This is a genomic window from Streptomyces sp. AC550_RSS872 (assembly GCF_019049285.1).
GTDB lineage: Bacteria > Actinomycetota > Actinomycetes > Streptomycetales > Streptomycetaceae > Streptomyces.
Map to the genome: position 1 here is coordinate 115,344 of NZ_JAGMUL010000015.1, position 56,217 is coordinate 171,560.

Sequence of the window (56,217 nt, forward strand, 5' to 3'; positions counted from 1 at the left end):
GACGTTCGTCCTGTAGTCGTCGACGAACGCGGCGGGGGCGGCCGCGGCCTTGGCGTCCGCCGCGGCGAGCCAGGAGACGAACGTGGGGGCGGCCAGGACGCCGGCCGAGGCGCCGACGGAGGTCTTCAGGAACCCCCGTCGTCTCATGGCGGGTACGGCGGTCTGCTGCCCGGCGGATGGCGGCATGAAGGGGGCCTCTCTCGAGTTCTGCGGCCGTGCGGCCGGGAGTCGTACGAGCGAAGATCTACGGGCGAGTCGTGTCGGAACGGCGGAGAGCCGACGACCGGGACGTGTCATACGAGTGAACGGGCCATCGCCACGGCCCCCTCCACGGGCGCCGCCCGCAGAGGCTGTGTGCGTGCTGTGGGAACGCCTTGGGCAAGAGCCGCCGTGAAGGCGTCGTACAGCGAGGACTGGGCGAGGACCGTGCTCCCCGCGACGACGACGTCGTCGACCACCACCCCACGGGCGGCGAGCCGTCCGACCAGCGCGGCCAGTGCGCGACCGGCATCGGCCACGACCGTGCGGGCGAGATCCGAACCGGCCTCGGCGGCAGCGAACACGGCCGGGGCGTGCCGGCCCCATTCGGCGGAGGGAGCGGTGGCGGCCTCCAGGGCCGCGCCGAGCCCGGGTACTTCCGGGACGTCGAAGGCGGTGAGCAGACCGAGCGCGAGTGCGTCCGGCCGTTCACCGCGGTCGTGCGCCGCCCATACGGCGCGCACGGCCTCGCGGACGAGACCGGCGGCGCCGCCCTCGTCGCCGAGGAGCGCGCCCCAGCCGCCGACCTGGACGGCGCGGCCGTCGGGGAGGCGGCCCACCGCGACGGACCCGGTGCCGGCGACCAGGCCGACCCCCTTGTCCAGGCCCGCGGCGGGCACGAGCAGTTCCGCGTCGCCCACGACCAGCGCGGGGACGGCGAAGTGGAGCTGGAGAGCGGTGCGGATCTGTGTGCACTGGCGCGCGGTTTCGCAGGCATGGGCACCGACAGCGAGGGCGGAAGGACGTACGCCCTTGGGAAGGGCCTCGCTGAGGAGCGCGGCCAGCCAGCCGGCGGCGGCCACCGGATCGTGCGGCCGCCAGCCGCCGCTGGGACGGACGTGATCGGCCACGACGGTGTCGCCCGTGAGCGCGCGGAGATGCGTCTTGGTGCCGCCCACGTCGATGCCGACCACCAGGGGGCCGGACAAAGGGGTGTCCTGCACGGATCCTCTTTCGTCGGTGCGCTGTGTGCTGCGACGGCGGGCGAACCGTGCCGGAGGGCAAGACAGTTGAAGAACTAGGGAAGCCCCGGGACGGGCCTCTGGACGGATCACGGCAGGCGAGTACCGTGACGTTCGTTAGGAAGTTAACTAACGAAGTACAGTGCGTGTCAATAGGCGTCGCGCACCCGACTTCCCGGGCTCCCCGCCCGGGTCGGGACCGCATGCCGCCGGAGCAACCCATCGCCGCCTCCCGCCGAGCCGATCGGCCCGGGAGAGCAGCCCGTGAGCTGGGGGAACTGTGGAATACGACGTGGTGGGAGCCCCCCGTCTGACCGAGAGCGCAAGCGCCGTATTCACCGTGCTGGCCCAGGCCGGCGCTGCGACGCGGCCGCAGTTGGCGAGCCTTGCCGGGCTGTCCAAGCCGACGGTCTCCTCCGCCGTCGCCGAACTCGAGGGCGTCCACCTCGCCGCCCACTCCGGCACCTCGTCCGGCGGTACGGGCCGTAGCGCCGCCGTCTACCGTCTCGGTCCGGCCGCGGGCGCCGTGCTCGCCGTCGACCTCGGCCCGGCTGTCACCCGGGTGCGCGGCTGCGCCCTGGACGGCAGCCTGCTCGCCGAGGCCACCGGCCCCCGGGAAGACGCCGCTGACGTCGTGCGGGAGGCGCTCTCGGCGCTGCCCGCCGACGCCCCGCTGCGCACCATCGTCGTGGCCGTCGGCGACGTCACGGCGCGGGCCGAGGAAGGCGCCGTGCGCCCGGCGACCGCCAAAGCGCGGCCCGTCTTCGACGCGGTGGCCGTCGCCCTGCCGCCCGGTGTGCCCGTCCATCTGGAGAACAACGTCAACTGCGCCGCGCTCGCGGAACTGCACGAGGGCGCGGCACGCGGCCGGCACACCTTCGGCTACCTGCGGATCGGCGTCGGTATCGGTCTCGGCATCGTCGTCGGGGGCCAGGTGCTGGCCGGGGCCAACGGGGCGGCCGGAGAGCTCGCCCGGCTGCCCTACCCCTGGGACGACGGCCTCGAGCCCCGCCACGAGGCCCTGGAGGAGTACATCGGCGCCCGCTCCCTGCTGCGCCGGGCTGCCGAGGCCTGGCCGGAATCGGACGGTCCATGCCCCCGTACCGCCGAAGGCCTGTTCTCGCTGGCCGCACAGGGCAGCGCCACCGCCTGCGCGATCGTCGCCCGGCACGCCGTGGACGTGGGCCGGCTGGCCGCCGCCGTGACCGCCGTACTGGACCCCGGGCTGCTCGTCCTGGGCGGCAGCACCGGTGCGTTTCCGCAGCTCCTGCCCGGTGTGCGGGCCGAGCTGGAGCGGCTGAGCTGGCCCACCGAGGTGGTCAGCAGCCAGGTCGGTGATCTCGGCACCGTGGTCGGCGCGGCCCGCCTCGCGGTCGCCAGAGGAGTCCAAACCGTGACCGAGGCGGCGCGGATGAAGGATTGACGGGTTCGGACTCGGTCTGCCAATGTCCGGACAAGCGCTTTCTAAGTCGGCCGGGACGCCGACTTGGGGCGAGCGTCCCGCCCGTACTCGACGTACGGCAACCGCACGAGGGCGAGCCCGTGCGGTGACGGCCAGGACGGCCGGGGACCTCGCACCCGCGTGGACGACGCGGCCGGGCGAGGCCGCGCCCCCGGAAAGCGAACCTTCCTGCAAAATGCACCCGTGCCGCCTCGGTCGGCGCCGGGGCTCCGTCCCCTACGACGAAAAGGGATCGAAGATGACCACTGTGGGTGTGCGGCGCTCTCGCCGACTCGGCCGCGGCGGCATACGCCGCCTGGTCCCCCTCGCTGCCGTGGCCACGGCAGGTGCCCTGCTGCTCTCCGCCTGCGGAGGAGGATCCGACTCGGGCGGGACCTCCAAGTCGCTGACCTTCTGGATCTCCACGGTGCCGGGGCAGGACGCGGGCTGGAAGAAGATGGTGGCGCAGTACGAGAAGGAAACCGGCGTCAAGGTCAAGCTCGTCAACATCCCCTACGACGGCTACACGACGAAGCTGCACAATGCCGCGCAGGCGAACTCCCTGCCCGACGTGGCGGCCGTGCCGGCGCTGGACCCGATCTGGTCGAACAAGCTGATCGACCTCAGCTCCATCGCCAACAACAAGACCAACAAGATCAACGCCAACTTCCTCGCCAAGGACTCGTCCGGGAAGGTGCTGTCCATTCCCTCGGACGTCACCGCGTCCGGCATGTTCATCAACAAGTCGCTCTTCGAGAAGGCCGGCGTCTCCTACCCGACCTCGCCCGAGAAGACCTGGACCTGGACCGAGTTCATCAAGGCGGCGGACGAGGTCCGGGAGAAGACCAAGGCCAAGTACTCCCTGACGTTCGACCAGTCGCCGTCCCGGCTGCGCGCCATGGTGTACGAGATGGGCGGGAAGTACGTCCACGCGGACGGCTCCGGCAAGTTCTCGGTGGACGCGGCGACCAAGAAGGCAGTGAACACCTTCGTCGGATGGAACGACGACAAGACCATGCCGAAGTCGGTGTGGACCAGCGGCGCCGACCCGTCGGCCATGTTCCAGAGCGGTGACGTCGTGGCCTACTGGTCCGGCGTGTGGCAGGTTCCCGCCTTCGCGGAGAGCATCAAGAAGTTCGAGTGGGCGAGCGTCCCGACTCCCGCCCAGCCGGTGCAGGCCAGCGACGTCAACAGCGGCGGCCTGACGGTGGGCTTCAACAACAACGCCGAAGCGGCGACCGCCTCGAAGAAGTTCCTGTCCTGGTTGTTCGAGCCGGCCCACTACCAGGCGCTGTGTGAGGCGTCCGGGTTCCTGCCGGTCGAGAGCGGTCTGAACCCGAAGTACCCCTTCAAGTCCGAGGCGGCGCAGGCGGCGTTCAAGCTGTACAACGAGTCGATCCCGCTCTACGACCCGATCTCCGGCTACTTCAACAGCGCGCAGACGAACTGGGTGCTGAAGGGCAAGAGCCTCACCGAGGACCCCACCAAGACGGAGCTCGGCAAGGCGATCAACGGCCAGCAGTCGGCAGACAAGGCCCTGCAGAACATCGTGGACGGCTACAACCAGCAGGTCGGCGGCTGAGCGTAGCCCGGCGGGCCCGGGCGGCGGGGACGAGACACCGCCGCCCGGCCTCGGGCCCCCAGGTGATGCCGGGCTCATGGCGTGAGCCCACAGGAACCCATTCCACCAGCACGGAGTCAGGAAGATGACAAAACGCGCCTCGGCCGTGTCCGCGAGCCCGCCCAGGAGACGCAGTAAGTACACCCTTGCGCCGCTCGTCCTCATCGCGGCCAACGTCGTGCTCTTCTCGCTGTTCTTCGTCTGGCCGGCGGTGATCGGGCTCGTCTACTCGTTCACGAACTACACGGGTGTGGGGGCGTTCCAGTTCGTCGGACTGGACAACTACAGCAACCTGGCAGGGGACTCCACCTTCTACGACGCGCTGAGCCGGACGCTGCTGTACACCGTGCTCTTCGTTCCGCTGAACTTCGTGTTCTCGCTGCTCATCGCCAACGTGCTGGTGAGCAAGCACGCCAAGGGCGTGTCGGTCGCCCGGGTCTTCTTCTTCATCCCGTGGCTGCTGTCGCCCATCGTCGTGGGTGTCCTGTGGCGGTGGCTGTTCGGTGAGAACTTCGGACTGGTCAACTACCTCATCGAGAAGCTCGGCGGAAGCGCCGTTCCGTGGCAGTCGAACGCGGACCTGTCGCTGCTCGTGGTCGTGGTGGCGGCGTCCTGGGCCTGGACCGGCTTCTCCATGCTGCTGTTCATCGCGGCCATCAAGAACGTGCCGCAGTCGTACTACGAGGCGGCCGCGCTCGACGGCGCCGGCCCGTGGCGCCAGTTCGTCAGCATCACACTGCCGAGCATCGCGCCCACGTCCTTCATCGTCATCCTGCTCAACACGATCCACGCGATGAAGGAGTATCCGCTGTTCGCCTCCCTCAACAACGGCGGACCCGGAACCTCGAACAACCTGCTTGTCCAGTACATCTACCAGACCGGCTTCAAAACGGGCCAGATCGGCTACGCGAGCGCCGCGTCGTTCGTGCTCATGCTCATCCTGATGGCCGTCGCGATCATCCAGCTGATCGTCAACCGACGGGTGGAGAACCGATGACAACCACCGACACGCTGCGCAAGGCGGACGCCGATTCCGTGCGGGTCTCCAAGAACCGGCCCCGCAGGCCGACCGGCGAGGGGCTTCGGCGCGCGGTGCCCGCGACGACACTGCTGTGGGTCCTGGCCGCCCTCTACGCGGTGCCGGTGCTGTGGTTCGTCCTCAGCTCCTTCAAACCGGCGGGAGACCTGTTCTCCCTTCCGCTGACGCTGATTCCGCACGACCCCACGCTGTCGGGTTACAAGGAAGCGTGGGCGAGCGCCAACTTCTCCCAGTACTTCATCAACACGACCATCGTGTGCGTGATCGCGACGATCCTCACGGTGGGAGTCAGCTGCTGCACGGGGTATGCCCTGGCCAAGTACGACAACAAGTGGCTCAAGGCCTTCTTCGTCGGCATCCTGGCCACCACGATGCTGCCGGGCGAGGTCATGCTCGCCCCGCTGTTCCTGGTGGTCCGTGACCTCGGCCTCTACAACTCGCTCGCCGGTATCATCCTCCCGGCTCTGCTCACGGCGACCGGGTGCTTCATGTTCCGCCAGTTCTTCCTGACGGTCCCCGACGAGCTCATCGAGGCCGCCCGCATCGACGGCGCGCGTGAGCTGTCGATCTTCCTGAGGATCATGGTGCCGATCTCCCGGCCCATCATGCTGACGCTCGCCATCCTGTCGTTCCAGTGGCGGTGGAACGACTACATCTGGCCGTTGCTGATGCTCAACGACCCCGAGAAGTTCACCGTGCAGATCGGCATCCAGAGCCTTGTCGGAGCGCAGAACATCAACTGGTCGGTGCTGCTCGGCGGATCGGTCATCTCCATGATCCCGCTGATCGTCGTCTTCCTGGTGTTCCAGAAGTACGTCATGAACGCCGACATCAACGCCGGCCTGAAGGACTGACCTTGCCCCACCCGCTCGACCACGAGTTCGTCCGCTCGGCGGCGCGCGCCGCCGACCGGTCGGCCGCCCCCCTGGCGGCCGACCCGGACGTGGAACCCGCCGGCGTGCCGCACCGTGGTCTGGCGCGGCGGGTGAAAACCCTGACAGCGGCGTACCGTTCCCCCGACTCGGCACTGCACGGCAGCGGACAGGCGGTCGCCGCCGCGATGACCCACCTCCGCGCCCTGCGGGCCGTGCAGACCCCCTCCGGTCTCTTCGCGGGCGGCGACAACGTCCAGTCACCGCCCGACTCCGCGTTCACCGTCAACGACGTGTGCGACGCACACGTCCTCGCCGCCGACGCGGGACCGGAACTGGGCGAGGTGACGGCCGCGCTCGCCGAGATCGCCGGCGCCGCCACCGCCAGTCTCCTGACCGGTGGCGTGCACACCCCGAACCACCGCTGGGAGCTGAGCGCGGCGCTCGCCCGTCTGCACCGGTCGTTCCCCGACGAACGGCTGCTCGACCGCGCCGAGGAATGGCTCGCCGAGGGCGTCGACATCGACACAGAGGGCCTGTACTCGGAACGCAGCGCCGTCTACGCGTCCATCGTGACCAACCCGGCAATGCTGTTGCTGGCGGAGGTGCTCGGGCGTACCGACCTGCTGGACGCCGTCGAACGCAACCTCGCCACGACGCTGGACCTGATCAGGCCGGACGGCACGGTGGAGACCGTCCACTCGCGCCGCCAGGACCAGAGGCTTTCGTTCGCGCTGTGGCCCTACCTGCCGCACTACCGGCTGCTCGCGATCCGCACCGGCCGGGGCGACTTCGCCCGTGCGGCACGGCTGGCGGCCGCCGCCGGCATCGAGGACCCCGACCTGCTCGCCCAGACCCTCCTCACCCCGGACCTGTGCCGCGCCCTGCCGGCCCCGGACGCGGAGAGGCTCCCGCGCGCCCGGTACCTCACCACCGCACGCCTCGCGCAACACGTCTCGGCCACCGCGCACACCGTGGTGTACGGCGGCTCCGACGTGCCCGAGCACCGGCGCATCCGCTCGGGCCTCGCCTGCAACCCCACCTTCCTGCGCATGTTCGCCGGTGCCGCCGTCCTCGACGCGGTCCGCCTCTCGCGGGTGTTCTTCGACCTGGGCCCGTTCCGTGCCGCCGACATGGAACAGCTCGCCGACAACCGGTACCGGCTCACCCAAACCCTCACAACCGCCTACTACCAGCCGCTCCCGAAGGACCGGAGGCGCGACGACGGTGCCTACCGCCTGGTGGACGAGGGCCGCTTCTCCGCGGCGATGGCCTTCCCCGACCGCCCTCAGGACGAGGTCTCCCACACGACCCGGGTCGAGGTCGATCTGCGGGAGGACGGGGCCGACCTGCGGATCGACATCAGCGGCCCACCGGTGCCCTGGGCCCTCGAACTGACCTTCCGGCCGGGCGGCGAGCCGCAGGGCGCCATACCGCTCGGAGACGGACGCTGGTGCCTGACGACCGAGCCGATGAGCTACCGCGTCGGCGACGACGAGATCCGGGTCCAGGCCGCCGTAGAGACGGGCGAACCGCTCGCCGGACCGGACCAGAGCGATGTACTGCGCTACGACCCGGGGCAGGACTACACCGTGGCCGGCGGCACCGACGCGACGACCGGGAACCGTGTCTACCTCGGTGGGCACGGACCGCAGACACTGACCCTCACACTGCGCGCCACCTCTCAGGCATGAAGGGCTGATCTCCTTGCACCTCCCACGCCAGCTCGGCCCGTTGCACAACCTGCCGGACACCCCGGAGGCGTACGACGCCGTGCTCGCCGACGTCACTGAGCAGGCCCTCGCGCGCCTCACGCCCGAGGGCAACCTCGAACACCCCGACTGCGTCGACGACATCGGCGACACCTCGCTCGGCATCACCTCCCTGCTTGCGCTCGACTGGCAGCGCGGCAAGGACCCGAGGCTGCCGGAGGCGGTGAGCCGCAGCCTCGCCTTCCATCTGCGGGAGCGGGTCTACACCGAGGACAACCCCGGCTACCCGAACCTCAAGGTACGCAACTCCGGGCTCCCGTACGCCCGTTACACCCTCGAGGCGGGCGCCCACCCCATCGGCGACTGGCCGAGCACGGTGTGGGCGCTGCTCCAGGCCGTCAACGTGCTGGACCTGGCGGAGGGGCTCGTCGAGGGCGAGCAGCGCGCCGAACTGCTCGACGTCGCGCACGGCTACTGGCGCTGGCTGACCGAGGCGACCTTCTTCAATCCGCAGGAGGCCGGCAACCAGGCCATCGGCTGCGTCGTCGGCGGACTGATGCTGGCCCGCCATCTCCCGCCCGGCACGGGCGAGCAGGTGCGTGCGCGGGCCGTCGCCCTCTACGCCGACAAGATCCGCGCCCACCGCGTCGCGGACCGGGGCGCGCTGCTGCCTCCCGAGCACGGCGGCGCGTACGACAACAACTACGGCCCGATCTCCCTGTCCTTCCTCGCCCAGGCCCACCGGGTCAGCGGCGAGCGGATCTTCGCCGAGGACGGCGACGCGCTCGCCCGCTACATCGACGCCCGCCTCACGGTCGGCGGCTTCGACAACGGCGGCCCGCGCTACAGCGAGCAGCACAGCGGCTTCGAGTCGGTTCTGGGCCTGCGCTACTTCAGCCGGCGCGTCGGCTCCGACCTCGGCCGCTACCGGGGGGACACCCGGTGGGGCCGGCACGCGGTCAAGGCGGACGGCGGGGTCGACGGCCACTTCGCGTGGATGCTGGTCTGGCAGATCCAGGACACCACACGCTGGCACCGCACCCCGTCACCGGTTCCGGCCCGCCACCAACTGCGCGCGGGCACGGTGTCGGTGGCCTTCGACGACCGTATGACCCCGTCGCTGGTCGAGGCGGCGGGCACGTACTACCTCCCGGCCGCGGTGAACCGGCAGCACGGCTTCGGCCCGGTGACGGACGGCTTCCTCTTCTGCCGCCCGATGGGCGAGGTCCGCGTCCGGGACGTCCGCGCCGACGGCCTCACGGCCAAGCTGGTCACCAAGCCCGTCGTCGGCCGCGACCACGTCCTGCGCCATGTGCGCTCGCTGTACGTCACCGACGGCACGCGCCTGTGGCTGACCGTCGCGGTGGAACGGCTCCCCGGAACGCCGTATCTGCTCGCCGGACTGCCGTACGCCGCCGACGACGGCGACCGCGTGCGCAGGACGGCGGACGGTGAGGTCACCTCGGCCGGCGAACTGCGGCTGACGCACCCCGAGTCGGACGGCGTGGACCACTTCGACGCCCGCGCCGACCGGACCCAGGAGGAGGCGGCCTTCGCCCTGGCCGCGGACCCGCGCGGCTATGGCAACCCCGACGAGGGCTGGCGGCACCTGGTCGGCTCGACGGCCCTGGAGGCCGAACCGGCCCCCGGCGGCCCGGAGGACCTGCACGTGTTCGCCGTACGCTACGGACCGTCGGGCCCGTTCGGCGCGCTGACCGTCGAATGCGACGGTCAGCGGCTGAGGGTCCGCACCGAGGCATTCACCGCCGTGCTCGGCGAGGCGGCGGGCGACGCACACGGGGAGCCGGAGCTCACGCTCAAGGCGTCATAGGCGCTCACGGCTCACCACGGCGAGGCCGAGCAGCTCCCACCTGCGCTGCTCGGCCTCGCCGACACTCTCCAGGCCTGTCCGGTCAGGTCCCCGCGTGTGCGGCCGGCGGTTCCTGCGGGACGGGCAGGGCGGTGGCCGGCACCACCAGTTCGGCCCGCTCCCGGGTGGCGGCGACCAGGTCCGCGTTGCGTTGGTCGGAGCGCAGGACCCAGGCCACCGCCTGATCGTGCGGCTTGCCGAACTCCTCGTGGCGGGCGATCAGCCGCCGGATCCGCTCCGGCTCGTCGGCCTCGCAGAACCACACCTCGTCCAGCTGCGGCCGCACCCGGGCCCACGCACCTGTGTCCAGCAGCAGATAGTTCCCCTCGGTCACCACCAGCCGGGCGGCCGGCTCCACCGGAACGGCACCGGCGATCGGCTGCTCCAGCACCCGCTCGAAGCCGGGCGCGTACACGATGTCACCGTCGGCCTCCTCACGCAGACGCCGCAGCAGCGCCGCGTACCCCGCCGCGTCGAAGGTGTCCGGCGCGCCCTTGCGGTCCCGGCGCCCGAGCCGGTCCAGCTCGACATCGGCGAGATGGAAGCCGTCCATGGGCACATGCGCGACCCACGGGTCCCCGGAACCGTTGAGCTCGCGCACCAGGTGGTGGGCGAGCGTCGTCTTGCCCGCGCCGGGGCTGCCGGCGATGCCGAGGACGGCACGGCGGCCGTCGCGGGGGAGGGACCGGGCGCGGGAGAGGAGATCGTCGAAGGTCAGGGCCACACAGCAGAGTGTGTCACCCCTCGGTCAGGCACCTGGCCGAACCTCACACTGCACACCCGTCCCATGCGGGTTAGTCTGTCCGTGTTTTTAATCTTCTCATCACTTTCTTGGCTCCCCGCTGCCCAACTCGCCTGGCCGCGGGGCTCGCAAACCCTACGACGCGTAGGGGGAGGGGCGGACGATGGCGCACGGCACGAAGCCCATGGGACTGAGCATGGGACGGCGCGACGAGGCGTTCCTGTCCGGCCGGTCGTGGCAGGCGCGCGGCCACGGCCTGCTCGCGGCGGTGGCCGGAGCCTTCACCCTTGCCCAACTCCTGCTCGTAGGGCCCTCGATGGGCCTCGGCTGGGACGAGGTGGTGTACGTCAGCCAGGTCGGCGGCGACGCTCCGGCCGCCTTCTTCAGCGCACCACGCGCGCGTGGCGTCCCGCTGCTGGTGTGGCCCATCGCCTCCTGGTCGTCCTCCACACCGCTGCTGCGCGTCTACCTCGCCGTCCTGTCCGGGCTCGGCCTGTACCTGGCCCTGCGTGTGTGGCGCGGACTGTTCCCGCCCCGCGTCCTGGCCGGCGCGGCAGCCTTCTTCGCCACTTTGTGGGTGACCCTCTTCTACGGCCCGCAGGCCATGCCCAACCTCTGGGTCGCCTTCGGCGCCCTGATCTGCGTCGCCTGTTTCCTGCGGGCCCGCACGGACCGCCTCGACCGACGGGCCCTGTGGGGCGTCGTGGCGGGCGCCGCGCTGATGGCGTGGATGCGGCCCACCGACGCCGTCTGGGTGGCACTGCCGCTGCTCGTGCTCGCGGTGGCGGCACGGCACTGGCGGCTCGGGGGTGCCCTCGCGGCGGGCCTGGTGGCCGGTGGCCTCCAGTGGGTGATCGAGGCGTTCGTCAGCTACGGCGGACTGCGCGAGCGGCTGAACGAGGCCTCCCGTATCCAGGGCGGCCTGGGCTGGAACTTCGCCGTCGACGACCAACTGCGCAGCCTGGCCGGCAGCGGCCTGTGCCGGCCCTGCAACGGGGAGATGCCCTCCCCGGTCGTCTACGCCTGGTGGTTCGTGCTCCCGCTGCTCGCCGTCTGCGCACTGGCGGTCGCGGTCCTCGCCGGCCGCACCACCCGCACCCTGGTTCCCCTGGCCTGCGCCGCCACGGCCGCCTTCCCGTACCTCTTCATGATCGGATACGCGGCACCCCGCTTCCTCCTGCCCGCCTACGCGCTGCTCGCCATCCCCGTCGCGGACGCGCTGCTCCACCTGGCCACCAGGCCGAACGGCCGGTGGCGCCCGGTGCCGGCCGCCGTGATCGCGCTCGGCCTGGCCGGACATCTGGCCGTGCAGTTCGTCGTCCTGGACCGCATCGTGGACCGCACCACCGCCAACCGTGAGGCCTGGTCCCGTTCCGCCGCCGCACTCCACCGCCTCGGCGTGCGCCAGCCCTGCCTGCTGACCGGGCACGAGGCCATTCCCGTCGGCTACTACACCGGCTGCGACTCCGGCGCGATCAGCGGTAACAACGCCAACACCACCGAGGCCGACATCCTGCGCACCGCCCGCAGGATCCCGGTCGGCGCCCTCACCGACCCCGGCGGCACACCGCCCCGCTACGCCCGCGACTGGCAACTCCACCGCCTCGACGGCCTGGAGGTCCGCATCGCCCCGGCGCCGGGCGCGGGCGGACCGGAATGACGCCGGACCACCTCCTCGACGCACCCCAGCGCAGACGGGCGTACGGGCATACCGGAAGCTGTTCCGCGCGGGGATGCCCCGGCACGGGGCGGCGCTGACCGCGCTGTACGACGCGGCCGACGACGACTCGGCGACCGGCGGACCGGACCTCAACCGCCGTATCCTCCCGACCGTTTCGGTCATCACCGAGGACGTCTTCGAGCGGCTGCCCGAGTCGGAGACGGAGGAACTGAGCCGCGAGACGGTCGCCCGGCGCCGCGGCCGGACGTGCCGAACGCCCTGCCGTGATCAGCCGCGCACCCCCACCTCCTTGCGCCATCTGACGAACTGCTTGTCCGGATCGCCGGTGTAGGCCCACGGAGTCCGCGTGGCCCGGCGCTCCAGCATCCGGAACAGGGCCGCGGCGATGTCATGGGCCCCCGCGTGACAGGCCGCGTGTGCCAGGTAGTTGACGTCACGCAGCTCGCCGGGGGCGATGCCGTCACCGGTGCGGCCGGTGATCCAGCGCTCCCAGGTGCGGCGGACGTCGCTGACGGCGCCGTCGTTGCTCCAGTGCTGGCCCAGTCCCATCGAGGCGTGCCGGCCCCTGGCCGCGTCCAGGGCGTAGCGGAACTCCTCCACCCGGGCGTACTGCACGAGCACCGGCAGCGGACAGCCGGACGGTGCCACGCCGGCCGCGTCGCGGGCGAAGTCGTACATCAGACCGTGGGTGCCGTGCCAGCGGGCCGAGTAATAGTGCAGTACCTGGAGGTGACCCTCGACGCTGTACGGGTCGCGCTGGTGCAACTCGTCCCACCAGCGCGCCAGTTCCTGCCGTCGTACGCCCGACGGATACAGCCGGGCGACGGAGATCAGCGAGATCCACGGGGTCGGATCGTCCGGGTAGGAGTCGGCGGCTCTGAGGCACGACAGCACCGCGCTGTCGATGCGCCGCCGGTCGATCGGCACACCCCGGCCCGCGGTGATCGCCAGGTTGAACGCCCGGGCCGTCTCCGTCGCCGCCCGCAGCACCAGAGCGTCGGCGCTGTGCGGCTCGGCGGCCAGCCACGACTCCGACGTCGAACTGCTCGCACAGGCCTGGGCGAGCAGCCGGGTCCGATGGCCGCGGACCAGCCAGTCGGGACCGGTGACCCGCAGCAGTTCCCGTAACCCCTGCCAGCGGCCGATGACGATGTCCTGCCGGGCACTTGTCAGCGCGGTGTCACCGCAGTCGGGGTCGAAGTCGGGAGCGAAGCGGTCTTTCGCCATCGAGGGCTCCCTCAGAAGTCGGTGGAAAGACCCTCGTGGACAAGGGAGTCGCTGCCGCCCGCGCCGGCCGGAACGCAGTCGGCCTCGACGGTCCGGGCGGCGTCCAGCTTGGCCGGCCGGTAGTAGTCGCTGCCCTGCCGCCAGTACCAGAGCATCGGGATCAGCCCGGCCGCGAGACCACCGATGCCGATCGTGAGGGCGGAACCGCTCAGCTCACCCAGGGACTCGACGAAGATCCAGAACATGAACAGGGCCCCGATCAACGGCCACAGGCCGCCGAACACGAAGTTGCCCACCGACTTCAGCAGCATCCTTCGGTAGGCGACGACCACCGCGAGCCCCGTCAGCCCGTAGTACACGGCGATCTGGAGCCCCATCGCCGAGATGGCGTCGGAGAGGATGTCGCCCACCGTGCCCAGGAAGTTGGAGGCGATGAACATCGCCAGTGCCACCACGCCGACCACCGAGACGGCCACCCACGGCGTGTTCCACCGGCGGTGCACCCGGCCCAGCGCGGACGGCATCGTACGGTCCCGGCCCATCGCGAACAGCGAGCGCGTGACCTGGATGAGCGTGGTCTCCAGGGTGGCGATGGTGGACAGCATCACCGCCACGATCAGCAACTTGCCGCCCCAGCCGGGCCAGACCTCCTCACCGAGCACGGCGAGCACGTTGGCGTCGTTGTCCTGGATCTGTTGCGCGGACAGGATGACGTTCACCGCGATGGTGAACACCTCGAAGAGAAGGAACACGATGCCCACCCCGATCAGCCCCGCGAGGCCGGTCGTACGGCGGCTGTTGCGGGTCTCCTCACTGAGGTTGCTGGTGACGTCCCAGCCCCAGTAGTAGAACGCGGCGATCAGTGCCCCCGACGCGAACCCCGTCACCCCGTCGAAGTGCCCGAAGCCGAGCCAGGACCAGTCGAACGCCCGGGCGTTGTCCGAGTGGAGAAGGGCGAGTACGGCGAACAGGGCCAGTATCGCCAGCTCGACACCGGACATCACCAGCTGCGCCCGCACGGTGAGCCGTGCGCCGCCCAGCACCACCACGAGCATGATCAGGAACCAGCCGGCGCCGACCAGCGTCGACAGCGCGGTGTCGTCGGCGAGTTCCTCGTCGAAGAGGGCGAGCGTCATCGATCCGGCCGGCAGCGAACCCGCCACCATGAAGATGGTCGCCGAGATCACCAGCGCCCAGCCGCTGATGAACCCCAGAAAGGGATGCAGCGTACGCCCCACCCAGGAGTAACTGGCAGCCGCGTTCACGTCGATCCGGCTGAGGTAGCTGAAGGCCAGGGCGATGCCCAGCATCGGTATCGCGCAGTACAGCAGCGTGGCCGGGCTGGCCAGGCCCACCGCCGAGACGAGCACCGCCGTGGTCGCGGCGATCGAGTACGCGGGGGCGGTGCCCGCGACCGCCATCACCACCGTGTCGAACGTACCGAGGGCGTTGGCCTGCAGCCCTCTGCCCCTGTTGTTGCTCATGGATGCGCTGCTTTCCGTCTTGCACGACGCGAGGGCGGACCGGCCCCGACGACGTAAGGGTTGTGGGGGGTGAAACGACGCCACGAACCGGGGAGGGATGACCTCGGGTCAGGGCGGTGGGGCGGAACGGGGTGGCGGACACTGTACGCCGTTGCGTTGCCGTGCAGTCACACCGTGTGTGCGAGTGATGATAGCCACACTCCTTGATGCTTCAAGAGCCGCGAGATCTTCCGGGGTTGGAGAACCCGCAACGGGAAACGCGGTTCAGGACATGCAGGAGCGAAACCAGCCGACCGCGCGAGCGAGGGAGGCAGTCATGGGCACCGAACACACGCCCGCAGAGCCGATGGCCGACGACGCGTACCAGCCCACCGGAAGCAATGAGGAACAGCAGGACGCGGCGCCGCTCGACCTTCAGGACGCCGTGGACGAGCGGACCTACGACGACACCCTCGACGAGGGCTACTCCCCGCCGGAGAAGCCGCTCGGCGTGACCAAGCACGGCACCACGGCCGCCGAACAGCACGACGGCGAGACCCTCGACGAACGGCTCACGCAGGAGGTGCCCGACGTGACCGAACCCGCCGGTGACGACGTCGGTGACCTGCCGGACGGCGAGGGTGAACCCGTCGACCCCGAGTCGGGCACCGATCGCGCGGGTCGCCTTCTCGCCCCGGACGAGGGGACCGGTCCCGACACCACGAAGGAGGAGATCGCCTTCGACCAGGGCATCGACGGCGGAGCGGCCGGCGCGGAGGAGGCCGCGATGCATGTCGTCGAGGACGACTCCCGGCTGCCGGAGGGCGGCCAGGAGACGCCCTGATGCGCGAGCCCCGGCCCCGCGGGCTCAGTCCCCGATGTGGTCGATCTGCCGCAGCCGGTTCGTGGCGTCCAGGGCGGCGACCTTGTACGACTCCGCGAGCGTCGGGTAGTTGAACACGGCGTCGACCAGATAGTCCACGGTGCCCCCGCACCCCATCACCGACTGCCCGATATGGATGAGCTCCGTCGCCCCCGTGCCGAAGCAGTGCACCCCGAGCAGCGTGCGGTCCTCGGGCGATACCAGCAGCTTCAGCATGCCGTGCGAGTCACCGATGATCTGCCCGCGGGCCAGCTCGCGATAGCGGGAGATGCCCACCTCGAACGGCACCCGGTCCTCGGTGAGCTGGTCCTCGGTCCGGCCCACGAAACTGATCTCCGGGATGGTGTAGATGCCGATCGGCTGGAGGTTGTGCATCCGGCCGACGGGCTCCCCGAAGGCGTGGTACGCCGCCGCCCGCCCCTGCTCCATCGACGTCGCGGCCAGCGCCGGGAAGCCGATGACGTCGCCGACGGCGTAGATGTGCGGCACCTCGGTGCGGTAGTGCTCGTCGACCGTGATCCGCCCGCGCGTGTCCGCCGTCAGCCCGGCCTTGTCCAGGTCCAGCTCGTCGGTGAGCCCCTGCCGGCCCGCCGAGTACATCACCGCCTCGGCGGGGATCTTCTTGCCGCTCTCCAGGATGGTCAGCGTGCCGCGCGGATGCCGCTCGACCGCGGCGACGGTCTCCCCGAAGCGGAACGTCACGGCGAGGTCCCGCAGGTGGTACTTGAGCGACTCGATCACCTCGACGTCGCACATGTCGAGCATCCCGGCCCGCTTCTCCACCACGGTGATCTTGCTGCCGAGGGCGGCGAACATCGAGGCGTACTCCATGCCGATGACGCCGGCACCGACGATGACCATGGAGCGCGGCACCCGTTCCAGCGCCAGGACGTTGTCCGAGTCCATGATCGTCCGCCCGTCGAACTCCACACTGCCGGGCCGCGCCGGCCGGGTGCCGGTGGCGATCACGACATGCTCGGCGGTCAGCAGCCGTTCCTGGCCGGTGACCTCGCGCAACGCGACCGTGTGAGGATCGACGAAGCGGCCGGTCCCGGCGTACAGGGCGACGTGGTTGCGGGACAGCTGGCTGCGGATGACGTCCACCTCACGACCGACCACATGCTGGGTGCGGGCGGCCAGGTCGGCGACGGTGATGTCCTCCTTGAGCCGGTAGCTCTGACCGTACAGATCGCGCTGGGTGAGGCCGGTCAGATACAGCACGGCCTCGCGCAGGGTCTTGGAGGGAATGGTCCCGGTGTGGATGGAGACGCCGCCCACCATGTCGGGGCGGTCGATGACGGCGACCCGGCGGCCCAGCTTGGCCGCGGCGATGGCGGCCTTCTGGCCACCCGGACCGGATCCGATGACGAGCATGTCGAAGTCGGGCACCTTCAGGAGTCTGACAGTCGTGCGCCCTCTTCCGAAAGGGTGAGCCGGAAACCATTGCCCGGGTGAAGTGCCGCAGGGGGAGCGGAAGTTGTGCCGTCCGTCGGGGAGCTCACGGTGGACCGGAGCGGTCCTGAGCATATGGGTCGATAATGCCGGTATGGGGCATCGGCATCGACTCGTCGACACGAGCGCACCGGCCCGGCTGGCCGCCCCCGACGAGGGCATCGGCCGGGACGAACTGGCGCTCGCGACCCGCAACCACGGCCTGCCGCTCGAAGCCCTGCGCTACGACCTCACCCCGCCCGGCCTGCACTACGTCCTGACCCACTACGACATCCCCTACGCGCCCGACGACACCCCCTGGCCCCTGACCCTCGGCGGCGATGTCCACCGCCCGCTGCGTTTCGACCTGGCCGACCTGAGGGCCCTCCCGCAGGTCACCACCCGGGTCACGCTGGAGTGCGCGGGCAACGGCCGGGCCCTGCTGACGCCCCGGCCCGTCAGCCAGCCCTGGCTCGTCGAGGCGGTCGGCACCGCCGAGTGGACGGGCGTACCGCTACGGCTGCTGCTCGCCGAGGCCGGAGTCGGGGCGGACGCGGTCGACGTGGTCTTCACCGGCGCCGACCACGGGGTCGAACGCGGCGTCGAGCAGGACTACCAGCGCGCGCTCCCCGTGGACGTGGCCACGGGTGACGACCCCGAGGTGCTGGTGGCCCACGCGATGAACGGCGCCCCGCTGCCCCCGCAGCACGGCCGGCCGCTGCGGCTGGTCGTACCCGGCTGGTACGGCATGGCGCACGTGAAGTGGCTGCGCGAGATCACCGTCGCCGACGAACCGTTCCGCGGGTTCCAGCAGGCCGTGGCGTACCGGCTGCGCCAGGAGCCCGAGGATGAGGGCGAGCCGGTCACCCGCATCGCCCCCCGCGCCCTGCTCGTCCCGCCGGGCTTCCCCGACTTCATGTCCCGGGCCCGCGTGCTCCGGCCGGGCACGGTGACCCTGGAGGGACGTGCCTGGTCCGGGCAGGCTCCAGTGACGAGCGTCGAGGTCAGCACCGACGCGGGGCGCACCTGGCAGGAGGCCGGGCTGGAGCCGGACGGAGGGCACCGGTGGGCGTGGCGCCGGTTTCGGCACAGCTGGACCGCGCTGCCCGGCGCGTACGACCTGAGCGCCCGGGCCACCGACGCCGAGGGCCGTACGCAGCCGCTGGAGCCGCCTTGGAACCGCGGGGGCTTCGCCAACAACCTCGTACAGCGGATTCCGGTGCTGTGCGTGGACGCGCGCAAGGCCGCCCCGGGTGCCGACACGCACCCGGGGCCGACCCGCGGGGATTGCGGACGGTGAAGCCGGGCTGAGGCTAGGGCAGCAGCTTGTCCAGGGCGGAGGGACCCTCGTCCGCCAGCTTGCGCTTGGCCCATTCCAAATTGCGGGGGGTGAGATCCTTGCCTGAGGCAAGCACTATGTCCTCGGGCGACACTTCGGTGCCGGTGCGGGCGTGGAGCAGGTCGTCCGGGGTGACGCGCTCCCCGGACGGCCCGGACGCTTCGGGCTGGGACGTCGGCATCATCTCTGCTCCTCGGATCCGGGAGTCTTCCTTCGGGCCCGGTGCGGTCATCGGGTCTGTTAACACCATTCAACGCCGGAGCCGACCCTGCATCCGGAGGCGCCGAAAGCCCGCTGGACACCTGCCGGCCCCTGGACCCCCGGAGTACCTCTCCGGCCCCCAGCGAAACCGCCCGGTCCCCGAGGGCCCGGCACCCGCTCGGCCGCGTCGGACCTCGACGGGCCCGGGATCAGTTCTCGAACGGCGTGAGCGTCAGCCGGATCCCCGTCGGCGCCGTGTCCTGGATGTACGAGGCGAAGTCGGCCACGTCGTCGAAGGCGAAGCCGTACGCCTTGCCGTCCTCGGTGGCCGCGTGCATCGCCTTGGCGTAGTGGTTGGTCAGGTCGCCCCGGTAGAAGGTGGCGGCGTCGGTCGTCGGCTGGGCGGGATGGCTGAGCAGCGTCGAGCGGTTGAAGCCCGCGCCGAGGATCGCGGCGACCGGGCCGGTCGTGCCGTCGTTGGGGGCGGCGAGGTTCCCGTCGCAGAACAGCACGTCCCGGGTCGACGGCTTGGCGAAGGACACCTGCGCGGGCCCGTCGAAGGTGAACCGCTCACCGCGCACCCGCCCGGTGAACGTCCCCGCGTTGGTGGTGACGGTCAGGTCCCGTCCGGTGTACGTACTCCACACCTCGTCGATGTACGGCGCGAAGTGGTCCTTGGCGAACAGCCCGGCGTCCAGGCCGTGCCCCGGGGCGATAACGCGAGTGTCGTCCACGACGAGCCGCGCGAACTCCGCGACCTGGCGGACCGCCGCGAACGCGGCCGCGCGCCCGCCGGCCCGCAGTTGGCCCGCCGTCTGGTCCTTGGCACCGGTCAGCCGGATGCTCAGCGGCACGCTGAACATGTCGACCATGGTGGTGTTGCAGAACATTCCGGCGGCGTTGTACGTGAACTCCGCGCAGTCGTGCAGCACCGGGTAGTTGGGGTCCGACGTCACCCAGCCGGCCGGGTACTGGAGCGCGGCGTTGCCGTTGCCGTCCGTGACGGCCTTGAACTTGAGCTTCTCGCCGAGCGACACATAGATCCGGCCGGACATCTGCGGCAGGGACAGCCGGGTCTCGCCACTGCCGGCCAGGCTGATCGCGTAGTCGGTGAAGCCGTCGGGTCCGTTGTCCGACAGCGCGATCGGCGTGAGGGCGCCGTCGGGCGTGACGCGTACCTGGCGTCCGTCCTGGTTGCCGACGATGTAGACGTGGACGTTCGCGTTGCCGAAGGAACCGCTGTCGTTGACGATCGTCAGCGGCAGCGCGGCCGCCGCCGCGGCGGGGGCGTGACCGTCCTCGGGCGTGCCCGCGAGGGCGTACGGGGCCACGGTGGTGACGGCGGGGACGGCCACCGCCGTGCCGCCGAGGGCGAGGAGAAGCCTGCGTCGACCGAGCCGGCGCTGATGACGGGAAGTCATGTGGGGGGTCTCCCGGAGTATGTGTGGGGGGTGACTGCTGGGCTGCTGCGGCGACGTGGACCGCCGATCTGAGAGCGCTCTCGAAACGGGGCCACGACTGCCGATGGGCCCCGATGGTACGCACGACCTCCGCATCGGCCAATGGGTCTGCATCGGGCCCAAACTCCTCTCAACTGCGGGAACTTGAAGGACCACGGAATACCCACGACGGCTTAACCCTCTCCTAAGGTCTACTTAAGTCACTTCGACTGGTGAGAGCGCTCTCGGTCGCCGCCGCGGCTTCGCTGCGGACCCACGAAAAACCCGTGGACGGCACCGATGAAGATCACGTACGGTATGGCCCCACGCCCTGAGACGGACGGAAGGAGGCGAGTGCCGTGCGGTGCACACCAGTCCAGCGCTCCTCTTTCCATTGCCCCGGCGTGTCGCGTCAGATCTGACCGGGAGCGCTCCGAGCAATCCTCATCCCGGAGGAATCCGTGACCGATCTGGTCATCCGCGCGCTCTCCGCGAGCGACGCCCATCTCTTCGACGCACACCCCGACCCGCTCGGCGCCCGTGAGGGGCACCGGCGGACCCGGTTCCGCCCCGAGTGGAAGCGGGTCGCCCTGCGCGACGGCACGGTCGTCGCGCGCGGCGCCTGGTGGGGCGGGCCCGACGACTCGGAGCCCGTCAACATCAACTGGTTCGACGTGGCCGAGGGCGAGGAAGAGGCCGGCGCCGAACTCCTGCGCTCCGCTCCCTGGCAGGTCGAACTCGAGATCAACCTGCCCGGCGGCCGGCGGGACGAGCCGGGCCTGAAGGCCGCCGCCGACGCCCGCTTCAACGCCGCCCGCGCGGCCGGCTACGAGCTCCTGGTGGAACGCTTCCTCTACCGCTGGACCCCGGAACTCGGCCTGCCCGAGCGACCCGGACGCCTGAGCTTCAGCCCCGAACCCGATGACGCGGTCTTCTTCGACGCGCTGCGCCGCATCCACTCCGTCACCCTGGACGCCCACGCGCTGCGGGCCATCGAGGAGGGCGGCCTCGACCAGGCAGCCCAGGAGGAGCTGGACTTCTTCCACTGGTGCCCCTCGCCACGGCAGTGGTGGCAGATCGCGCACACGCCCGAGGGCGACCTGGCCGGCATCCACATCCCGGCACACAATCCCTCCGGCCCCACGATCGGCTTCATCGGAGTCGTCCCGGAACAGCGCGGCCACGGCTACGCCTACGACCTCCTCGCGGAGTGCACCCACGTCCTCGCCGAGCAGGGCGCGGAGTTCATCAGCGGCGCGACGGACCACGGCAACTTCCCCATGGCCGCGAACTTCGCCAAGGCGGGCTTCCCCGTCGTCAGCGAGCGCATCAACTTCCGTGCGCCGAAGCCGGCATAGCCGGCAGCTCACGGAGGCGGCCCGGCCCGGCTGCGGGGCCGGGCCGCCTGTCAGTGGTGGGTGGCACGCTCGCCGTCCAGCAGTGATTCGGCCGTCGCCAGAATCTCGGTGACCCGCAGTCCGAACGCCGCGTCGCACCCGTGCGGCCGCCCCGTACGGGAGACCGCCAGCAGGGTTTCAGCGGCCCGGGCGAGGGCGGACACCGCGCTCTCGGTGCTCTCCGGCAGGAGCGTCACCCCGGCCGAGCCCCGCAGCTCCACCGCGGCCCCTGCCGCGGCGGGCGGTGCCGTGAGGCTCAGCGCCAGGGTGCTCGAGGCACCGCTGACGTGGTCGAGAACCAGGTGGACGGTGTCGCCGGGCCCGGGCGCGGCCGCCGTCACGCGCCTCGCGTCACCCAGGATCGGCAGCAGCACCGACAGCGCGTGGGGACCCACGTCCCACAGAGCGCCCTTCTCCCGCCGCCACGGCGAGTCGGCGAACGGGTTGCCGTCCCCGCCGAACACCGCACCGAGCCACTCCGCCCGCGCCGTGAACCAGCCCTCCACCGCGGCCTGTTCACTGATCCACGCCTCGGTCTCCGCCTGGAAACGGGTGGTGAAGAAGACGACCGAGGCCACACCGGCCTCCTCGACGGCCTCGGCGACCGCCCGGGCCTGCTCCACCGTCGGCGCCAGCGGCTTCTCGAGCAGCAGATGGCGGCCCGCCCGCGCGGCCCGCACCGCCAACTCGGCCTGAACGGCAGGAGGCAGGGCCACGGCCACCGCGTCCACGTCGGCGAGCAGCGCGTCGGCCTCGTTGTAGGCGCGCACGCCGTAGGCGTCGGCCAACTCCTTGGTGGGGGCGGTACGGCGGCCCCACACCCCCACGAAGTCCAGTTCGCCGTGCCGGCTCAGAGCGGGAGCGTGGGCCATCTGAGCCCACGGGCCGGTGCCGAGCAGTCCGATGCGCATGCTGCCGCCTCTCACTGTGCCGAGCTGTGACGAACGAGCTGTGCGAACATCGCCGAACCTTGTTCAGCCCGTCGGTCGAGGGTGAGCGTGTCACACCGGACAGGAGGCCGCGCAAGCGGTGGGGCGGCCGATCTCAGCAACAGAGATTCAGCGGCGCCGTCTCTGAATGCGTTCTCTTTCTTCCATTGGACCTTGCACCACGGGACGGCCAGGCTGGTGTCGCTCCGGTTCCCGCACGACAGCCGGGAACACGACAGCCGAGAAAAGGGGTCACGAGCCCATGCACACCCGCCGCATCGGGGACGTCGAGGTCAGCGCCATCGGGCTGGGCGCGATGCCCATGTCCATCGAGGGACGCCCGGACGAGGCACGCTCCCTCGCCACCATCCACGCCGCGCTCGACGCCGGCGTGACCCTGATCGACACCGCGGACGCCTACCACCGGGACGCCGCCGAGATCGGTCACAACGAGACCCTGATCGCCAAGGCCCTCGCCTCCCACGACCTGGGCAAGGACGTCCTCGTCGCCACGAAGGGCGGCCATCTGCGCCCCGGCGACGGAAGCTGGACGCTCGACGGCAGCCCCCGCCACCTCAAGGAGGCCTGCGAGGAGTCCCTGCGCCGGCTCGGCGTCGAGGCCATCGGGCTCTACCAGTTCCACCGCCCCGACCCGCGGGTGCCGTACGCCGAGTCGGTCGGTGCCGTACGCGACCTGCTGGACGAGGGCAAGATCCGGATGGCCGGGATCTCCAACGCTGACCCGGACCAGATCCGGCAGGCGAACGACATCCTCGGCGGCCGGCTGGTCTCCGTGCAGAACCAGTTCTCCCCGGCGTTCCGCTCCAGCGAGCCGGAGCTGCGCCTGTGCGACGAACTCGGTATCGCGTTCCTTCCCTGGAGCCCGCTCGGCGGCATCTCCCGGGCCCGTGAACCGGGCTCCGCCCATGCCCCGTTCGCGCGGGTCGCCGAGGCCCACGGGGTGAGCCCGCAGCGGGTCTGCCTGGCCTGGATGCTCGCCAAGTCGCCGGTCGTGGTCCCGATCCCCGGATCGAGCCGGCCGGAGACGATCCTGGACTCGCTCGCCGCGACCGAACTCGTGCTCACCGCCGAGGAACTCACGGAGCTGGACGCCGTCTGAACCGCTTCGGGATCCACGCCGGCCGATGTGCCGGTCCGGCTCCCCGCGTGCTCGCCGAGCGGGCGTGACCTGCAAGACAACAGAGATATAACAACGGACAACTAAACAGGGGTCGCCGCGGTCTAGTCCGCCATGAAGATCTCTTTCCTGCTGCACAACGCCTACGGGATCGGAGGCACGATCACCACCACCTTCAACCTGGCCCAGGCACTGGCCGAGCGGCACGAAGTGGAGATCGTCTCGGTGCTGCGGCACCGCGAACACCCGAACTTCGCCCTGGACCCGAGAGTGTCCTTGAGGCCGCTGGTGGACCTGCGGCACGAGAAGGAACACCCGCTGCATCTCAGACCGGCGAGAGTGTTCCCTGTCGCCGAGTACCGCTACGGGCAGTACAGCGAGTTGACCGACCTGCGGATCGGCGAGTGTCTGGCGGCGACCGACGCCGACGTCGTCATCGGTACCCGGCCCGGCCTCAACGTGCACCTCGCGCTCCAGGCGCCCGAGCACGTCGTCCGCGTCGGGCAGGAGCACCTCACCCTCGACAACCATCCGCCCCGCCTGCGCACCGCGCTGCGCCGTGCCTACCGCCGGCTCGACGTGCTCACCACGGTCACCGAGGCGGACGCCGCCGCCTACCGGCGCAAGATGCGGCTGCCCGGGGTCCGGGTGGAGGCCCTGCCGAACAGCGTGCCCGATCCGGTGCTGCCCGCGGCGGACGGCACCGCGAAGGTGGTGGTCGCGGCCGGCCGGCTGGTCCCGGTGAAGCGCTACGACCTGCTCATCGAGGCGTTCGCCCCGGTCGCCGCCGCACACCCGGACTGGCAGCTGCGCATCTACGGCAAGGGGGAGGAACAGACACGGCTGCGACAGCTGATCCAGCGCCTGGGCCTGTCCGACAACGCCCTGCTGATGGGCGCGGCTGCCCCCATGGAGGCGGAGTGGGTCAAGGGCTCGATCGCCGCCTGCACGTCCAACTTCGAGCCGTTCGGCATGACCATCGTCGAGGCCATGCGCTGCGGCCTGCCCGTGGTGAGCACCGACTGCCCCTACGGACCCGGCGAGATCATCGAGGACGGCGTCGACGGCCGACTGGTACCGGTCGGGGACCGTGAGGCGCTGGGCGCCGCGCTCCTCGACCTCGTCCGCGACGACGAACGGCGCCGACGGATGGGCCGTACGGCCATGGCGAACGCCCGACGGTTCGCCCCGGCCCCCGTCGTGGAGCAGGCCGAGCGGCTGATCGACGAGGCGAGGTCGGCGCGCGGCACGGGACGTCCGCTCCCACCCCCGGAAGGCCGCCGAATACAACGCGCCCTGGTCAGCCAGGGCTTCGCCGCACGCGACGCCGCGTACGCCGTGGCCTCCGGCGCGCTTCGCACCGTACGGAGGGGACGGCGTTGAACACGAAACCCGACACGAAACCCGACACGACGCGGGGCGCGCACCTGCGTGTCGACTGCACGGCCGACGCGGACGGCCGGATCGTCTTCGACCTTCCGCCGACAGCGGCCGACGACGCCGGGTCGCCCCAGTTGCTGCTCCGGCTGCGCCCCAAGAAGGGCCAACCGGAGAAGACCGTCCACCTCCTCGACCTGGAACCCGCCCACGACGGCCGCCTTCTTGCCGTCCTGGAGCGGCAGCCCGCTCTCGCCGAGGGCCGGTGGGACGTCTACCTCGTGCCCGAACCCGACGCGCCCCGACAGCGCCTTCGCCCCGGGCTGCGTGACCTGCGGGCCCTCGTCGACGGCCACACCCGTGACCGGCCGTCACCGGTGGCGGTGCGTGTCCCGTACGTCACCAAGGACGGCTACCTCGCGGTGCGGGCCTGGCTGCGCACCGCTCACGCGGAGGTCGAGGGCATCGAGGTCACGGACCGCTCGATGACGGTCCGGGCCCGGCTGCACGGCGCCTCGCTCGCCGAAGGAGCCGCCGTACTGCTGCGTTTGCGGGGCGGCGAGGGCACCGCACGGATCGTGGAGTTGCGGGGCGGCGAGGGCGACGGGCGAGCGTTCTCCTTCGTCGTGGACTACGCGGAACTGGTCGGCGACGGCGCCACCCGCAATCGGATCTGGGACCTGAGCGTCCGGGTCTCGTCCGGCGAGGGAGCGGCTCCGGTCCGGATCGGCCGCCTGCTGGACGACGTGGCGGACCGCAAGGAGGTCTTCGTCTATCCGACGGCCGTGATCGGCGACGCCGTCGTGCGTCCCTACTTCACGGTCGACAACGACCTCTCGGTGGAGGTGAAGTGACGTACGGCTGAGGCTTGCGGACAGAAGCTGACCGCAAGCCTCCCTACGGTCGTTCCATGACTCAGACGCAGAAGATCCTTGTCACCGGTGCCACCGGAACCGTCGGCCGCCAGGTCGTCGCCGAACTCCTCGCCCGCGGCCACACGGTGCGCGCGCTCACCCGGGATGCCGCGAGGGCGGACTTCCCGGCCGGAGTCGAGGTCGTCCAGGGCGATCTGACGGAACCCGAGACCCTGATCCCGGCACTCGAAGGCGTGACCGGGCTCCATCTGATCACCTTCGGCGGGGCGTACTTCGCCTCGCTGGAGACCGGCCCGCGCATCCTGGAGTCGGCCCGCGCGGCCGGTGTGCGGCGGGTCACCGTGCTGCACGGCGGCGGCCCGTCCTTGCTGGAGGACGCTGTGAGGGCGGACGACGGCGTGGACTGGACCGTCCTCATGCCGGTCGAGTTCATGGCCAACGCCCTGGAGTGGGCCGACGGCATCGTGACCTCGGGCGAAGTCCGCGAGCCGTTCGTCTCGCGGCTGAGCGCCATGGTCCACGAGGGCGACATCGGGGCCGTCGCCGCGGTCGCGCTCACCGAGGAGGGGCACGGGGGCCAGGAGTACGTGATCACCGGACCCGAACTGCTCACCGTCACCGACAAGGTGGCCGCCATCGCCGCCGCCCGCGGCCGGGAGATCGCCCTGGTCGAGCTGACCGAGGAACAGGCCGTCGCGCAGTGGCGGGCGGCCGGTCACCCGCAGGACGTGATCGGCTTCCTGCTGGAGGCGTACGGCAACACCCCGGAGGTGGGCCGGACGGTCGTCGACACCGTGGAGAAGGTCACCGGCCGCCCGGCCCGCACCTTCGGCCAGTGGGCCGCCGAGCACGCGGACGCCTTCACGGCACAGCCGGGCGGGGCCACGCCGTAGCCCCACGCCCTCGTCCCGTGTGGCGGCAGGGCCCTCATCGCTCTGCCACCATGCGGGCCGCCGCGTCATGGACCAGTTGCGCGTGCAGCTCGAACAACGCCACGAACACGGACTCGGGTGAGGAACGGGCGTCGGCGAGGTGGGCCGCGACGCGGACGGCTCCCTCCACCTCACCGGGCGGGCGAGGTCCCGGTGGCGTAAGTGACGGTCGCCGACCCGGCCGTCACCGAGGACGACCTCCGCACCTGGGCCGCGGCCCACGTCAGTGGGGCCGTCGCCGCCCCAAGGCCGTCCGCGTCCTCGACGCGCGCCGAGGCCGGCTCCGGGCCGGTCACCGTCACGCCGCGCTGCTGCTGCGGGGCATCCCGTGCCGGCAGGTGACGTCGTGCTCGCTGCCGAGGCTCGTCCACCAGCGTTCGCAGCACGCGGAGTCGAGCTCCGCACGGACGATCGCCTCGGCGGCATCGCCCCTACGCTCCGCTCGCGCGGCGAACTCCAGCAGCCAGCGCCGCTGTTCACCGATCACGGTCTCCCTTACGACGGCGATGACCGGCACGAGACTGGCGGCGGCGAACAGGCAGGCAGCCCAGACGAGGCCGTAGCGGACTTCGAGGACCGTGGTCCAGGCGAGCCCCGCGCTCGTCGCGATGTAGAGGGCGCAGAGGAAACGGCTGGAGCAGTTCATGGGCGTACACCGTCCTTGGGGAGGATCGATACCCCTTGTCCAACTGCTGACGGCCCGTGTGGACTCGGGTGAATTATCCCACCGTGACTGACGCGGCCGTCTTTCCCTGGAACGCGGCGCGATAGGCGTGCGGCGTGGTGCCGACCACCCGGCGGAAGCGCTCCCGGAACGCAGTCGGTGACCCGAACCCGGCCTGTCGTGCGATCCGTTCGATCGGGTGGTCGCTGTTCTCCAGCAGATACTGGGCCCGCCGCACACGCGCCCGCAGCAGCCACTGGAGCGGGGTGGTGCCGGTCTGCTCACGGAACCGGCGGCTGAAGGTGCGCTCGCTCATGGCCGTGCGCTCCGCCATCGCCCCGAGGGTGATCTCCCCGGCCAGATTGTCCTCGATCCACTCCAGCAGGGGTTCGAGTGCCGAACCGCGTGGCACGGGCGGGCGCTCGTGCACGATGAACTGCGCCTGCCCGCCCTCCCGTTCCAGCGGTACGACGGACATGCGCGCGGTGTGCGCCGCCACGGCCGAGCCCAGGTCCCGCCGGATCATGTGCAGGCACATGTCCAGACCCGCGGCGGCTCCGGCGGAGGTGAGGATCCGTCCGTTGTCGACGTACAGCACGTCCGGCTCGACGTGGACGTCCGGGAAGCGTCGCGCCAAGTCGTCGGTGGCCATCCAGTGGGTGGTGGCGCGCAGCCCCTCCAGCAGCCCGGCCTCGGCCAGGACGAAGGCGCCCACGCACACGGAGGCGATCCGTGTGCCGGCCTTTGCCGCCTCCCGCAGGGCCGTCACCACCTGGGGGGAGGGCGGCCCGGTGTCCTCGCATCCCGGCACGATGATCGTGTCCGCGTCCGCCAGCCCGTCGAGCCCTCGGCCGATACGCAGGGCGAAGCCGTCCGTGGGCACCTCCGGTGACTCGGCGCACAGCCGGACCCGGTAGGGGCGGCGCCCGTCGGGCAGCCGGGTCCAGCTGAACATCTGGAAGGGCGCCGCCATGTCGAACGGCACCACGTTGTCGAGAACCAGGATCGCCACGGTGTGCATGGGGAACACCCTAGGCGGATTCCCGCCAGCCGTATAAGCCCAGGTCATGTGTGTGAGCCGCGGTGAGGGAGCGGGTGCAGGCGTTGGCGGGAACCCGTTGGAAACTGGCGTTTCAGCCGCTGTCCGAGCATCCGTGAAGTCCCTAGCGTGGGGCGGGTGACCAAGATCCTTCTCACTCTTCACGTCCTGGCCGCCATCGTCGCCGTCGGTCCCGTCACCGTCGCGGCCAGCATGTTCCCGCCGGCCGCGCGCCGCGTCCCGGCGACGGACGGGGCCGTGGCGCAGGGCACGGTCCGGCTGCTGCACCGCATCTGCCGCGTCTACGCGGGCGTCGGCGTGTCGGTCCCCGTCCTCGGCCTGGCCACCGCGCTGGCGATGGGCGTGCTCGGCAGCGGCTGGCTCATCACGTCCATCGCCCTCACCGCCGCGGCCGCCGGCATCCTGATCGCCTTCGTCCTGCCCCGCCAGGAGGAACTCCTCGAGCAACTGGGCGCCGAGAAGGCCGTCGAGCACGCGGCCACGGCGCGACTCGCCATGTTCACCGGCATGTTCAACCTGCTGTGGGCGACCGTCACCGTCCTGATGATCGTCCGGCCAGGATCGACGACGGGTGCCTGAACCGACCGGCGGGCGGTGCCTCGACGATGCCGTAGTGCCGGTGCGGCGGCCGTCAAGCGCTCTGGCAGAATTCGTACTTCAGTGTGCGTCGGCGCCTAGACTCGACAGCCGTGCCCACATGCACACGGGGCCACGACAGGAAAGGCGCGTTGACGGGTGTTCCAGGATTCCCCCATTTACGACCGGCTCATCGCGGAGCGCGGCGACATCCCCCTTCAGGTGCGCAGGGAGGCCGAACGCGTCAGCAGGGAAGTCGAGTTCGCCATGCAGCCGTTGCTTCAGTCCGGGCAGTCGCTGCTGCCGCCCGCAGGCCCCGGACGCCCGACGCCACCGGCCCCGACCTGGCAGCGCAGCGCTCTGCCGCCCGGGCCTCAGCAGCGCTGAGCCGGTCAGGGGATCTTCGCGCTCGCCCCGTTGCCGTGCGGCTGCTTCCCTGCGGCGGGCCGGGCCAGCCACTCGGCGATGCTGAGCGCTATCGGCTGGCCCGTGTCCACTTCGATGAACCCGAACTGCCCCGACTGGTTGCACTCCAGGAACCACCACGTGCCGTCGGCGTCCTCGACGAAGTCGAAGGCGCCGTAGGCGAGTTCGGCCTCTCGCATATAGGCGCGGACCGACTCGGCGACGCGCGGCGCGACCTCGACGGGATGCCACGGCGCGTCCGACGCGGCGAAGCGGACGTCCACCTCGGCCTCCGCATCGGCCACCTTGGCGGCGGCAAGCAGCCGCTCGCCCACCACGGTGAGCCGGACGTCGGCCCGCTTGGCGACACGACGTTGCAGCAGGGTGGGCCCGAACGCGACGGCGGAGAAGTCCGCGTCCGGGGCCACCCTGCTGGTCGGCACGGCCCGGGGCGGATCCTGCGGATGAGTGCCGGAGACCGGCTTGACCACCAGATCCGGATAGCGCGCGGCGAACTCGCGGGCGGCCTGCGGGAACGTCGTGATCAACGTGGCCGGAACGGGCAGGCCGCAGCGCTGGGCCAGCCGCAGCTGCCACGGCTTGTAGCGCGCCCGACGGGCCGCGTCGGGATGGTTCATCCAGCGCACGTCACAGCCGCGCAGCATGCCGTACAGCGCCTGCCCGGCCTCCTCCGTGAGCCAGGCCGACGGCGCGGCCGCGTGCGCCGCCGCGGTTCCCGGCCTGCGCATCCATATCGACCGCAGCCCGTTGATGCTCACCAGCCGTCCCCCGGACGACAGATGGCCGCGGAAGGCGCCGTGCACGAACTCGCCCGAGAGGGCGACCCCGCCGGTCAGATCGGCGGGATCGAGTCGGACCACCGGGACGCCGGACGCGTTCAGGTGCACGACCGCCATGTCCGCCGTCACGTCCTCTTCGTTGGTCACAATCAAGACAGTCATCGTCGGCGATCTGTGTTCAGTCGTCGAAGTGGGTCTTCGAGCCCGCCGTGGACGTCGTGGTTCCCAACTCCCGCAAGAGCGCGTGGTCCCGGGCGGCTATCCGTCCGTCACGCAGCACGTTCAACTGCAGACCGGAGTCGTAGACGTACGCAGCGGTGACCTCCAACTCCGCTGCCGGCCGTGCATAGTTGAGCGCGAACGGTTGCATCGTCTCTCCCTCACAGGTGCTGCTCCGATCGAGCTTGGCCGCCCACCGGCGTCATCCACCCCGCCGCCGCTTTTAGGCTTCCTCTTACTTAAACGAATCGAACGAGTGGTTGGTTTCCTTACTTTCCGTAACCAGTGGCGTCCGGCGGCCCGACCTCGGGAGAGCGGCGCAGGGTACGCAGTGCCAGCAAGAGCACGCCGATGTCGTCCAGATACACCGGATCGGGCACCAGATCGGCGGGCAGTACGAAGTACAGGACGGCACCCCAGAACACCCAGCGCGGCCCGGTCGGCAGACCCGCGCGCCGCATCAGGCGCCGGGTTCGCACGAGCCGCACCAGCAGCCGGACGGCCACGGCGAGCACGACGGCCGCCAGGACCACGGCGACGACGATCACCTCGGTGGTCGACCCCACGGATCCTCCTCCTGCCGACGGCGCGCACCGATGCGCACCTGCCGGTCGGATTCCCCCTTGCGGCGGGTGCATTGCACGGCGGCCGTCACTCGGCCGCACACCATCACTCGTCAGGACGGAAGACGCACAATCGGCCCGGTCACCTGCTCGGGCAGGCGCCCGGCCCGTCCACCCGCGCTCCGAAGCGCGCCCGCCCGACGCAGTACGCCCCACCCACGGATCCGTCGCAGCCGCGCTACGCCCACGCCGGCGGCACGCGGTGCCGCTCCCCGCCGGGCCAGGGGCTAACGGCCCTTGAGGCGGAAGGTCCGGGTCAGCTGCTGGAGGGGGGACGCCGCGGGGGAGGCGGGCGGCTGGGGCCGGGTCTCGGGAACGGCGCCGGCGGACTCCCGGTAGGCGGCCAGCGCCGCGTGCGCCTGTTCGGCGGCCTCCCGGTACAGGTCGCGGGACTTCGTCATCGCCTCGAGCGCCTCGGCGTACATCGCCACGAGCTTGCGTTCCCGGTCGAGCTCCTCCTCCAGGGTCAGCAGCCGCCAGTCCTCACGCAGCGCGGTGAGGGCCTCCTCGGCGCCGTCCGGCAGGGGGCGCGGCAGCGCCGCGAACCGTGTCACCGCGTGGATGAGCTCGGCCGGCTCGGAGCCGTCCAGGAAGACACTGCGTACGGCGAAGTCGTCCGCGTCGTAGCCGGCCGGCACCGGAGTCCCGGGCAGCACCACTGCGCCGCCGCGCGGCACCTCCACCCCGAACTCCCGCAACGCCCAGTTCACGACGCGCAGTTGGCTCGGCGCGGCGCGATGCTCGACCACCCGGTGCCGCAGGCCCGGCGGCAGCATCCCGGCCAGAGGCACACGGCCGCGCTCGTCGGTGGTCATGGCCTCGTGGACGACGACGTGGACGCACCAGCCGTCGCGCGCGGCGTCGCGCAGTATGCGCCGTACCGCCTTGTCGTCCGAAGGCAGGGGGTTGATGTCCGTCAGGCGCAGGCCCGTGACCGCCTCGTGGTCCCAGCCCGCGTCCGGCTCCTGCGGCCAGAACATGGCGACAGGGGACGGCCAGCGCGGATCCCACGGGGCTTCGGCCTCGGCGACCAGCGTCCACGCCTGCCCGTCGCCGGAGTCGTGCTCGACGGTCAGCCGGGCGCGCACGGTCACCGATCCCGCGACGCGCCAGCGTGCCTCGAAGACTGACTGGCGGGCGTCCTCTGTCTCGGGCAGCTCCATGTGGTCGTCGATGGTCCGGCTGTCCTTGAGGTGCTGGAGACGGAGCCGGAGTACGTCTTGGGCGGCGGGCCCGAGGTGGCGGCCACGGGCCGGCCACACCGGGGCGGGAGCGGTGGGGCGGGTGCTGGAGGAGCTGGGCATGGGTCCATCTGCTGGCCGGGGGCACGCGTACGCGTACCAGTATCGTCGCCGCAGGTGGATGCCGAAGGAGCGGGGGGTGCGCACACGGGGTGTGCGCGGTCCGCACCGGCCGGCCGTCGCTCACCCGTGGTCCGCGCCGCGTCCGGTCAGGAGAATGACCCGGTGAGCAGGACCCGCCCACCATCCGCATTGGGGCGGGTCCTGCTCATCGCCGAGTGCCCGCTCAGTTGTGGTACGTGATGTAGCCGTTGCCGTCCCGGTCGTTGCCGCTCTTGGTGTAGGAGTGCGAATCCGCCCCGGCGCCCGAGGGCTTGTACAGGTAGATCGAGTCCTTGTCGTTGTTCCACATGAAGTTGCAGTTGTCGCGGTAGACGACGTTGTGCGTGTCGGAGTCGGTGCCGTTGCCGCCCCGCAGTTTCACGTAGTCGCCGGGCTGGAGGTAGTGGTTGACGGTGAACTTGAACCGGTTGCCGGTCTTGTCCTTCACCAGGTAGCCCTTGAGGTTGACCGTCGTACTCGACGAGTAGTTCTTGATCGTCAGGTACTCCTCGTCGGTGTTGCCGGTCCGGCAGTTGTTGGAGTCGCGGCCGGGCGCGTCGTACTGGATGCCCTTGATCTTCAGCGCGGACGAGTACTCGGTGGCCTGCGCCGGGACGGCGGACAGCGCGGCGAGGGTGCCGGCCGCGACGGCGATTGTGGCGACGATGCGTATACGCATGGAGAAACATCCCCCCTGTATGGAGCTTCTGTGAAGATCAGGAGTGTAGGCGGCTCATGAGTGTCCTGGAGGGACTTCACAGGAATGTGAGACAAAAGCCTGTCAGTGCGGGTACGCCCGTGGTGGCCGCCGGCGCGGGACGCAGAAGTGCAGGGCCATCAGCGGATTGACGAACAGCTCGCTGTCCTTGGTGCGCTCGGTGAAGCGGACATCGCCGAAGTCACCGCGCACGGCGGCCGCGATGGAACCCTGGACGATGCTCGGGTGGTCCGGCGTGCACCGCCGGCCGTGCTCGACCGCGTCGAGGAACAGGCTGCCCTCGCGGCTGTGGCGCGGCAGCGAGAGCGTACCGAGGTAGCCGCCCTCGCGCTCCGGCGCGGCGAGGTTCTCCAGCACCAGGGAGTGGTTGACCCGGCGAGACTCGCCATGTCCTCCTCCGGCGTGCTCGGCCCGTTCTCGTCGCGGCGAGCCGGCGCGCCAGAGACCGTTCGGGGAAGTAGTCGCCGCGGATCGTGGTGTCCGGGCGTATCGACGCGACGTCGTGGTCCACCCATACGTCGAGGTCCAGCCCGTACAGATCCGAGAAGGACAGGTTGGCCAGGTGGACCTCCTTGCCGGCCGCCCGCAGCGCGAGGGCCGGCGGCACGCCGGCGTACACGTCGAAACCGCCGCCCCCGCCGGCGACGAGAACCGGGCGTGCGTCACGCAGCCGGGAGGGGGCGCACAGCCCGGAGAGGGGAGAGGGCCGGGGGTGAACCCCCGGCCCTCTCCGTCAGCCTGTCACCGCTCGCGGCTCACGCGCCGCTTTCGCGCAGCATGTCCTCGCGCTCGACGAGTTTCACGCGCTCGCGGCCCTGCGGCTCGCCCAGCGCCTTTTCGGCGGCGTCGAGCTTGTACCAGCCCTCCCACGTGGTGAAGCGGACCTCGCGCTCGGCGAGGAAGGCGTCCACGGCCTCTGGCTCCGGCGAAGCAGGCGTCTGTAGACGGCCGTTCGCGAAGTCGTCCAGGAGGTTGGCCACCGTCTCGTTGGCGTCGCCCTTGGTGTGGCCGATCAGGCCCACCGGACCGCGCCTGATCCAGCCGGTGACATACGTCGACTGAAGGTGCTCGCCGCTCTCCTGTATGACGCGGCCGCCCTCGTCCGGGACCGTGCCCGAGTCGATGTCCCAGGGCAGCTTGGGGAGTTTGTCGGAGAGGTAGCCGACGGCGCGGTAGATCGCGGTGACGTCCCAGTCCTTGAACTCGCCGGTGCCCTTGACGTTGCCGGTGCCGTCGAGGGCGGTGCGCTCGGTGCGCAGGCCGACGACCTTGCCGTCCTCGCCGAGGATCTCCGAGGGCGACTCGAAGAAGTGCAGGAACAGCTTGTGCGGCCGGTCGCCGACGTCGCGGATCGCCCAGTTCTCCAGGGTCTTGGCGACCATGTCGGCCTGCTTGTTGCCACGCCGGGTCTCGATCGAGCCCTCGTCGTAGTCGATGTCCTCGGGGTCGACGATGACCTCGATGTTGGGGGAGTGGTCCAGCTCCCGCAGCTCCATCGGGGAGAACTTCGCCTGCGCCGGGCCACGGCGGCCGAACACGTGGACCTCCAGGGCCTTGTTGGCCTTCAGCCCGTCGTAGACGTTCGGCGGGATCTCCGTCGGCAGCAGTTCGTCCGCCGTCTTGGCCAGGATCCGGGCCACGTCCAGCGCGACGTTGCCGACGCCGAGGACGGCGACCTTCTCGGCCTCAAGCGGCCAGGTGCGCGGCACGTCCGGGTGGCCGTCGTACCAGGAGACGAAGTCCGCGGCGCCGTAGGACCCGTCGAGGTCGATGCCCGGGATCGGCAGTGCCCGGTCGGCCGTCGCGCCGGTGGAGAAGATCACGGCGTCGTAGAACGCGCGCAGGTCGTCCAGGTTGAGGTCGGTCGGGTAGTCGATGTTGCCGAAGAGGCGGATCTGCGGCTTGTCGAGGACCTGGTGGAGGGCCGTGATGATGCCCTTGATGCGCGGGTGATCGGGCGCGACGCCGTAACGGATCAGGCCGAACGGCGCCGGCATGCGCTCGAAGAGGTCGATGGACACGCCGGGTTCGGCGGCCACGTCGGACTTGAGCAGAGCGTCGGCGGCGTAGATCCCGGCGGGGCCGGCTCCGACGATGGCTACCCGCAGGGGGCGGGGCATGATCAGGGTCCCTTCGAGTGGTGACAAGCGATCTCGTCGGGAAGCCTAAACTAAGGCAAGCCTAAGTCGGTACGTGGGTCCAACCTATGAGCTCATAAATCAATTCTATGGGTTGTTCCGGGGTTGCCGTACACGCGGGTCCGGCGACCCCGGTCTCCGTCAGTCGATGTGGTAACTGTCCCCGTACACCTTCCAGTCGAGCGGCGGGTCGAGGTCGACGTTGCCCTCGCGCAGGAAGACGCGCTGGGCCGTGTCGACCCTGCTGGTGTCGCTGTGGGCCTCCTCCTGCTTCATGGCCCACACCCGTGCGTCCAGGAAGGCGTGCAGATAGGTGACCTCGTCGCCGCCCTGCGCCGGCGGCCGGGCCCGGTTCAGCGCGCGCCTGCGGATGTTGCGGAAGCTGGTCGGGTCGCTGCCGTCGCCGTGCATGACGATGGCGTCGTAGTACGCGAACTGCCCGAGCACGCGCAGCCCGTCCGTCCTGCCCTGGCGAACGGCCGGGTTGAAGTACACCCGGTCCCGTTCGTCGTCCTGCGCCCGCCGGAACTCCTGGTCCTGCGCGGCCCGCGCCCAGTCGCGGGGGAAGTCCGGGTCGAGACCGGCGTGCGAGTCGGTGCCGTTCACCCGGCGCAGCGCCGGGAGGTACCGGGCGAGGACGTTGCCGGGGCGGCGGTCGGCGTACAGCTCGACCAGGTCGAGCATGTCGCCCGTGCCGGAGCAGAAGCCGATGATCCCGGCCGTGTAGCCGCGGCCGTCGCCGATGTCCTCGATGTACTTGTACTGCGCCTTCCAGTCGAGCGAGGAGTTCTCCGCGCTCGACACCAGCTGCATGGCGATCTCCTTCTTCGCCGGGTCGTCGAGTCCCGCAGCGTCGGCGCGGAGTGCGGCGGCACGCGGGGAGTCGAGGAGCGAGGTCGACGCCAGCGACGCCCCGAACAGGGCGAGGAGGGCGCGGCGGCGCGAGGTGTGCGCGGGGTGCTTCACGGCGGCTCCAAGTGATGGTGGGGGGTGGGGAGTTGGCCGTAGCTGACACTGGGAATACTGATAGGAAAGTTTCCTACCAGAAGTGGCGCGCAACGGGCACCGGCGCGTCAAAGGTTCGTACCTATGCACAAACAGCCGTGAGACTACGGCAGCGGCTGCTCCGCCCAGATCACCTTGCCCGCGGGCAGATAGCGCGTGCCCCACCGGTCGGCCAGCTGCGCCACCAGGAACAGACCGCGCCCGCCCTCGTCCGTCATGGTCGCGTACCGCAGATGCGGCGAGGTACTGCTGCTGTCGAAGACCTCGCAGATCAGACTGCGGTCGCGCAGCATCCGCACCCGGATCGGCTCACCGCCGTACCGGATCGCGTTGGTGACCAGCTCGCTCAGGATGAGTTCCGTGGTGAACGACAGCTCCTGAAGCCCCCATGCCCTCAGGGTCCGGGTCACGGCCGACCGCACCTGGCCCACGGCCGCCGGATCGGACGGCACCTCCCACTCGGCGACCAGTTCGGCGCCGAGGGCCCGAGTACGCGCCACGATCAGCGCGATGTCGTCGCTCGCCCGGCCCGGCTGCCGGGCCTCCAGTACGGCCTGGCAGGTCTCCTCCGGTGACCGTCCGGCCCGGGCCAGCGCGGCGCGCAGCAGTTCCAGGCCCTCGTCGATGTCCCGGGCCCGGTCCTCCACGAGCCCGTCCGTGTAGAGCACCAGCCGGCTGTCCTCGGCCAGCTCCAGCTCGGCCGTCTCGAACGGCAGCCCGCCCAGGCCCAGCGGCGGTCCGGCGGGCACGTCCGGGAAGCCGACCGAGCCGTCCGGCTGGATCAGGGCCGGCGGCGGATGGCCGGCGCGGGCGATCGTGCACCGCTGGGACACCGGGTCGTAGACCGCGTACAGACAGGTCGCGCCGGTCACCGGGGCGGTGTCGGCCTCCTCGGCCGTCTCGTCCTGGTCGATCCGGGCGACCAGCTCGTCGAGGAGCGCGAGCAGTTCGTCGGGCGGCAGGTCCAGGGCGGAGAAGTTGTGCACCGCCGTGCGCAGCCGGCCCATCGTCGCCGCCGCGTGCAGCCCGTGGCCGACGACGTCCCCCACCACCAGCGCGACCCGCGCACCCGACAGCGGCAGCACGTCGAACCAGTCCCCGCCGACGCCGGCCTGCGCCGGCAGGTACCGGTAGGCGATGTCGAGCGCGTTCTGCTCGGGCAGGCTGCGCGGCAGCAGACTGCGCTGAAGCGTCACCGCCATGCTGTGCTCGCGCGTGTACCGGCGGGCGTTGTCGATGGACACCGCGGCCCGGGCGACCAGCTCCTCGGCGAGCGCCACCTCGTCGGCGTCGAACGGCTCGGCCTTCCGCGACCGCCAGAAGCTCACCACACCCAGCACCAGGGTCCCGGCCCGGAGCGGGACCGCGACCAGCGAGTGGATGCCGAAGTCCACGACCTGCGCCGAACGCTCCAGATCCTGGGCGCGCCAGCCCGAAGCCTCCTCCAGCCGCGGCTCGATCACGGCCTGCCCGTCCTTCAGCGCGCGGGCCTGCGGCGAGGAGTCCACGAACCGGATCTCCTCGCCCACCGGGTACAGCGGCGCGTCCTTGCGTATCCCACCGCACGCCGTGCGCCGCAGCCGCGTCACGCCCTCCGGCTGCCCGCCGCCCAGCACGGCCTCGAACAGGTCGACGGTGGCGAAGTCCGCGAACCGGGGCACCGCCAGCTCCGCCAGTTCCTCTGCGGTCCGGGTGACGTCCAGGCTGGTACCGATGCCCACACCGGCGTCGTACAGCATGTTCAGGCGCTCGCGGGCCTCCTCGGCGCGGCCGGACAGGGCCCGCAGCTCGGTCGAGTCGCGCAGCGTGGCGACGCTGCCGGACGGGCGGCCCCTGAGCGTGGTGGGGCGCTGGTTGACCGCCAGCAACCGGTCCTTGACCAGGTGCACCTCGTCGGTGGCCATCCGGCCGGAGTCCAGCAGCTCGGCGGTGTCGGGGGCGAGACCGAGATGCAGCACCCGGTGGCCCTCGGCGTTCGCGGGCAGATCGAGCAGCCGGTGCGCCTCGTCGTTGGCGAGCAGCAGCCGCCCCTCGGTGCCGACGATGATCACACCCTCCCGGACGGCGTGCAGAACGGCGTCGTGGTGCTCGTACATCCGGGTCATCTCGTCCGGCCCGAGACCGTGGGTCTGCCGCAGCAGCCGCCTGCTGACCAGCGCGGTGCCCGCCGTCGCCAGGGCGAGCGCCACCGCGGCGGCGGTCAGGACGAGCGGCAGCTGCCGGTCGGCCGTACCACCCACGGTCGCCGTCGTGATCCCGGCCGACACCAGCCCGACGACCTTCCCGTCGGGATCCCTGACGGGGACCACGGCCTGGACCAGCGGCCCGATCGTCCCGGTGATCTGCTCGGTCACGACCCGGCCCGCCAGGGCCGGTTCCAGGTTCCCGACGAACTTCTTCCCGATCCGGTCCGTCTTCGGGTGGGTGTAGCGGATGCCGTCGGTGTTCATGACGACGATGAAGTCCACACCCGTCGCCTCGCGCGCCGCCTCGGCCCGCGGCTGCAACACGGCCGTCGGGTCCGGGCCGTCCAGCGCCTCCCGGGTGCCGGGAGCGTTGGCGAACGACTCGGCGACCGCCACCGAACGGTTGCGGGCCTCCTCCGTGGTGTCGTGCCGCACCTGGAGCACCAGGGCCACCACCGCGGCGACCACCAGCAGCAGCACGATCACCACTTGCAGCACGAACACCTGACCGGCGACGCTGCGCCCACGGACCGTCGCCCGCACCCCGGGGAAGCGTCCCTGGCGCTGCCCCTCGCGCGGCAGCCCTCCTGCGGGCACCCCGCGGACGCGGTCGGGCGCATCCCCTGTGCGCACACCGCTCGGACGACGGGCCGACCGGGCCCCGGAGCGACCCCATAGTCGGACCATGTGCCCATGTCTACACTGCCGGGCCTCCGGAGGCGAGAGACGTAACAGACCGTGACAGGGCCTGCTGCGTCCCCCACACATCGGCCACAGGTGTGAAGCACCGGATACGCGCAACTCCCGCCCCCGCAACAGGGTTACGCCGCCGGATGCCGACCGCGTCCGTGGTCACTTCCGTCGTGGGGCGGTGGCGCGTCGCGTGGCCAGCAGCAGCGCGATGTCGTCGGGGCGGTCCGTCGTGTGCCGGGCGCTCGCGGTGAGCCGGTCGGCCACGCCCGCCAGCGCCCGCCCGCCCGGCCGGGCACCGGGGGCACCGGCCTTGGCCAGCGCCACCCGCAGCGCGCTGATCCCGTCGTCGATGTCGACACCGGGCCGCTCCACCAGCCCGTCCGTGTACAGGGCCAGGACGGCGCCCGGCTCCATCCGCAGCTCCGCCACCGGATACGTGGCCTGCGGATCCACGCCGAGCACCACTCCGCCGGGCAGGTCGACGACATGCGTACGGCCGTCCGGGCGGCGCAGCAACGGCGGCGGGTGCCCGGCCACGGCGGCCTGGGCGATGCCGGTCGCGGGGTCCAGCCGGATGTAGCAGCAGCTCGCGAACAGACCGGCGTCGAGGTCGATGAGCAGATGGTTGGTGCCGCTCATCACCTCGTCGGGCGGCCGGTCGCCGAGCGCGAAGGCCCGCACCGCGCTGCGCAGCTGGCCCATGGTGGCCGCCGCCTGCACCCCGTGCCCCTGCACATCGCCGATGACCAGGGCCAGCCCGTCCCCGGCGGCGACGACGTCGTACCAGTCTCCGCCGACCTCCATGCCCTGGGTGCCCGGCAGATAGCGTCCGGCGGTCTCCATCAGCGGGTGCTGCGACAGCCGCCGCGGGAGCAGCGCCTGCTGCAACCCCCTGGCCAGCGCGGCCTCGTTCTCGTAGCGCTGCGCCTTCTCCATGGCGTGGGCGATCAGCCCGGCCATCGCGGTGAGCACCGTGCGTTCCTCGGTGCTGAAGCTGCGCGGCCGGTCGAAACCGAGGATGCAGGAACCGACGGGACGCCCGGAGGCGATCAGCGGCAGGAAGGCACGCGCGCCCTCCGTCGCGTCCAGCGCGATCCCCGGATAGGACTCGGCGAGCTGCTCCATCGAGTCGAAGAACAGCGGCCGCCCGCTGGTCAGCGTCTCGACCCCCGGCAGCCGCTCGTCCAGCCCCACACCGTCGAACGGGGCGAGGAACCCCTTGGGGAAGCCGGTCTCCCAGGCCAGGTACAGATGCCGCTCCTGGAGCAGATAGATGGCCAGCCGACGGCCGCCGAACGCGGGCAGCAGCTCCCGCATCACCACGGCGGACACCTGACGGGCGGTGACCGCCTCGGTGAGTGCGATGGCGAGCACGATGGGCCGGTACAGGGGGTTGAGCGACGGAGCGCCGGCCGGTTCCGGGGCGCCGAGCGCGTCGGGCAGGCCGGACGGGCCGTCGGCCACCCGGTGGCCCAGCCGGATCGTGCAGGTCAGCAGGTCCGGGCCGGGATAGACGGACAGGGCCAGCCAGTCGCCCGCGATGGCGTCGGCGGCGGGCTCACGCCCCTGGGCGGACGGTCTTCGGACATGGAAGTGCACCGGGTCCGGGGACAGCAGCGCTCCGCGCAGATGGTCCTCCAGGGTGGGCTGGTTCAGCCATGGCACGCCCTCCCACAGGGGCCGGCCCAGCAGCTCGGTGCGCGGCCGGCGCAGCAGCCGGGCCGCGTGCGGATTCGCGTAGACGACCGTCCCCAGCCGGTCCAGGCACATCACCCCGTCCGGCAGCAGGTCGGCCGCCGCGTCCGCCACCGTGCCCGGCCCCGGGTCGAGGACGACACCCCGCACGGTCGCCGCCCGGGGGAGGCCCGAATCGTCGTACGGCCCCCAGACCTCGACCAGCCGGGGCGCACCGTCCGGGCCGCGCACGACCAGCGGCAGAGCGGGCGGACGGCCACCGGCCGCTTCCCGCAGCGCCGCCAGGACCCGCTCCGCGTCACCGGGAGCGACCGCGTCCGCGAAGGCCTCCGCGCTGCCGTGGGCTTCAGCCGCGACCGCGCCCAGTTCGACGTTCAGGCGCTCGTCCGCCGTCAGGTGACCGGTCACCGGATCCCAGGCGAACCGTCCCAGGTGCCCGGCGGGAGGGCGGGCGGCGGGCGGCCGGACGCACAGGGGTCCGCCCTCCCAGGTGACCGCCGAGGGGTCCTGGTCCTCCAGCTTCTCCAGGGCCGTTCCCAGCTCCTCGGCGAGCCGCGCCATGCGCTCGCGCACGGGCAGCAGCTCCGTGGCATCCGCCGCCGAAGGGAGCAGCGCCGTCAGCACGCCGTAGACGCTCGACCTGCCCGCGACGGGCGCGTACAAGGAGCCGAACGGGAAGGGCAGGCCGGCCGCGTACTGCGGATAGCGGCGCATCGCCTCCGTGGCGTTCGGCAGCACGACCTCGACCCCGAGCCGATAGGCGTCCGCCACGGGGAACGGCCGGTCCACGTGCACACGCCACCACGGCCGGAACAACGGCCCGGGCAACCCCTCCAGCACCGCCAGCCGCAGCAGCCCGGGCGTGCCGCAGCGCAGATAGACCCCGCCGACATGACCACCGGCCGCGCTGATCGCCTCCGCCGAGGCATCGATCAGCAGTGCCGCCAGCCTGCCGGGCGTGCGCTCTGCGCCCTCGGCGCTCCCAGTCATCGGCCCTACCTCGTCCGTACGCCTTCACGCGCGCGACACAGCAAGAATGCGCCACGAGCCCCGTCACCCGCACCTGGGGCGACCTGCTCCGTCACCCCACCGGCCCGCCACCGCACGGTGAGCCGGGTACCCAGGGGGCGCGGACCGACGCCGCCCACGACACCGTTCGGCCCTGGGCGCGACACTCCCGTATCTGTGTCCTCGGCGCCGGATACGCCCGGACCGAAACCGCGCACCGGCCCGCCCCGTTGTCGGTGCGAGACCCGAGCCCCTCGGGAAGACTCGGGAACTGACCGGCGGGCGCAGCACAGGCAGGAGACCGACCATGGAGTATTACGACCTCGGCACCTACACCCGCTCCGTGACCACGTCCTCCGCCCAGGCGCAGCTCTGGTTCGACCGCGGTCTGACGTGGACGTACGCCTTCCATCACGAGGAGGCCGTCGCCTGCTTCGAAGCCGCCGCACAGGCCGATCCGGACTGCGCCATGGCCCACTGGGGCATCGCCTACGCGCTCGGCCCGAACTACAACAAACCCTGGGAGTTCTTCGACGAACAGGACCTCGTCCGCACCGTCGACCGCACGCACGCGGCCGTCGAGCTGGCGCACGAGAAGGCGGCGGCCGCCACCCCCGTGGAACAGGCCCTGATCGCCGCACTGCGCGCCCGTTACCCGCAGGCGAAGGCCGTGGCGGACTGCTCGGTCTGGAACGCTCCCTACGCCGACAGCATGCGTACGGTCTACGAGCTCGCCCCGGACGACCCGGACGTCGCGACCCTGTACGCCGACGCCCTGATGAACCTCACGCCCTGGCAGCTGTGGGACCTGAGGACGGGCGAGCCGGCCGCAGGGGCCCGCACCACGCAGGCCAAGGCCGTCCTCGACCGCGCCCTCGCCGGCGACGCGGGACGCGAGCACACGGGGGTGGTCCACATGTACATCCACCTGATGGAGATGTCCCCGACACCCGAGGCGGCCCTGGCCGTCGCGGACCGGCTGCGCGGCCTCGTGCCGGACGCCGGGCACCTGCTGCACATGCCCTCGCACCTGGAGGTGCTGTGCGGCGACTACCGCCGGGTGGTCTCCGACAACACCGCGGCCATCGAGGCCGACGAGAAGTACCGAGGCCGGGCCGGGGCGATGAACTTCTACACCCTGTACCGCTCGCACAACTACCACTTCAAGATCTACGGCGCGATGTTCCTCGGCCAGAGCCAGGTCGCCCTCGACACCGCGGCGCAGCTGGAGGCGTCCATCCCGGAAGACCTGCTGCGCGTGCCGAGCCCGCCCATGGCCGACTGGCTGGAGGGATTCCTCGCGATGCGGGTGCACGTCCTGATCCGCTTCGGCCGCTGGGAGGACATCCTGGACCTGCCGATGCCCGCCGACCCCGAGCTGTACTGCGTGACGACAGCGATGCTCCACTACGCCCGAGGTGTCGCCCTTTCCGCCACCCACCGCGTCCCCGAGGCGGGGACCGAACGCCGGCTCTTCCACGAGGCCGTCGCCCGGGTCCCCGAGACCCGGATGCTCTTCAACAACACCTGCGCGGACATCCTCTCCATCGCCGCGGCGATGCTCGACGGCGAACTGGAGTACCGCAAGGGCAACCACGACGCGGCCTTCGCCGCCCTGGAACGCTCCATCGAACTGGACGACAACCTCCCCTACGACGAGCCGTGGGGCTGGATGCAGCCCACCCGGCATGCCTACGGCGCCCTCCTGCTCGAACAGGGACGCGTCGAGGAGGCGGAAGCGGTCTACCGGGCCGACCTGGGCCTCGACGGCACGCTCCCGCGCCCGTCGCAGCACCCCGGGAACGTCTGGTCCCTGCACGGCCTGCACGAATGCCTGATGCGGCTGGGCCGGACGGGGGAGGCACAGATGGCGGCCCAGCAGCTGCGCCTGGCCGCCGCGCTGGCGGACGTACCGATCGAGGCATCCTGCTTCTGCCGACTCGACACGACCACCCGGACGACCGCCCGCACGGCCGCCGACGGGGACTGCTGCGCCGGCTGACTCACCGGTTCGCGGGTGGGCCGGGCAGCGGCTGCTCGAACCAGACGACCTTGCCCGTGCTCACCCTCGTCGCGCCCCAGCGCTGGGCCAGCTGGTCGACCAGGAACAGCCCCCGGCCGCCCTCGTCGCTCAGCCGCGCGTGCCGCATCCTCGGCACCACCGGGGAGTCGTCACCCACTTCGCAGCGCAGCACGTCCGTGCAGAGCAGCCGGAGCGTGATCGGCCGGGACGCGAACCGAACGGCGTTGGCCACCACCTCGCTGACCATGAGCTCGGTGGTCTCCACGAGCGAGTCGAGCCCCCACTGGCCGAGCGTCCTGCGGGTCAGCCGACGGGCCTGGCCGGCGGTCTGCGGGCGAGGCGCCATGTACCAGTACGCGACGGTCTCCGCCGGCAGACCCTCGAAGCGGGCGGCGAGCAGCGCGATGTCGTCGTCCCGGCCGCCCGAGCCGAGCGTGCCAAGGGCCTCGTCGCACAGTGTCTCCAGGGCCAGAGGCCTGGCTCCGGAGGCCGCCGCACGCAGCCGAGCGCACAGCCGCTCCACGCCGGTCAGCACGTCCGAGTCGCGGGACTCGACCAGGCCGTCGGTGTACAGCAGCAGCGCGGCCCCGGCCGGAGCATGGGTCTCGACGGACTCGAATCCGCCGCTGCCGACACCGATCGGTGCGCCGGGCGGGACCTGGAGGACGTCGACGCTGCCGTCGGGACGCAGAAGCACCGGTGGCGGATGTCCGGCGTTGGACAGCACCAGCCGGTGCTGCACGGGGTCGTACATGGCGTACAGGCAGGTCGCCGTGTGCTCGCTGCCCAACCGGCCCGCCTGTTCGTCGAGGTGGTGGAGGACCTCGTCCGGGGGCAGATCGAGTCCGGCCAGGGTCTGCACGCTGGTGCGCAGCTGACCCATGATCGCGGCCGACGTCATGGAGTGGCCCATCACATCGCCGATCACCAGCGCGACACGGTTGCCGGGCAGGGGGATCGCGTCGTACCAGTCGCCGCCGACCTGCGCGGTCCGCGAGGACGGCAGATAGCGGCTGGCCAGTCGCACGCCGGGCGGCTCCGGGAGGGACGGCGGGAGCATCGTGCGCTGCAACGCGTCCGCGACGGACGCCTCCCGCTCGTACAGCATCGCCTTTTCCAGCCCGAGAGCGGTGTGGGTGGCGAGCTGGGAGGCCACGAGCAGGTCGTCGCCGGTGAAGTCCGGGCGGCCAGGGCCGCGGACGAGGACGACGCTGCCCAGGACGTGGCTGCGGCCGTGCAGCGGGGCGATGACGAGCCGCCGTCCGGGCGGCCCCGCCGGCGGAACGTTCGCCGTTCCCAGCAGCTCGGCCGCCGCCGCGGCGGCACCTCGAGTGTGTCCCGACACCGGCCGACCGTCCCGCAGCAGTGCGGCGAGCGGCCCGTCGGGGGCGGGGCGTACGCTGCCCGCCGCCTGGCTCGGGCGGGTGCCGGGCGGGTGCGGTCCGGAGCCCTGCGGGGAGGCGTCCCGGGGCGGGGCGCGGTCCACGGTGTGCAGACGCAGCACGCCGGGGGCGGCCCCGCTCTCGTCGCCGACCGGGAGCGGGGCGTACAGATGGACGAAGGCCGCGTCGGCGAAGTCCGGGACGGCCGCCCGGCACAGCTGGTCGAGGGTCTCGTCGAGGTCCATGCCCCCGGCGATACGGCGGGTCGCCGCGTCGAGATACCGCAGCCTGTCGGTCTGCGGCCCGGTGACGGCGGGTCCGTCGCCGAGCGGGGATCCACGAAGGGCTTCCGCGGGCCGGGGCGAGGGGCCGGGCTGCTGCGGCCGGTACGCGAGTGGGGCACGTCCGCGCACGCCGGGCGTCTGTCCCCGGACGTTCTCACCGGCCCCGGGCTGCTTCGTCATCCCTGTCCTTCCGGCCGTGCGGCCCGCGCCAGAGCGGGCGGATCGGCAGTCGTCAGGCGTGCCGCCTGCACCGCAGGAAGATCTGCACCTCGGGCTGGATGTCGGCGGCCGCCGGTGCGTAGCTGTACGAGGACTCCTCGAGGATCTCGAAGCCCGCCGCCTCGACGACCTCGCGCAGCTCGTCCCGGAGATAGCCGGAGACGCGGATGCTGTTGCCGAGGAACGGGATCTCGAAGTCGTCCACGTCGGCCTCCACCATCGACAGTGCGAAAAGGCCCTGCGGAACCAGCAGGTGGCGTACGGTCCGCAGGGCGAGGGGAATCTCGTCGCGCGGCAGCATGAGCAGGGAGAAGAAGGCGGTCACCGCGTCGAAGCGGCCGAGGTCCAGAGGCCCGCCGGGGCGCAGATCCGCGATGTCCGCCTGGTGGAACACCCCGCCGGGCACATGGGCACGGGCCAGCTTGACCATCCCGTCCGACAGATCCACCCCGACGACCTCGACGCCCGCCGCGGCCAGCTGGCCCGCGGTCGGGAGCCCGGTGCCGCACCCCAGGTCCAGCGCCCGGGATCCGGCCGGCAGGGACCCGACGAGCCATTCGGCTGCCGCGACCTGCCCTTCCTTGTGCGGGAAGGCCTCGTCGTAACGCTCGCCGATGGCGTCGAAGGCCTCGGCCTGACCTGTGCGGTCGGGCCGTGGGGTCCCGTGGTCGAGCTCGTCGGCAGGGTTGCTCACAAGGCGTCTCCTCTGAGGCATTATGGGGCATTTTTTCGGATCTACACAGGAATCTCTACGGGGTGCCACGGAGACGGTCGCCCCCGAGGTGCTTCGAAGGTCAGGGCAGCTCGGCCTGTGCGGGGCTGTCGTCGAGGAAGCCGCCCGACTGGTGCTTCCACAGCTTGGCGTAGGCGCCGTCCAACGCGAGCAGGCCGTCGTGCGTGCCCTGCTCGACGATCTGTCCACGGTCGAGGACGACGAGCCGGTCCATGCCGGCGACCGTGCTCAGCCGGTGTGCCACCACGAGCGCCGTCCGCCCGTCCATGAGCCGCCACAGCGCCTCCTGGACCAGGATCTCGCTCTCGGAGTCCAGCGCGCTGGTCGCCTCGTCGAGCAGCAGGATCGGCGCGTCGCGCAGGATCGCCCGGGCGAGGGCGACCCGCTGGCGTTGACCGCCGGACAGCTTGACGCCGCGTTCGCCCACCATGGTGTCGAAGCCGTGCGGCAGCGCGTCGGCGAACTCCGTGACATGCGCCGCCTCGGCCGCGCGGCGGATCTCGGCCTCGGTGGCGTCCGGCCGGGCGAACGCGATGTTCTCTCGCAGCGTGCGGTGGAACATCGCCGGGTCCTGCGGCACGTACGCCATCATTCCGCGCAGGTCCGCCTGGCGCAGCCTGCTGATGTCCTGACCGCCGACCAGGATCCGCCCGCCCTCGATGTCCGTCATCCGCAACAGCAGCCGGGTGAGCGTGGTCTTGCCGCCGCCCGACCGGCCGACCAGGCCGATCTTCGCTCCGGCGGGCACCTCCAGCTCGAGGCCCTGGAACAGCGGCCGGCCACCGGCGTGGGCGAAGGTCACCTTCTCGAAGCGGACGTCGGCCGCACCGGGCAGCAGCGGCTCCGGCGTCGCCGGATCGAGTACGGTCGGCGGCGTCAGCAGCAGTTCGGTGAACTGCGCGGCCTCCGTCATCGAGCTCTCCAGGCGACGGTAGATCTGGTTGAACTCGAACATGATCCGCGTCGCGTTGGTGTAGTAGGTGAACGCGACCACGATCGCCTCCACGCCGTGCGCGCCCCCGCCGAGCGTGACCGCGAGCAGCAGGCCCAGCGCGTTGGTGAGCACCGACATCGGCGCGACCAGTGTGTCGATGCGCAGATTGCCGTAGTCCCACGACCGCAGGGTGAGCCGGCGCGATGCCGCGACCCGGGAGCGGTGCTCGGCGGCCTCGCGCTCCTCGGCGGCGAACGCCCGCACCGTGTCCATGTTCATCAGGCTGTCGGCGACATGCCCGGACACCCGGGCGATGGCCTCCTCCCGCAGGTCGACGAGCGCCTGACGGCGCCGGATCAGGGGCACCACGCACAGCGCGGTCACCACGATCATCGTGAGAAGTCCGACGACCAGCAGCGGTTCATAGCGCCACAGCACCACCGCGCCGAACACGAGCGGCACGAAACTGCCCACGATCTGGAACGTCAGCGTGTCGACGAACTGCTCGAAACGGGACGCGAAGCTCAGGACGCGCTTGGTGAGCGACCCGGCGAAGTTGTCGTGGAAGAACGCGGCGTCCTTGGCGAACAGCTCGTCCATCCCGATGACGTACAGATGCTCGATGCCCAGGGCGTCCAGACGGTTGAGGCAGTGCAGGGCGACGCGCCACAGCGCTTCCGCGAGCAGCAGCACACCGACGAAGCCGAGGACGTACGGCAGGGTCGAGCCGAGGGTGACGTCCTTGTCGCTCGCGATGCCGCCGACCAGCTTGGCGACGATCAGCGGCGCGATGTAGTTGATCCCGATGTTGCCCGCCGCCGACAACAGCATCGCCGGTACCGTCAGCCATCGGAGACGGGTCAACTCCCGTCCGTAGTAACGAAGTGCGAGAAGCACCGAGCGTTTGCCCGGTAGGACCCTGCGCGATTCAGGCGTTCCCATCCCACCCCTGTGAGGTTCTGCGGCGGCCCGCCGCACGCTGCCAAAGGCAGAGGCGGCAACGGCTACGTGGAGTTACGGTTCGAGTACGCAGTGTCCCGTGTCGGCAGTCGCGGCGTCCAAGGGTTTTCCGGCCGACGGTGGCGTGGACGTGACTTCCCCGTACCACAAGTAACATGATCCACTTCTCTCTCGGGTGCCCCGTCGCGGTCACCCTCGACGCCCGCTGGGCGGCCGCCCCCCTGGTAGTAGAACTCCGAGGACATCGATGTCAGCTCCGAACGAAGCCCTTCAGTAAGCGCTTGCCGACTACGAACACCACATGCGGACCTGCCGGCAGTGCCATGCGGACTCGGTCCCGTGCCCGGTCGCGAAGCACCTGCTACGCCTGTACAACAACGCCCGAAGAGGCGGTGCCCGACGCTGAGGGCGTCTGCTGACCTGCGCCGTCTTCACGCTCGCGGTGATCACCGGCCGCGCTGCGCCACGAGCGACGAACCGGGGGCCGGCGTCCCCAGGAGCCCCTCTCTTCCGCTCTCTTCCGTGATGTCCCATGGGCTCCTACCCTTCCGGACGCGTAGCCGCGCTCAGCCTGGGAACGAGCAGCGTTGGACGTACCAGGACGAGTCACCGCGGCCGGCGGCGGACGGGCCGGAGAAGGTGTGATGGCGACCGATTCGCGTGGAGGCGGCAAACCGTCTTCCGAAGGGACACAGGACTGCGAGGTCAGGTTTGACGGGGGATTCGGTGATGTGACAAGAGCCCGCCTCAGCGCGGAGAAGTATCTGACGACACTCGCGCGGTCCGCACCGCCTCAGACGCCCGAGCGCCGGGACGACATCGTGCTCGTGGTCACCGAACTCGCCGCCAACGCGATCCAGTACGCGCCGGGACCGTTCGGACTGACGCTGCGCAAGGCGTTCGACGGCGTGCATGTGACGCTCAGCGACACGAGCACCACGCCCCCGGCGCCCCGCCCCTTCCACCCCGGCACCGGCAGTGGCGGCGGCATCGGCTGGTATCTGATCCACACGCTGTGCGACCAGGTGAGCGTGGTGGTGCGGAAGGACGGCAAGGACGTGCACGCGTTCCTGCCCTGGTGATCTGCGGGGCCCTCTGGTCTGCCGGCCTGCCTGCCTGCCGGCCCGCCTAGTCGCCCCGGCACGAGCGGGCGCAGGCGGACGGACGCTCAGCTCAGCGGCACCAGCAACGTGACCGTCTTGCCGCCCGCACGGCGCCGCTCAATGTGGATCTCGCGGGACAGACGGATGATCAGAGGCCATCCGTATCCGCCGCACTCGTGCGCGTGGGGGAGCGTGCCGGGTCCGTACGCGGCGGAGGGGACGGCGTCGCTGTAGTCGTGCACGCTCAGTTTCACCCCTTCCGGCAGCAGGGCCACCTCGAACCCCGCCAGGCCGCCGCCGTGCCGGATGGCGTTGGTGACCGCCTCCGACACGACGAGCAGCAGATCCATGACGGCTCGCTCACTCGCCGGGCCGGACGGAGCACCCCAGTGCTCTTCCACGACCGACCGCACATAACTCCGTGCCGTCGCCGCGCTGGTGATCGGGACCGGCCGTGGACGCACCGTCCGGCGGTCCCCGGCCGGACGCTGCCCGGTCGGCTTCACGGTCGCTCGTGCGCCGCCCGCGAAACGCTCATCACTCCCCGAGCATCGCGGGCGCGCACCAAGAGGGCTACGGCTTCTGTCACTTCACCATTCCTCGCACGCTGTCGTCCCCGCTTCTCGTCGTCCGTCCGGGCTCCTGGGGCTGCGCTTACCCGGGCGCGGCCGAATCATGGGGCGCTGGTGCGCCGCAGCAAGGTCCCTGCTGCGCCCCCTGGTCGAGCGCCTCGTCCCGGATCCGCGCGCAGCACCGGCTGATGAGGCGGGAGACGTGCATCTGGGAGATGCCCAGCTGCTCGGCGATGCGGCTCTGCGTCATGTCCTCGAAGAAGCGCATGTACAAAATGGCGCGCTCGCGCTCGGGCAGGCGCCGCAGGCCTTCCTTCGCCGCCTCCCGGTCGACGACGACGTCGTACGCCTCGTCGCAGCCGCCGATCGTGTCGGCGAGGCTGAAGCCGTCGTCGCTGGCGGACATCTCGGCGTCGAGGGACAGGGTGCTGAAGCTCTCCATGGCCTCCAGCCCGGTGTTGACCTCGTCCTCGGTGAGCCCCGCGTGGGCGGCGATCTCGGTGGCCGACGGGTTGGCGCCGCCGGCGTGGTCGGTGAGGTCGCGGCGTGCGATCCGTACCTTGTTGCGCAGCTCCTGGACGCGACGGGGGACCCTGAGCGCCCACATCCGGTCGCGGAAGTGGCGCTTGATCTCCCCGGTGACGGTGGGCACGGCGTAGCTCTCGAAGGCGCCTCGGCCGGGTTCGTAGCGGTCTATAGCCTTCACCAGTCCGAGCGCCGCGACCTGACGCAGATCCTCCAGCGATTCACCGCGGTTGCGGAATCGGCCGGCGATGCGGTGGGCCATGGGCAGCCACACCTCGGTCAGTTCGTCACGCACCGCGTCTCGCTCGGGCCCCTCGGGCAGAGCGGCGAGGCGGGCGAAGCCGGCCGCGGTGTCGGGGGCGTCGTCGTGGACGCGGCCACCGGACACGCGGGGACGGGCGGGCAGGTCGGAACCGTGTGCGGACGTCTCAACCAGCATGCGGAACAGCTCCTGAACGGCGTTCTCAGGGAATCTCCGTGGAAACGGTGCGGGTGCGGATGCGGATGCCTGGGCGGGAACGGCCCTGGAGTGGTCACACCTGTCGCACCGGAGCGCCTCTGGTCCGAAGCACGAAATCCCGCATGCCCCGCAACTCCGTACGTAAACGAGTAGGGGTGGATGAAGGGTGGGGGAGGGGGCTTGGGCGTGGTGGTGGGGCGTTTCTCGGCGAAGGGGGCCGTCGGGGGGCGCATGAGACGCGAGAGTTCGGGCACGCGGGAAGGACAACTGGTTCCGGTGATGGGGAGGGCGGCATGGCAGCCGTGACGGTGGCGCAGGCAACGGCCACGGCAGAGGAGACGGTCACGACGGACGGGGCGGCGCTGCCGCTGATCGAGGATCCGACGAGGGTGAGCCCGCAGGACGCACGCGAATTGTCGCGTCAGTTCTTCGACCGACTGGTCATGCTGCAAGAGGGCACGCACGACCACCAGTACGTGCGCAACACGCTGATCGAGATGAACCTGTCGCTCGTGCGGTACGCGGCCTCGCGGTTCCGCGCTCGCGGGGACTCGCTGGAGGACATCGTCCAGGTCGGAACCATCGGGCTGATCAAGGCCATCGACCGCTTCGAGGTGTCCCGGGAGGTCGAGTTCACGACCTTCGCGGTGCCGTACATCGTCGGCGAGATCAAGCGCTTCTTCCGCGACACGAGCTGGGCCGTCCATGTGCCGCGCCGGCTCCAGGAGGCGCGCGCGGAGCTGGCCAAGGCGACGGAGGAACTCGGTTCCAGGCTGGGCCGTACGCCGACCACCCGTGAGCTCTCGGAGCTGATGTCCCTCTCGGAGGAAGAGGTCATCGAGGCCCGCAAGGCCGCCAACTGCTACCAGTCCGCCTCCCTCGACGCCGCCGTCACCTCCGATTCCGAGAACACCGAGTCCGTGCTGGCCACGTTCCTCGGTGAGGAGGATCCGTCGCTGGAACTCGTGGAGGACTTCCACTCGTTGGCGCCCCTGATCGCCGAACTGGGCGAACGTGAGCGCCGGATCATCCATCTGCGCTTCGTCGAAGAGCTCACCCAGGCCCAGATCGCCGACCGGATCGGCGTCTCCCAGATGCACGTCTCGCGTCTCATCAGCCGCATCATCAAGCAACTGCGCGCCGGCCTGCTGGAGCCCGGGGTCGCCTGACGGCACCTACGGAGTCGCTCCCGCGCTCGCGGAGGGAATCGGCAGCGGGGAGGGCCGTGGCGAGGTGGCCGTGGGCTTGGCACCCGTGCCCTGGCCCTGGCCCCGAAGCCCAACGCCGCGACCATGGCGATCGGCGCCGCCATGGAGGACGTACGCAAGGGGCTGGCCGGTCCGTCCCGCCGCATCTTCGGGACGACCGTGAGCCGAACCGCAAGGAGATCCCGGTGATCTGCGACGAGCAGTTAGGCCGGCACCACCGAGAAGGTCCGCGGCCGCGGTGACCGCAACCCGGCGGCCGGCCCTGTTGCTCCCGGCCTCTTCGAGACCGCGGACCAGTTCATTTCCCCGGTCTGACCCTGACTGATCCGGGGACTGATGATCCGGGGACTGATCCGGGCTGTCCGCGTGTCGGCCTGTGCGCCTGCCGGTCTTTCCGCTTCCCGGCCCGTCCGGGTCCCAGCCCCGCGTCGGGTCGGGCCCCGTCCCCACTCCCGTCCAAGTCCCGGCTCCGCCAAGCCGGTTCGCGCGGTGGAGTCGCAACCCGGCCAGCTCCGGCCGGGTCCAAGCCCTGCCCCTCCAAGGCCGCCCTGTCCAGTTACCCGGCCGCCCCCACGCCGCCCCGCTCGGCCCCACGCCACGTCCCCTCAAGGCCGATCCTGGGACCCTCCACCCTCCACCACCCCCTTCAGAGGAATCACCGCGGTGACACGCTTGCCGCCGGCAGGCAGGTCCGCGATCCGTACGGTGCGGGAGAGCCGGCAGACGATCGGCCAGCCTCGGCCGCCGCAGCGGTGGCGGCCGTGGGGGTCGGTCGGGCTGAGGGTGACCGGGTGGCGCGGTTCTCGGTCGCTGACGGACAGGTACAGGTTCTGGCCGACGACCGAGACGTCGAAGTCGGTGATGCCGCCGCCGTGCAGCATGGCGTTGGTCGTAAGTTCCGACGCCACCAGCAGTGCGTCCGAGAGCGTGTCGGCGGCGCAGGCGATGCCCTGGGCGCGCGTCTGTTCGGCGAGGATCCGGCGTACGGTTCCGCGGGCCTCGGCCGGACTGCGCGGCCTGCCGCGCGGACGGCCCGTGCCTGCCGAGGCGCTGGTGGGGCCGGTCAGGTACTTCTCACTCATCCTTTCGCTCCCTGACTGACAGAGGCGAGGAGGCGGACTCCGGCGCGTCGGCCCAGAGTTCTCGTCCCTCCTCCACATCGCGTGATGTTCCTCTCCCATCGCGTGACCCCTTGACCGACCACCAAACCGTTCATCGGGCTGTTGCACGCAAAAACGGCCAGAAGCGTGACGGCCACCGCTTGCTCGCACGAGCCCTGTGTTCTGCGGACATTCGGGGGTAGGCGGGCGAACGCATCGACGGACGGTCACCGCTCGCGCAGGACGCGATGCATCGGATCCGTTCGTCGGGGCACCCGTCCCGATCGTCAACGCCTGTGGGAGGTACTTGTGTCCGTTGCCCAGAATCCCCTGTCGATCAAGGTGGAAGTGCCCCGGGAAGACGCCGTGCTGCTGACGGTCGAGGGCGACCTGGACATGGATACGGCCACCGAGTTGCAGCACCACCTCGCCAACCAGCTCCACCACGGCCGCCGGCACTTCCTGCTCGACATCGCCGGCGTCCCCTTCATGGACTCGTCCGGCATGAACATCGTCCTGCGGGCCTATCAGGAGGTGCGGGGGATTCGGGGAGGCGTGTACGTCATCTCCCCGACGCCCGTGGTCCGCCGGATCATGGATCTCACCGGTGTCAGCATCACCGTCCCGATCGTGGGGAGCGCCGAGGAAGCGCTCGCCACCGCGGACTCCCAGCCGGGCCCGGGCCCCTCGTCCTCGGCTCAGGGGTGAAGACAGCTTCCCGGAGAGGGAGTTCGCCGGGCGGTCCATGACGCAACAGAGTGAGCGAGTCAAGCGCGGGAGGGGGGGTGGAACGTGCCGGTCAGAACGCCTCCAGGCCCTCCATCGGAGTGGTGCGCCAGGTGACGGGCATCTGCTCCAGCGCGGACTGGAGCGCGGCTTCGCGTCGCGCCCGCAGCTCCGTCAGAAAGGTCCGTCCGCGACGGCTCAGGTGCAGGCGCAGTTCCCGGGTGCGCGGCGCGGCCCGTGGCACTGGGCGCCCGCTCGACGAAGCCCCCCGCCTGGAGACGGTCGCGGAGCCGGCCGGTCGCGGAGCCGGTCGGTCGCGGAGCCGGCGCGGCTGGACCTCCTCGACGGCCGCGAACCAGAGCGTGGTCGCAGGGAATCCCGGATCCCGGGATCCAGGCCAACCCGAAGTGACGGAGACACACCGCCACGACGTCCCCGGGCCGCTCCGGGGGTCACTTCACGACCGTCTCCCAGGTGTCGACGGCGTAGTGGACGGTCATCCCGTGCCGGGCGTACAGCGCCGGAGCCCCCGTGGCGTTGGCGGTGTCGACCCCGAGCCCCACCATGTCGCGTCCGCGCGCGGCGAAGGCCGCGAAGGCGTGCCGCAGCAGCAGACCACCGAGGCCAAGACCGCGCCCCTCACGCACCACACCGATGCTGCGGATCCACCCCATCGCCTCCCGGTCGTCGCGGGCGAGCAGGAAGCCGACGTCCCCCAGGTCCTCCGTGGCGGCGATCCACACCAGCGACCAGTCGAGACGGTCCCCGTCGACGTCATGCAGCCACTGCTCGTACGTACGCGGCTGGAAGTCGAAGTGCTGGGCGAAGCTCGACTGGTACAGCGCGTGGACGCGCACCCGGTCCGCCTCCTCGGTGCAGGGCCGCAGCCGTATGCCCGGCGGAACCGTCGGTACGAGGTCCTCGGCGGGGTCCAGCGGCCGTCGCAGCACGTGATAGCGGCGCACGACGAACCAGCCGCGCTCCTCGATCAGCCGGGTGTCGAGCGTGGGCTCCGTGTTGAGGTGCAGATGCACCACCGCCCTGGATGCGCCGTTCTCACGGGCCTTGCCCAGGGCACGGGCGTCGATCGCGTCGAATATGAGCTCCCCGGCCCGCTGGTGTTCGGGCAGCACATAGTGGTCGACGTCGACCCGCTCACCGCCCGACTCGTCCCACAACAGGCCGTACGCCACCAGCCGTTCGCCGTCGAAGGCCAGCCATGAGTCGCGGTCCAGCGCGATGTCGGGCCGCTTCAGATCGGCTTCCACGGTGTGCAGGTCGGTCTCGGGCCGGCCGATCTCGATCCGGTCGACCTCGTTGAGCAGTTCGGTGATGGCGGCCGCGTCGGCGAGGCCGGCCGGACGAAGGGCGTAAGACATGTGCCCAGGGTCTGGGGGAGGGTGGCACGGCCGCAACGGAATTTCCGCTCAGCAGGCCGGGGCGAGGCGGCCGGGACCGCCGTCCTGCTCGAAGATCGGCAAGAACCCGAACGGCCGGGTGTCGCGGGGCCTGCCGGCATGTGACGGTCACGTCCTGGCGAACACGAACTGGTACTGACCGCAGACGCGCCCGGGCTGAGACGAGGCCACCGGGCCGGCACCGGAGGCAACCGGGAGCGCCGCAGGCTCGTCCTTGGGATCATGGTCACCGCAAGCATCTCAGGCCCCCTGGCGGCATCAGTGCGCCAGCTGCTCGATTTCGCGTGGACACAGACCCGGTCCTGCGCCTTCGCCATCGCCCTGATGACCGGCGTGGCGGCCTCCACCCTGCTGCCCGGCCTGCCCGTGGCCCGCTACGACCTGCTCGTCGTCTACGGGGTGCTGCTGACGCTGCTGTTCTGGATGCGCGGCTGGGAGAACGGCCGGGACATAGCCGTCATCGCCGTCTGCCATGTCATCGGCCTGGCCTTCGAACTGGTGAAGGTGTCCCTCGGCTCGTGGAGCTACCCGGAACCGGCCGTACTGAAGTTCGCGGGTGTCCCGCTGTACGGCGGGTTCCTGTACGCCGCTGTCGGCAGCTACGTCTG

Annotated in this window: 51 protein-coding genes and 2 pseudogenes (2 of these 53 running past the window's edge); 22 read left to right on the top strand and 31 right to left on the bottom strand. The window is 71.1% G+C overall.

Annotation, left to right across the window (positions count from 1 at the left end):
- Both KUM44_RS06830 and KUM44_RS06835 read right to left on the bottom strand, forming a co-directional pair.
- Positions 1–186, bottom strand: partial view of a phosphatase PAP2 family protein gene (locus tag KUM44_RS06830; protein WP_217206853.1) — the beginning only. The gene continues 1,740 nt to the left of window position 1, outside the view; the window shows 186 of its 1,926 coding nt (coding positions 1–186); it begins with the start codon at positions 184–186; its stop codon lies beyond the left edge, outside the window.
- Positions 187–293: 107 nt separating this feature from the next.
- Positions 294–1,202 (bottom strand): BadF/BadG/BcrA/BcrD ATPase family protein, encoded by a 909-nt coding sequence (locus tag KUM44_RS06835; protein WP_217206854.1) that lies wholly within the window; start codon positions 1,200–1,202, stop codon positions 294–296.
- A 310-nt stretch (positions 1,203–1,512) separates the two neighbouring features.
- On the opposite strand from KUM44_RS06835, the gene KUM44_RS06840 reads away from it, so the two are divergent.
- The 6 genes from KUM44_RS06840 (at position 1,513) to KUM44_RS06865 (ending at position 9,736) form a co-directional block, all read left to right on the top strand.
- Positions 1,513–2,643, top strand: a complete 1,131-nt coding sequence (locus tag KUM44_RS06840; protein ID WP_308402517.1) for an ROK family protein — start codon at positions 1,513–1,515, stop codon at positions 2,641–2,643.
- A 277-nt stretch (positions 2,644–2,920) separates the two neighbouring features.
- Positions 2,921–4,243, top strand: coding sequence for an extracellular solute-binding protein (locus tag KUM44_RS06845; protein ID WP_217206856.1), 1,323 nt, complete (start codon positions 2,921–2,923; stop codon positions 4,241–4,243).
- A gap of 124 nt (positions 4,244–4,367) precedes the next feature.
- Positions 4,368–5,279 (top strand): carbohydrate ABC transporter permease, encoded by a 912-nt coding sequence (locus tag KUM44_RS06850; protein WP_217206857.1) that lies wholly within the window; start codon positions 4,368–4,370, stop codon positions 5,277–5,279.
- Positions 5,276–6,175 (top strand): carbohydrate ABC transporter permease, encoded by a 900-nt coding sequence (locus KUM44_RS06855; RefSeq protein ID WP_217206858.1) that lies wholly within the window; start codon positions 5,276–5,278, stop codon positions 6,173–6,175. The genes KUM44_RS06850 and KUM44_RS06855 overlap by 4 nt, the downstream gene beginning before the upstream one ends.
- 2 nt (positions 6,176–6,177) lie before the next feature.
- Positions 6,178–7,887: a hypothetical protein gene (locus KUM44_RS06860; protein WP_217206859.1), complete on the top strand. Its 1,710-nt coding sequence runs from the start codon at positions 6,178–6,180 to the stop codon at positions 7,885–7,887.
- A gap of 13 nt (positions 7,888–7,900) precedes the next feature.
- A complete protein-coding gene (locus KUM44_RS06865) occupies positions 7,901–9,736 on the top strand; it encodes a hypothetical protein (RefSeq protein WP_217206860.1) in 1,836 nt (611 codons plus the stop codon).
- 82 nt (positions 9,737–9,818) lie between these two features.
- Here the strand turns inward: KUM44_RS06865 and KUM44_RS06870 are convergent, their stop codons facing one another.
- A complete protein-coding gene (locus KUM44_RS06870; RefSeq protein WP_217206861.1) occupies positions 9,819–10,499 on the bottom strand; it encodes a nucleoside/nucleotide kinase family protein in 681 nt (226 codons plus the stop codon).
- A 181-nt stretch (positions 10,500–10,680) separates the two neighbouring features.
- Here KUM44_RS06870 and KUM44_RS06875 point away from each other — a divergent pair, with 181 nt between their 5' ends.
- Positions 10,681–12,177: a hypothetical protein gene (locus KUM44_RS06875; RefSeq protein WP_254389146.1), complete on the top strand. Its 1,497-nt coding sequence runs from the start codon at positions 10,681–10,683 to the stop codon at positions 12,175–12,177.
- Between the two features lie 46 nt (positions 12,178–12,223).
- Positions 12,224–12,529 (top strand): annotated as a pseudogene (locus KUM44_RS06880) (hypothetical protein); the annotation flags it as partial.
- On the opposite strand, the gene KUM44_RS06885 reads toward KUM44_RS06880, so the two are convergent.
- On the bottom strand, positions 12,466–13,425 hold the full coding sequence (locus KUM44_RS06885; protein ID WP_217206862.1) for a hypothetical protein: 960 nt from the start codon (positions 13,423–13,425) through the stop codon (positions 12,466–12,468). The pseudogene KUM44_RS06880 and the gene KUM44_RS06885 overlap by 64 nt on opposite strands.
- 11 nt (positions 13,426–13,436) lie before the next feature.
- Entirely contained in the window at positions 13,437–14,909 is a 1,473-nt protein-coding gene (locus tag KUM44_RS06890; protein WP_217206863.1) for an APC family permease, read from the bottom strand.
- A 316-nt stretch (positions 14,910–15,225) separates the two neighbouring features.
- Between KUM44_RS06890 and KUM44_RS06895 the strand changes: the two genes are divergently transcribed.
- Positions 15,226–15,732 carry a DUF5709 domain-containing protein gene (locus KUM44_RS06895; RefSeq protein WP_217206864.1) on the top strand — a complete coding sequence of 169 codons (507 nt, stop codon included), beginning with the start codon at positions 15,226–15,228 and terminating at the stop codon, positions 15,730–15,732.
- Between the two features lie 24 nt (positions 15,733–15,756).
- Here the strand turns inward: KUM44_RS06895 and sthA are convergent, their stop codons facing one another.
- Positions 15,757–17,160 (bottom strand): Si-specific NAD(P)(+) transhydrogenase, encoded by a 1,404-nt coding sequence (sthA, locus tag KUM44_RS06900; RefSeq protein WP_217206865.1) that lies wholly within the window; start codon positions 17,158–17,160, stop codon positions 15,757–15,759.
- A 157-nt stretch (positions 17,161–17,317) separates the two neighbouring features.
- Here sthA and KUM44_RS06905 point away from each other — a divergent pair, with 157 nt between their 5' ends.
- Positions 17,318–18,502 carry a sulfite oxidase gene (locus KUM44_RS06905; protein ID WP_217206866.1) on the top strand — a complete coding sequence of 395 codons (1,185 nt, stop codon included), beginning with the start codon at positions 17,318–17,320 and terminating at the stop codon, positions 18,500–18,502.
- A 13-nt stretch (positions 18,503–18,515) separates the two neighbouring features.
- Here the strand turns inward: KUM44_RS06905 and KUM44_RS06910 are convergent, their stop codons facing one another.
- Together KUM44_RS06910 and KUM44_RS06915 are read right to left on the bottom strand one after the other, a co-directional pair.
- Entirely contained in the window at positions 18,516–18,722 is a 207-nt protein-coding gene (locus tag KUM44_RS06910; RefSeq protein ID WP_217207053.1) for a hypothetical protein, read from the bottom strand.
- Between the two features lie 229 nt (positions 18,723–18,951).
- Positions 18,952–20,163, bottom strand: a complete 1,212-nt coding sequence (locus tag KUM44_RS06915; protein WP_217206867.1) for a beta-1,3-glucanase family protein — start codon at positions 20,161–20,163, stop codon at positions 18,952–18,954.
- Positions 20,164–20,642: 479 nt separating this feature from the next.
- Here KUM44_RS06915 and KUM44_RS06920 point away from each other — a divergent pair, with 479 nt between their 5' ends.
- Positions 20,643–21,539 (top strand): GNAT family N-acetyltransferase, encoded by an 897-nt coding sequence (locus KUM44_RS06920; protein ID WP_217206868.1) that lies wholly within the window; start codon positions 20,643–20,645, stop codon positions 21,537–21,539.
- Positions 21,540–21,589: 50 nt separating this feature from the next.
- Here KUM44_RS06920 and KUM44_RS06925 read toward each other — a convergent pair whose 3' ends face one another.
- Positions 21,590–22,489: a Gfo/Idh/MocA family protein gene (locus KUM44_RS06925; protein WP_217206869.1), complete on the bottom strand. Its 900-nt coding sequence runs from the start codon at positions 22,487–22,489 to the stop codon at positions 21,590–21,592.
- 280 nt (positions 22,490–22,769) lie between these two features.
- Between KUM44_RS06925 and KUM44_RS06930 the strand changes: the two genes are divergently transcribed.
- From KUM44_RS06930 to KUM44_RS06945, 4 genes are all read left to right on the top strand, one after another.
- Entirely contained in the window at positions 22,770–23,627 is an 858-nt protein-coding gene (locus tag KUM44_RS06930; protein ID WP_217206870.1) for an aldo/keto reductase, read from the top strand.
- A 132-nt stretch (positions 23,628–23,759) separates the two neighbouring features.
- A complete protein-coding gene (locus KUM44_RS06935) occupies positions 23,760–25,028 on the top strand; it encodes a glycosyltransferase family 4 protein (RefSeq protein ID WP_217206871.1) in 1,269 nt (422 codons plus the stop codon).
- Positions 25,025–25,876, top strand: a complete 852-nt coding sequence (locus KUM44_RS06940) for a transferase (RefSeq protein WP_254389147.1) — start codon at positions 25,025–25,027, stop codon at positions 25,874–25,876. The genes KUM44_RS06935 and KUM44_RS06940 overlap by 4 nt, the downstream gene beginning before the upstream one ends.
- Positions 25,877–25,932: 56 nt before the next feature.
- Entirely contained in the window at positions 25,933–26,790 is an 858-nt protein-coding gene (locus tag KUM44_RS06945; protein WP_217206872.1) for an NAD(P)H-binding protein, read from the top strand.
- Between the two features lie 34 nt (positions 26,791–26,824).
- On the opposite strand, the gene KUM44_RS46725 is transcribed toward KUM44_RS06945, so the two are convergent.
- The 4 genes from KUM44_RS46725 to KUM44_RS06960 all read right to left on the bottom strand — a co-directional run bounded on the left by KUM44_RS46725 (position 26,825) and on the right by KUM44_RS06960 (position 28,514).
- Positions 26,825–26,959 (bottom strand): hypothetical protein, encoded by a 135-nt coding sequence (locus KUM44_RS46725; protein ID WP_302185971.1) that lies wholly within the window; start codon positions 26,957–26,959, stop codon positions 26,825–26,827.
- Between the two features lies 1 nt (position 26,960).
- The gene (locus KUM44_RS06950; protein WP_217206873.1) at positions 26,961–27,131 is read right to left on the bottom strand and encodes a hypothetical protein; all 171 of its coding nucleotides are present in this window, start codon (positions 27,129–27,131) and stop codon (positions 26,961–26,963) included.
- A complete protein-coding gene (locus tag KUM44_RS06955) occupies positions 27,128–27,475 on the bottom strand; it encodes a hypothetical protein (protein ID WP_217206874.1) in 348 nt (115 codons plus the stop codon). Before KUM44_RS06955 ends, KUM44_RS06950 begins: the two co-directional genes overlap by 4 nt.
- 73 nt (positions 27,476–27,548) lie before the next feature.
- Entirely contained in the window at positions 27,549–28,514 is a 966-nt protein-coding gene (locus KUM44_RS06960) for a GlxA family transcriptional regulator (RefSeq protein WP_217206875.1), read from the bottom strand.
- Between the two features lie 156 nt (positions 28,515–28,670).
- Here KUM44_RS06960 and KUM44_RS06965 point away from each other — a divergent pair, with 156 nt between their 5' ends.
- Positions 28,671–29,132: a DUF2269 family protein gene (locus KUM44_RS06965; protein WP_217206876.1), complete on the top strand. Its 462-nt coding sequence runs from the start codon at positions 28,671–28,673 to the stop codon at positions 29,130–29,132.
- A gap of 156 nt (positions 29,133–29,288) precedes the next feature.
- Positions 29,289–29,516 (top strand): hypothetical protein, encoded by a 228-nt coding sequence (locus tag KUM44_RS06970; protein WP_217206877.1) that lies wholly within the window; start codon positions 29,289–29,291, stop codon positions 29,514–29,516.
- Between the two features lie 5 nt (positions 29,517–29,521).
- Here the strand turns inward: KUM44_RS06970 and tgmB are convergent, their stop codons facing one another.
- From tgmB to KUM44_RS07020, 10 genes and pseudogenes are all read right to left on the bottom strand, one after another.
- Complete coding sequence (tgmB, locus tag KUM44_RS06975; RefSeq protein WP_217206878.1) at positions 29,522–30,496, bottom strand: ATP-grasp ribosomal peptide maturase; 975 nt, start codon at positions 30,494–30,496, stop codon at positions 29,522–29,524.
- Between the two features lie 16 nt (positions 30,497–30,512).
- Positions 30,513–30,704 carry a putative ATP-grasp-modified RiPP gene (tgmA, locus tag KUM44_RS06980; protein WP_217206879.1) on the bottom strand — a complete coding sequence of 64 codons (192 nt, stop codon included), beginning with the start codon at positions 30,702–30,704 and terminating at the stop codon, positions 30,513–30,515.
- A 118-nt stretch (positions 30,705–30,822) separates the two neighbouring features.
- Positions 30,823–31,119: a YkvA family protein gene (locus KUM44_RS06985; protein WP_308402518.1), complete on the bottom strand. Its 297-nt coding sequence runs from the start codon at positions 31,117–31,119 to the stop codon at positions 30,823–30,825.
- Positions 31,120–31,403: 284 nt separating this feature from the next.
- Positions 31,404–32,480 carry a hypothetical protein gene (locus KUM44_RS06990; protein ID WP_217206881.1) on the bottom strand — a complete coding sequence of 359 codons (1,077 nt, stop codon included), beginning with the start codon at positions 32,478–32,480 and terminating at the stop codon, positions 31,404–31,406.
- A 223-nt stretch (positions 32,481–32,703) separates the two neighbouring features.
- Entirely contained in the window at positions 32,704–33,198 is a 495-nt protein-coding gene (locus tag KUM44_RS06995; protein WP_217206882.1) for a lamin tail domain-containing protein, read from the bottom strand.
- A gap of 102 nt (positions 33,199–33,300) precedes the next feature.
- Positions 33,301–33,925 (bottom strand): annotated as a pseudogene (locus KUM44_RS07000) (hypothetical protein).
- A gap of 67 nt (positions 33,926–33,992) precedes the next feature.
- Positions 33,993–35,357: an FAD-dependent oxidoreductase gene (locus tag KUM44_RS07005; protein ID WP_217206883.1), complete on the bottom strand. Its 1,365-nt coding sequence runs from the start codon at positions 35,355–35,357 to the stop codon at positions 33,993–33,995.
- A 159-nt stretch (positions 35,358–35,516) separates the two neighbouring features.
- Entirely contained in the window at positions 35,517–36,341 is an 825-nt protein-coding gene (locus KUM44_RS07010) for a chitosanase (RefSeq protein ID WP_217206884.1), read from the bottom strand.
- A gap of 143 nt (positions 36,342–36,484) precedes the next feature.
- Complete coding sequence (locus KUM44_RS07015; RefSeq protein ID WP_217206885.1) at positions 36,485–39,253, bottom strand: SpoIIE family protein phosphatase/ATP-binding protein; 2,769 nt, start codon at positions 39,251–39,253, stop codon at positions 36,485–36,487.
- 165 nt (positions 39,254–39,418) lie between these two features.
- Entirely contained in the window at positions 39,419–41,944 is a 2,526-nt protein-coding gene (locus KUM44_RS07020) for a SpoIIE family protein phosphatase (RefSeq protein ID WP_217206886.1), read from the bottom strand.
- A gap of 325 nt (positions 41,945–42,269) precedes the next feature.
- On the opposite strand from KUM44_RS07020, the gene KUM44_RS07025 reads away from it, so the two are divergent.
- Positions 42,270–43,964, top strand: a complete 1,695-nt coding sequence (locus KUM44_RS07025) for a hypothetical protein (protein WP_217206887.1) — start codon at positions 42,270–42,272, stop codon at positions 43,962–43,964.
- Position 43,965: 1 nt separating this feature from the next.
- On the opposite strand, the gene KUM44_RS07030 is transcribed toward KUM44_RS07025, so the two are convergent.
- From KUM44_RS07030 to KUM44_RS07040, 3 genes are all read right to left on the bottom strand, one after another.
- Positions 43,966–45,831: a SpoIIE family protein phosphatase gene (locus KUM44_RS07030; RefSeq protein ID WP_217206888.1), complete on the bottom strand. Its 1,866-nt coding sequence runs from the start codon at positions 45,829–45,831 to the stop codon at positions 43,966–43,968.
- 52 nt (positions 45,832–45,883) lie between these two features.
- Entirely contained in the window at positions 45,884–46,564 is a 681-nt protein-coding gene (locus KUM44_RS07035) for a class I SAM-dependent methyltransferase (RefSeq protein WP_308402519.1), read from the bottom strand.
- 100 nt (positions 46,565–46,664) lie between these two features.
- Positions 46,665–48,479: an ABC transporter ATP-binding protein gene (locus tag KUM44_RS07040; RefSeq protein WP_217206890.1), complete on the bottom strand. Its 1,815-nt coding sequence runs from the start codon at positions 48,477–48,479 to the stop codon at positions 46,665–46,667.
- A 662-nt stretch (positions 48,480–49,141) separates the two neighbouring features.
- Between KUM44_RS07040 and KUM44_RS07045 the strand changes: the two genes are divergently transcribed.
- Positions 49,142–49,579 carry an ATP-binding protein gene (locus KUM44_RS07045; RefSeq protein ID WP_217206891.1) on the top strand — a complete coding sequence of 146 codons (438 nt, stop codon included), beginning with the start codon at positions 49,142–49,144 and terminating at the stop codon, positions 49,577–49,579.
- 86 nt (positions 49,580–49,665) lie between these two features.
- Here KUM44_RS07045 and KUM44_RS07050 read toward each other — a convergent pair whose 3' ends face one another.
- Both KUM44_RS07050 and KUM44_RS07055 read right to left on the bottom strand, forming a co-directional pair.
- Positions 49,666–50,106, bottom strand: a complete 441-nt coding sequence (locus tag KUM44_RS07050; RefSeq protein WP_217206892.1) for an ATP-binding protein — start codon at positions 50,104–50,106, stop codon at positions 49,666–49,668.
- A 148-nt stretch (positions 50,107–50,254) separates the two neighbouring features.
- Positions 50,255–51,136, bottom strand: coding sequence for an RNA polymerase sigma factor SigF (locus KUM44_RS07055; protein ID WP_217206893.1), 882 nt, complete (start codon positions 51,134–51,136; stop codon positions 50,255–50,257).
- Between the two features lie 314 nt (positions 51,137–51,450).
- Here KUM44_RS07055 and KUM44_RS07060 point away from each other — a divergent pair, with 314 nt between their 5' ends.
- Positions 51,451–52,326: an RNA polymerase sigma factor SigF gene (locus KUM44_RS07060; protein WP_254389148.1), complete on the top strand. Its 876-nt coding sequence runs from the start codon at positions 51,451–51,453 to the stop codon at positions 52,324–52,326.
- Between the two features lie 644 nt (positions 52,327–52,970).
- Here KUM44_RS07060 and KUM44_RS07065 read toward each other — a convergent pair.
- Positions 52,971–53,447 carry an ATP-binding protein gene (locus KUM44_RS07065; protein ID WP_217206894.1) on the bottom strand — a complete coding sequence of 159 codons (477 nt, stop codon included), beginning with the start codon at positions 53,445–53,447 and terminating at the stop codon, positions 52,971–52,973.
- A 327-nt stretch (positions 53,448–53,774) separates the two neighbouring features.
- Here KUM44_RS07065 and KUM44_RS07070 point away from each other — a divergent pair, with 327 nt between their 5' ends.
- Entirely contained in the window at positions 53,775–54,173 is a 399-nt protein-coding gene (locus tag KUM44_RS07070) for an STAS domain-containing protein (RefSeq protein WP_217206895.1), read from the top strand.
- Positions 54,174–54,264: 91 nt separating this feature from the next.
- Here the strand turns inward: KUM44_RS07070 and KUM44_RS07075 are convergent, their stop codons facing one another.
- Both KUM44_RS07075 and KUM44_RS07080 read right to left on the bottom strand, forming a co-directional pair.
- The gene (locus tag KUM44_RS07075) at positions 54,265–54,435 is read right to left on the bottom strand and encodes a hypothetical protein (protein ID WP_308402520.1); all 171 of its coding nucleotides are present in this window, start codon (positions 54,433–54,435) and stop codon (positions 54,265–54,267) included.
- A 208-nt stretch (positions 54,436–54,643) separates the two neighbouring features.
- Positions 54,644–55,570, bottom strand: coding sequence for a GNAT family N-acetyltransferase (locus tag KUM44_RS07080; RefSeq protein WP_217206896.1), 927 nt, complete (start codon positions 55,568–55,570; stop codon positions 54,644–54,646).
- Between the two features lie 261 nt (positions 55,571–55,831).
- On the opposite strand from KUM44_RS07080, the gene KUM44_RS07085 reads away from it, so the two are divergent.
- A protein-coding gene (locus KUM44_RS07085) for a DUF817 domain-containing protein (RefSeq protein WP_217206897.1) crosses the window boundary here: on the top strand, positions 55,832–56,217 show its beginning. The gene runs 406 nt beyond the window's last position; the window shows 386 of its 792 coding nt (coding positions 1–386); its start codon is at positions 55,832–55,834; its stop codon lies off the right edge, out of view.

Excerpts from the sequence above, each read along its gene's own strand:
- KUM44_RS06845 (WP_217206856.1), top strand. The coding sequence starts at position 2,921 with ATGACCACTGTGGGTGTGCGGCGCTCTCGCCGACTCGGCCGCGGCGGC.
- KUM44_RS06850 (WP_217206857.1), top strand. The coding sequence starts at position 4,368 with ATGACAAAACGCGCCTCGGCCGTGTCCGCGAGCCCGCCCAGGAGACGC.
- KUM44_RS06855 (WP_217206858.1), top strand. The coding sequence starts at position 5,276 with ATGACAACCACCGACACGCTGCGCAAGGCGGACGCCGATTCCGTGCGG.
- KUM44_RS06875 (WP_254389146.1), top strand. The coding sequence starts at position 10,681 with ATGGCGCACGGCACGAAGCCCATGGGACTGAGCATGGGACGGCGCGAC.
- KUM44_RS06885 (WP_217206862.1), bottom strand. The coding sequence starts at position 13,425 with ATGGCGAAAGACCGCTTCGCTCCCGACTTCGACCCCGACTGCGGTGAC.
- KUM44_RS06890 (WP_217206863.1), bottom strand. The coding sequence starts at position 14,909 with ATGAGCAACAACAGGGGCAGAGGGCTGCAGGCCAACGCCCTCGGTACG.
- KUM44_RS06895 (WP_217206864.1), top strand. The coding sequence starts at position 15,226 with ATGGGCACCGAACACACGCCCGCAGAGCCGATGGCCGACGACGCGTAC.
- KUM44_RS06905 (WP_217206866.1), top strand. The coding sequence starts at position 17,318 with ATGGGGCATCGGCATCGACTCGTCGACACGAGCGCACCGGCCCGGCTG.
- KUM44_RS06910 (WP_217207053.1), bottom strand. The coding sequence starts at position 18,722 with ATGCCGACGTCCCAGCCCGAAGCGTCCGGGCCGTCCGGGGAGCGCGTC.
- KUM44_RS06915 (WP_217206867.1), bottom strand. The coding sequence starts at position 20,163 with ATGACTTCCCGTCATCAGCGCCGGCTCGGTCGACGCAGGCTTCTCCTC.
- KUM44_RS06925 (WP_217206869.1), bottom strand. The coding sequence starts at position 22,489 with ATGCGCATCGGACTGCTCGGCACCGGCCCGTGGGCTCAGATGGCCCAC.
- KUM44_RS06930 (WP_217206870.1), top strand. The coding sequence starts at position 22,770 with ATGCACACCCGCCGCATCGGGGACGTCGAGGTCAGCGCCATCGGGCTG.
- KUM44_RS06935 (WP_217206871.1), top strand. The coding sequence starts at position 23,760 with ATGAAGATCTCTTTCCTGCTGCACAACGCCTACGGGATCGGAGGCACG.
- KUM44_RS06945 (WP_217206872.1), top strand. The coding sequence starts at position 25,933 with ATGACTCAGACGCAGAAGATCCTTGTCACCGGTGCCACCGGAACCGTC.
- KUM44_RS06955 (WP_217206874.1), bottom strand. The coding sequence starts at position 27,475 with ATGAACTGCTCCAGCCGTTTCCTCTGCGCCCTCTACATCGCGACGAGC.
- KUM44_RS06960 (WP_217206875.1), bottom strand. The coding sequence starts at position 28,514 with ATGCACACCGTGGCGATCCTGGTTCTCGACAACGTGGTGCCGTTCGAC.
- tgmB (WP_217206878.1), bottom strand. The coding sequence starts at position 30,496 with ATGACTGTCTTGATTGTGACCAACGAAGAGGACGTGACGGCGGACATG.
- tgmA (WP_217206879.1), bottom strand. The coding sequence starts at position 30,704 with ATGCAACCGTTCGCGCTCAACTATGCACGGCCGGCAGCGGAGTTGGAG.
- KUM44_RS06990 (WP_217206881.1), bottom strand. The coding sequence starts at position 32,480 with ATGCCCAGCTCCTCCAGCACCCGCCCCACCGCTCCCGCCCCGGTGTGG.
- KUM44_RS06995 (WP_217206882.1), bottom strand. The coding sequence starts at position 33,198 with ATGCGTATACGCATCGTCGCCACAATCGCCGTCGCGGCCGGCACCCTC.
- KUM44_RS07005 (WP_217206883.1), bottom strand. The coding sequence starts at position 35,357 with ATGCCCCGCCCCCTGCGGGTAGCCATCGTCGGAGCCGGCCCCGCCGGG.
- KUM44_RS07015 (WP_217206885.1), bottom strand. The coding sequence starts at position 39,253 with ATGGTCCGACTATGGGGTCGCTCCGGGGCCCGGTCGGCCCGTCGTCCG.
- KUM44_RS07020 (WP_217206886.1), bottom strand. The coding sequence starts at position 41,944 with ATGACTGGGAGCGCCGAGGGCGCAGAGCGCACGCCCGGCAGGCTGGCG.
- KUM44_RS07025 (WP_217206887.1), top strand. The coding sequence starts at position 42,270 with ATGGAGTATTACGACCTCGGCACCTACACCCGCTCCGTGACCACGTCC.
- KUM44_RS07030 (WP_217206888.1), bottom strand. The coding sequence starts at position 45,831 with ATGACGAAGCAGCCCGGGGCCGGTGAGAACGTCCGGGGACAGACGCCC.
- KUM44_RS07040 (WP_217206890.1), bottom strand. The coding sequence starts at position 48,479 with ATGGGAACGCCTGAATCGCGCAGGGTCCTACCGGGCAAACGCTCGGTG.
- KUM44_RS07045 (WP_217206891.1), top strand. The coding sequence starts at position 49,142 with ATGGCGACCGATTCGCGTGGAGGCGGCAAACCGTCTTCCGAAGGGACA.
- KUM44_RS07055 (WP_217206893.1), bottom strand. The coding sequence starts at position 51,136 with ATGCTGGTTGAGACGTCCGCACACGGTTCCGACCTGCCCGCCCGTCCC.
- KUM44_RS07060 (WP_254389148.1), top strand. The coding sequence starts at position 51,451 with ATGGCAGCCGTGACGGTGGCGCAGGCAACGGCCACGGCAGAGGAGACG.
- KUM44_RS07065 (WP_217206894.1), bottom strand. The coding sequence starts at position 53,447 with ATGAGTGAGAAGTACCTGACCGGCCCCACCAGCGCCTCGGCAGGCACG.
- KUM44_RS07080 (WP_217206896.1), bottom strand. The coding sequence starts at position 55,570 with ATGTCTTACGCCCTTCGTCCGGCCGGCCTCGCCGACGCGGCCGCCATC.